Genomic DNA, 56762 nt, shown 5'->3' with positions numbered 1-56762 from the left:
AACAGCCAGCGCATGGAATATTCGGTCAGGTAATACCGGAAAGAGTACTTGATATCAGGAAAATACTAAGAATTCACGCCAAAGTTGAACGAAGTGCCAAGATTTCACAGATAAAAAAAGATCCGCAGCCGCCGGAGCAGCTGCGGATCACGGGCCGGTAAACAAGAAAAACTCAGCTGAGTTCCTGCAATGCACCCACAAACTGCTTCATTTCGTCCATTGTACCAATGCTCACCCGGCACCACGGCTTGTTAAGGATATCGTAAGCTTTCACCCCGATCCCTTTCGCACTCATTTTGCCAAGCAGCTCCTTACCGGGCATGTTGATCGGGAAAATGACAAAGTTGGTATAGGAAGGAATGTATTGATAGCCCATTTTATCCAGATTGGAACACAGGTATTGCCTCGCTTCCGTATTCTGCTTGCGGGTCATATCCTGAAATGCATGGTCGTCCATACTGGCCGAAGCCGCAAAGATCGACGTGTAGGCAATGCCCATTCCGCCGCGCGTTATCTTCTGAATTTTTTCAAGTGTAGCCGGCAATGCGGCCATGTATCCCACGCGTATACCTGCCATGCCCATGATTTTCGAGAATGTCCGCGCCACCATCACATTTTTGCCCTGTGCTACCAGCGACACCATGCTCTGCGTATCCGCACCTTCGGCCAGTTCGAGGTAGGCCTCGTCCACAAACACAGGTACCTTCTCGGACACGCGCGAGCAGAAATCGAGGAGCTCCTTGCCGGATGTAATGGCGCCGGTCGGGTTATTGGGGTTGCAGATGTACACCAGCTTCGTATCCTTGTCGATGGCTGCTTCCATGGCTTTGAGGTCGTGCGACCAATCGGATTTGCAGGGTATGGCCTTCCAGGTAGCACCTACAGACTTGGCCACATTAACCAGCGACATGTAGCAGGGATCTGCTGAAACCACGTTGCCGCCATCCTTGAAGAGCACCAGGGCCGTTTTTTCAAGCAGGTCGGAGGAGCCGGGCCCCATCATGATGTTCTCGGCGGTCACACCTTCTTTCTTAGCAATTTTATCAACCAGGTCGTACATTTCCTGCCAGGCATAGCGGTTCCCTCTTTTGGCAGATTCTGCGATGGCATCCTGAGCAGATTTGGGCGGACCGTAGGGGTTTTCATTGGAGCTCAGCTTGGTGACAATCTTGGGTTTGGGTGCATTGTTTTCCAAAAAATGTTCACGTACCATCGGGCTGCGGAAGATTCGCATTTCGGGATCGAGCGAGAGGGGCGCGTCGTTAAATGCACCATCATTGTAATGCATGGCTGCGGCTTTGCCAAGCTGCGGCAGTGCTGCCAGGCTGCCAAGCGTAAGCAGGCCCGTCTTCAATGCGCTGCGGCGGTTCACTGGTTGATTCATGCTGTTTTTAGTTAAAATGAGTAATAGAGTGAAATCGGATACAATATAGTTAAATCATGTACCCGAAATGATCTATATTCTACATTTATACTGAAATACAAATTAAAATTTTAACTTAATATCTACCGGCAGTTGAAAATTTTATAAAAATAGAAAAGGATAAAATAGAACAACTAATACTTTCACATAAAAAACAAAGAAAACTACACCCACGCCCGGGTTCAACCTGGGGAAGATCAGGAGTCTGAAAGTTGTTTGTTCCTGCGTGAGCCGTGCATTGAAAGCGGCTTTAAAGCTCCATGATAATGCGTATTTTTCCTGTATTTAATTACATTTGCATCAACCAAGAAACATATCCGGCATTTGGGGCGACTTATATCTTTTGTACTTCTGGGACTTTTGCTATACAACATGATGGGCTACCCCGTGGCTTTTCTGCTGGAGGAAAAGTCTTTTTCTGCTGTCAGGAGCGCGGAGTACATTGAGAGAAGCAGTTTTTCAAAGGATATAGTAGTGAAAGTGCCCGTTTCCCTGCCCTATCAAAACAGCTGGGATGCCCCTGAGCCATCCGAAGGCGCCATGCGGCACAAGCAGGATTATTACCAGATCCGTAGCCAGCAGCTTGTCAATGATACCCTGTATGTGTACTGTGAGTACGACCAGAATGCCCGGGACCGCTACATTTCACTGGCATCGCACATCAGTGAGCAAGCCGCTGATACCCATCGGAAACTTCCCTCACATCTGCTGAAAAACTTCCTGAAAGAATTCATGTCGGGCAGTCGCAGACTTGTATTCCTGATCCTTGAATTTCCGGAGAAAACGGCCACTCCCGCCGACCGGTACAGCTCTTGCTTTTCTTCAGTTTACAGCGACATTCCTGCTCCCCCACCCGACGCCGCCTGAGTTCCCGCACTTCTAACTTCAACCTATTCCGGCGCACGCTGTTGCCGGCGTATGCTGCAATACTTCTATTTACTCAGGCCAATTTCTCTTATCTGATATGAAAAAGCATCTGTTTACGCTTATAATTCTGGGGTTCATTTCTTTCCAAAAAAGCTATGCACAAGGCTGTGTCGCCATCCGCAGTACCGGCAATGCCTGTATGCTCGCGCATGCCGACAGTACGCAGCACAAGCAATGGGTACTCACCACGAGTGCGCGTTATTTCAAATCTTTCCGGCACTTTTCGGGCACGCATGAGAACGAGGAGCGCCTGGCGCAGCACACGGAGGTGATCAACCATACTGCTTCCCTGGACTTCAATCTCACCCGCATCCTGAACGATCGCTGGTCTATCATGATCGACCTGCCTGTTATTTCCAATGCGCGCTCGTCGCTGTATGAGCACGGGCTGATCAATGGAACCAACAAGTTTAACGAGCGCCACAGCACGCATTCATTCGGCGTGGGCGACCTGCGGATCGCGGCTTACCACTGGCTCTTTGATCCGCGGAAAAGCATGCGCGGGAACATTCAGCTGGGGTTGGGTATCAAGCTCCCGACCGGCGATTACGATTACCAGGATTACTGGTACAATGTAGGCCCGGATGGCGGCAAGGAGCTCCGTACGGTAGACCAGTCGATCCAGCTGGGAGATGGCGGTACCGGCTTTACGGTTGAGGCAAACACTTATTACAACCTGACCCACAACTTTGGGGTATATGGCAACTTTTACTACCTCGTCAATCCCCGTGAACAAAACGGCGTGCGTACTTACCGCGAAACGCTTACGCCACGACTGGCCAATGAGGCGATCATGAGTGTGCCCGATCAGTATATGGCACGCGGAGGGTTCAGCTATGCGGTGAACAGCGTAACGCGCGGACTGAGCGTGGCCGTGGGCGCAAGGCTGGAAGGGATCCCTGTGCACGATATCGTAGGTGGCAGCGGCGACTTTCGCCGGCCCGGGTATGTGTGGAGCATTGAGCCCGGCATCAACTACTCGGGACAGAAATTCAGCTTTTTCGTGAGTGTACCGGTCGCACTTTCCCGCAACCGTACGCAAAGCGTGACTGACAAGGAAAATTCAGTAAAATACAACACGTTTGTGCGGGGCGACGCCGCTTTCGCTGATTACTCGGTGAATGCAGGGGTGTCTTTCAAATTTTGATAAAACATACTGCATTGTGCTGTAACAATGCTGCATATCGAGCTATAAACAGAAAAGAGCCGGGCGCATGCGTCCGGCTCTTTCTGTTTATAGGTATTTTTATCCCAATACCAGCTCTCCCAGGGCTTCTTTGGTAAAACCTTTCAGCTCTGAGGTACGCTCCTCGCGGATTTTCTGTACCCAGTATGGATCAGCTAGCAAAGGACGTCCTACCGCTACGAGGTCGAAATCGCCCCGGTCCATGCGGCGGATGAGCTCGTCGAGGGAGCTTGGCTCGGAACTTTCGCCCCGGAATGCTGCCATAAATTCACCCGTCAAACCTACGGAACCTACGGTAATCGTAGCTTTTCCGCTCACCTTCTTGGCCCAACCCGCAAAATTGAGGTCGGAACCTTCAAACTCGGGCTCCCAGAACCGGCGCTGTGAGCAGTGGAAAATGTCCACGCCGGCATCAGCAAGAGGCGTGAGCCAGGCTTCCAGTTCCTGCGGATTGCCTGCCAGCTTGTTCTGGTAGTTGGAGGGCTTGAATTGCGATAACCGGATAATGATCGGAAAATCCTCTCCTACCTGCTTCCGCACTTCCCGGATCACCTCGGTAGCAAACCGCGTGCGTTCCGGGAGCGTTTTTCCGCCAAAAATATCGGTACGCTTGTTGGTCACATCCCAGAAAAACTGGTCGATCAGGTAGCCGTGAGCGCCGTGGAGTTCAAGGGTATCAAAGCCCAGGCGCTTTGCATCGGCGGCCGCCTTGCCGAACGCGGCAATGGTATCGGCAATATCCTTATCGGTCATGGTATTGCCATTCACAAAATCCTGGCGGTTGAGACCTGACGGACCTTCAAAAGGCACAGGCGGAACCCAGCCGGAATGATGGTTATCCATGATCCCCATATGCCAGATCTGCGGCGCCATCGCACCGCCCGATTGATGTACCGCATTGATCACACGCTGCCAGCCGGCCAGTGCCCGCTCGCCGTGAAAGTGCGGAATATCAGGATCATTGGACGAAGAAGGCCGGTCGATGACGGTACCTTCCGAAAGGATCAATCCCACTTCGCCTTCGGCCCGGCGCTGGTAATACGCTGCCACCACATCGGTGGGTATTCCATTGGGAGAAAATGAGCGTGTCATGGGGGCCATGACGATCCGGTTTTTGATATTAAGTGATTTCAGGCTGAACGGCCTGAACAAAGAGTCTGACTGCATGACAAAAGCTAAAATTAAATTTCTGATTCGATAAGCTGGCTTAATGCCTGAAACGCCGCTTCATTGCGCTGGTAGTAGGTCCACTGACCTACCCGGGTGGCTTTCACCAGTCCCGCCCGCTGCAAGACCGACAGGTATTCGGAAATCGTGGATTGGGTGAGCCCGGCACGCTGCTGGATCTGGCCCACGCACACGCCGTGCTCGTAGCCGAAATCCTTTTGCCCCGGAAAGCTGGCTTCCGGCTCTCTGAGCCAGTTGAGAATGTCCAGCCTGGTTTTATTTGAAAGCGCTTTAAATATTTCCAGATGATCCATGATCCATATATCGACTATTCCCGATATGCCTGTTAACTGATGTGCCCCTTATTTGGTTCGTACCCGCATTGTTTTTTTTAGAACCTTGTACTCCTCCTGCGGCAAGTGCCTGACCGTTTACTCACTTTAACAGCATTTAAATACCACTGAATAAATACTTCTCGTTGGTCGGTTTTAAAACCCTGCTCATTGCTATGCGTCATCCATGCTACAAAATTTTCTTTCTTCTTCTTTATTGTACAACAACACTTGCTCAGCAAAGCATTACGATCAGCGGTTTTGTCAGGGAAAGGGGCAGCCGCGAGCTGCTGCCGGGCGTAAATGTTTATATTCCTAATTCGGCCTACGGGGTAGCTACCAATCATTATGGTTTTTATTCCCTGAGTATCCCGGCAAAGGATTCGGTTATGGTTTCCTATTCTTTTGTAGGATACGAAACCCGGCACCTTCGCCTGAAAGCGGATGTCAGCCGGCAGGTGGATGTGGAACTTGCTGCTGCCAATGTACTGAATGAAGTGATCGTCTCCGAGAAGCGCCAGAACGAAAAAGCAAGTGAGTCGGCGCGGATGAGTACCATCGAAATTCCTGTTTCTCAGATCAAAAAACTACCCGCTTTTTTTGGTGAAAAAGACGTGATCCGTGTATTGCAGCTGATGCCCGGCGTACAAAAGGGCAGCGAAGGACAAACCGGCCTGTACGTGCGCGGAGGGGGACCCGACCAAAACCTGATCATCCTTGACGATGCCGTCGTGTATAATGCCAGCCATCTATTCGGTTTCTTTTCGGTTTTCAATGGGGATGCGCTCAAAAGCGTTGAGCTGGTCAAAGGCGGTTTTCCTGCACGGTATGGCGGCAGGCTGTCGTCAGTCGTAGAAATGAACATGAAAGAAGGCAGTAAGGAAAAGCTGCACGGCGAGGGCGGCATCGGACTGATTTCCTCCCGCCTCACCCTGGAAGGCCCTTTAATGAACAAAAAGGCGTCTTTTCTGGTGTCGGCCCGCCGGACTTACATCGACTTTCTTGCCAAGCCTGTCATTGCGCAGCAGCAGACCGGCAACGACAGCAAGACAAAACCGGGCTACTATTTTTACGATCTGAATGCCAAGCTGAACTACGATCTTGATGCACGCAACAAGCTTTACATCAGCGGATACTTCGGGCGCGACCGCTTTCACGTCTCCGAGAAAACGCTGGGTTCTGAAAGTTCTTCCGGACTGAACTGGGGCAATGCTACCGCCACGCTCCGCTGGAACCACCTGATCAACCCCAAGCTGTTTGTTAACACATCGCTCATTTACAGCCGGTTCGTTTTTAACATTTACGCCAGTGACAAAGACAAACGTTCAGACGGCACGACAGAAGAGTACAACCTCAGCTACAACAGTCTGATCCGTGATTACAGCCTCAAAACCGACTTTGACTACTATCCCCACGCGCAACATGCGGTTAAGTTTGGCCTGGTGGCCACAGCCCACCGGTTTGTTCCCTCGGCTCTGACGCTGGCAGGCGCATTTCCGGGTGATGTAGCCCTGCAAGCCAAGCCCATCCATACGGTTGAAACGGGGATTTATGCCGAAGACACCTGGCAGCCATTTCCCAGGATGAAAATTAATGCAGGCATGCGCCTCAGCACCTTTCAGACGAAATCCAGGACTTACTTCCGGCCGGAGCCACGCATATCTGCATCCTGGAAAGCGGGCGAAGACCTTGCTGTGAAAGCGTCATACGCCCAAATGAACCAGTACGTGCACCTGCTCAGCAATACAGGATTGGGCCTTCCCACGGACCTTTGGGTACCTACCACAGACAGCATTCCACCCCAGCAATCGCAGCAGCTGGCATTGGGACTTGCCAGAGACCTGGAAAAGCCCGGGCTCACCTTTACGCTCGAAGGCTACTACAAACGCATGAACAACATCATCAGCTACAAGGAAGGCTCGTCTTTTATCCGCCTCAACGGGCAGAATGCCAATGAGCTGAACTGGGAGTCAAATGTAACTTCCGGCAAAGGCTGGTCGTACGGATTGGAAATGATGGTGCAGAAGAAAACCGGCAAACTGTCGGGCTGGGTGGGCTATACCCTTTCGCGTACCCAATGGAAATTCGATGAACTGAACTTCGGACGTACCTTCCATCCACGCTACGACCGGCGCCACGACGTGTCGGTGGTAGGAATCTACGAGCTGAGCAAGCGCATTACGCTGTCGGCAACATGGGTGTATGGGACAGGAAATGCACTGACAATACCCGCCGGTACCTTCACAAGCATCAAAGACGCGCGCTTTGAAAACATTGAAAATGGATCTTACAGCAAGAATATTTACGATTACAGCGAGAAAAACAGCTTCCGCGCCGAAGCTTATCACCGGCTTGACCTGGCCGTACAATTTCACAAGAAGAAAAAGCGGCACGAGCGTACCTGGGAGTTTGGGTTGTACAATGCCTACAACCGTCGTAATCCGTTTTTTTACAGATTAAACACCCGGTATAAAAAAGATGGGGGCATGCCTTACAACACCCTGGTTCGCTACTCGCTTTTTCCTGTCCTTCCCTCATTCAGCTACAATTTCAAATTCTGAACCCGCATGACAATCCGGAAAATATTTTCGCAATTCTTCAGTTATGGGCTGCCTGGATTATCCGCATGCCTGTTACTGGCCTCCTGCACCGGCTTTATCACCGAGCTGGACGAAAGTGATATCCCGCTTCCCGACTCCAAAATTGCAGTGGAAGCACTGATTTCTCCCCAGGATACCATCATTGAAGTAGTGGTGACGCGCACCCGTACGATCCTGAGTGATATCTCTGATTTTCAGCCCATTTACCTTAACGATGCCGAAGTAATCCTCTCTGATGATAGCCGTCAGGTGGTCTTACCCTTTAATAATCGCAACAGAAGTTACGTGCTCAGCAGCGACGCATTCAGCATACAGGCAGGAAAGCGGTACCGGCTCCTGGTGCGGCAGGGAGGCCAGCAGGTGGATGCAACCTGCACGGTACCCGCAAGTGTGGTGAACGTTGCCGCCTACAACATCGACAGCAGCAGTGCCAGCGGTTTTGGACAGGTAAGTGTGCGAATGACGCTGAACGATATTCCCAATGAAACAAACTATTACCTGTTCAGGGCAAGCCTGATGATGGACGCGAATTCCCTGGAATACCTGAGCGGAATGGTAGGCCCGCAGCTGGTTCGCAGTGAGAACATGATCCGGGTATATTTTCCAAATGACAAAACTTTGTACAGCGATGCCAACCTGGACGGCCGGCCGATCACCTCGGCGGTGGGCTACTGCAATATGCTTACCCAGTATAGCTACAACTACACCGACGGAGAGGGCCGGACGAGATTGTTTAAATCAGATCCCGAGCTGAAAAAAATCACCATGACGGTGGTGAACGTTGACGAACATTATTACAAGTTCCAGCGCTCACTCGAAAACAATGATAACAGCAACCCTTTTATCGAACCTTCCCTTTTGTACTCCAATATAAACGGTGGCGTCGGGTACTTCGCGGCGTGCACGCTAGGCCGCACCATGTTGAAGCCATAGGCGTACAATCGGTGACTATTTTCAGCAAAAAGGCAGCTGAACGGGCGGGAACACAACTAATACGGGTGGTATACTTTTATTTCTGTGGCGGGTAACTTATAATAACATACATGAAAGTCCACAGCTTCAGTAAAGACTGCAGTTATCTTACCCCCACAGGAATCAGGAAAATCGCAATACTCGGAGCCGGCCCTGCCGGTCTGTTTGCCTACAAAAGGCTCATTGAATCAGGAGCGCGGTTTGACATTGTTATTTTTGAAAAAACGGATCACCTCGGCGCCGGAATGCCCTACAGTGTGGATGGTGCCAACCGGGAGCACATTACCAATGTTTCGGACAACGAGCTTCCCGAAATTGTAACGTCGGTGTCGGAATGGATCAGAACGGTGCCTGCAAAAACCCTAGATCTTTTCGGCATAGACCCGGACAAGTTCCACGAGTATACCGTGCTTCCGAGATTGCTCTTCGGCATGTACCTGTCGGACCAGTTTGAGATCCTGCGCGGCCAGGCTGCGGCAGCGGGCATCAAAACCGAAGTTCGCCGGGGTTCAGAAGTGACGGATATCATCGACCATACCGAAGAAGGAAAGGTTGTAGTTGAAACCAACAACACCCAGTGTGATACTTTCGACTGTGTGCTGATCTGCACCGGACACAAGTGGCCGGATAAGCATGAAGGCGCCCTGCGCGGTTATTTCGACTCTCCTTATCCGCCATCCAAGCTCGGCATGCGGGTCAACCATCCCGTAGCCCTGACCGGCTCTTCGCTTACCGCGATTGATGCCATACGTACGCTGGCGAGGCACAATGGAAGCTTTTCCAAAGCAGCAAATGGGGCAGTCACTTTCACCCCTGACCCCGAAAGTCCGAAGTTCAGGATCGTCATGCATTCAAGAAATGGATTGCTGCCGGCCATCCGGTTTCACCTCGACGAGCCGCAGCTTTCCAGCGACTCGCTGCTGACCGATGCGCAGATTGCGGCGAACATGAAGCAGAATGACGGGTTTCTGTCACTCGACTTTCTCTTTGAGCAGAACTTCAAGATTGGCTTCAAGAAAAAAGATGCAGCTTTTTACGAGCGGATCAAGGACATGCAGCTGGAAACATTCGTGCAGATGGTGATGGACATGCGCGAAGGAAAGGATCCTTTCAAGTTGTTCATAGAAGAATACAAGGAGGCAGAAAAATCCATTGCCGAGCGAAAATCGGTTTACTGGAAGGAAATGCTCGCCGAGCTGAGCTATACTTTGAACTATCCTGCCAAGTACCTGTCTGCCGAAGACATGATCAGGCTTCGCAAGGTACTGATGCCGCTGATCGCGATCGTGATTGCATTTGTTCCCCAGAGCTCCTGCGACGAGCTTCTTGCCTTGCACGCGGCTGGTAAGCTGGACATTGTTACTGTGGGTTCAGACGGTGAAGTGAGGCCGCATCCGGAAGAGGGCGTGCTCTACCATTATACCGACGAACAGGGTAAAAAACACCGTACACGGTTCAAAACCTACATCAATTGCACGGGGCAGCCTCACATTGCATTTGAAGATTTTCCGTTTAAAAGCATGCTGTCCAGGGAAACCGTGAGCCGCGCAATGATCCGCTTCAAGTCGGCGGAAGCAGGCGCTCAGGAAAAAGAGCAGGAAAACAAGGACGTGGTGCAGAACATAGCGGGCGACTATTTCCTGACCGTTCCAGGCGTGACCATCAATGATTGTTTTCAGGTGGTCAATAATTACGGTGTTGCCAATCCGAGGATTTACATCATGGCCGTACCCTACATCGGCGGTTACAATCCCGACTACTCCGGCCTGGACTTTTGCGATCAGGCTTCCAAATGCATTGCGGATGCGATCATTTCCATGGCGGCGGTTACAGAAGAAGTTTAAAATCGTTCAAGGAGCAGCATTTCCGGAAGTTACAATGCCCGGACAATACTGCTCCTTGTTTGTTTATATTCAAAATACTTCCTACCCGGAATCCTTACCAGCATGCTGTTTCTCCTACGCAGCCTGAGTAGGGCTTTTTAGTGGTGAGGCTGCTAAATATTTCAAGTGCGATTCCAACATTTTATATAATTTTTTAAAATATATGGACGATTATTGAAGATAAAGAGGGGAAAAAAACGCAATTTGTGCTTTTATATATAACCTTGATGATTTTCAGTTTTTGCAATACGATAAGTCTCCTGAAAATCCGTTCATGCATTACCCACTTAAAGCAGCGCGTGATTTCCGGCGCTGTGATGTTGAAAGAAGCTGCAAAGCAATCCTGAAAACTTTCAAGTAAAACTCCCCTCACCAGACGTAGTCCTGTTCAATACCTGGGCTTGTACACGTTCCACTGGTGAAATGAACCTCTTTAACCTATGATAGATTTCAAGAACATCAGCTACCTGGCGCAAGGCTCCGACGACCAGAAGTATATCTATAACCTGCTGTGTAAAACCGCGATTCTGGACATCCTCGGCAAGCACGATCCTATTGTAGTAGGAACCTTTCCGCTGGACATTCATGTAGACGGTAGCGACCTAGACATAATATGCCATTGTACCGACACCCGCAATTTTGGCGAGTACCTGACCATTCATTTTGGCAAATACGATAATTACAAACTCCACTACCCCGACGACGTCAACCCTGAGGGTGTGATTGCGTATTTTGAAATAGAGGGACAGCCCTTTGAAATTTTCGGCCAGGACCTGCCCTCTGAAATGCAGATGGGCTACATGCACATGGTTGCCGAGTACCTGCTGCTCAGCAAATACGGAGAAGAGTTTAAGCGGGAAGTGGTTGAGCTGAAAAAATGCGGGCTGAAAACCGAGCCGGCTTTCTGCGAGCTGCTGGGCATTACGGGCGATCCTTTTGCCGGGCTGCTGGAATTCCATAATTAGCCCGGCAAAACTGGACATAGCGGATACATTCAGGCTACTGATGCGTGGCTTGAATGTTCCATGATCAGGTCGCGCGACTCCGCGGCAAGTTTGTCATGGCAGCCCGTGAGCTTTTCGAGATGCTCGTGGCACATCCGCCAGCATTCAGATTCTTCATCGACTTTGGCGAGCAGCGACTGGTACATGCGGATCAGCAATTCGTCGTGTTCAAGACAGCGGGAAATCACCATCCAGCAGTCCGCATCGGAATTCCCGGCCTCATCGTCAAGCAGCAGGATGCTCGACAAGTCACCATCTGTCAGGCAGCATTTCAGGGATTCGTACAGCTGGCGCATTTCGCTTTGGAACAACAGGGATGTCATGTAGCAGCTGCCACAGATTACCCGCAGGGGACGTGTTGTATCCAGTGCCATCGCAGCCCTGAACAATGCTTCCTGCCGCTTATGCATCCGCCAGATGCCCGCGACTTCTTTTACGATATCTTTTAACTCGTCCATTTTAATAGCGTTCTATTCATTGCCAGCGTGACCTATGCGGAGGTTTTCTCCGGCAGATTGCATCACGGATCTCTATGGCATCCTTGGTACTCCCAGCCTGAATTTTGGGCAAAAGCTTCACAATATCCGTACCAAATAGAGCAATATCCGGCATGCTCAGTGTGTGCAGGAATAAATGGGAATGCAGTTGCAGAATATCTGATGATTACGGGTCCAAGGGTCAGATACCACTGAAAGTCTGGGTGCCTGGAATGGTTCTTTTACGGCCAGCCGGTTGTCCTTTTCTCGGCATTACCCTACGCAGACGAACAGCTATGTCACAAAGAGAAGTTTATTTTGTAGATGACGACCCCGACCAGCGAAAAATGCTCCGTGAGTTGTTCAAGGCCTGCCTGCCAGGTTATACGATTCGGTTTTTTGATTCAGGCCAGGCGCTTTACCTGCACCTTGTCGCCATTTCAGCAGATAACTACAATGGTCCTTTGCCCGGTTTGTTGTTGATGGATCTCCACATGCCAGGAATTGATGGCTACAATTTGCTGAAACTGGTCAGGCACCGGATTAATCACCAGAATATTAACTGGTCCAAGGTACCGGTTGTGATCTTTACCAATTTCGTTACCGGCACACAGATCAATGAATGCTACGAAGCAGGAGCAAACTCGGTGATGGTGAAACCGCTTAAAGCTGACGACCTCATGGATATGATGAACGTCACCTGCAAGTACTGGCTCCAATACAATCATTTATAATCTCCACAATCCCCTAAGCCATTATGCCTTCACAGGTTGTTATTGAATGTTGCGACGCGATCAAGTCACGTGAGCTGACGATCGCATTTGCCGAAAGCGCTACTGCGGGCAGGATGTCTGCAGAATTTTGCATGTCACCGGCCTCCGGCCAGATTCTCAAAGGAGGGCTCGTGTGCTACGATGCTACCCTCAAAGTTGACATACTGAAAATCCCCAAATCATTTATTGAAGAACACACGCCGGAGTCGGCTGAGGTAACTGAAGAACTCGCCCGGCGGCTGGGCGGACTGATACCATCGGACATTCAGGTGGGTGTTACTGGACTTACCACACCCGGCGGAAGTGAGTCGGAAACCAAACCTGTCGGGAGCATTTTTCTGCACATCTGTATGCCTGGCAAATCCATTCCGGTGTTCCGCGTATTTGAGGGGGAGCCTGAGCAGATCGTGCTTCAGGCGATAGACCTCGCTGCACAAACCATTCTTGAAGAATTGAAATAACAAAGCTGTTTGACCTAAAAAAGCGAAAGCCGGAAATCAGATTTCCGGCTTTCGCTTCTTTAGGTCAAGGTTACTGGTTATCATTCAACCGAAGCTTCCTCATTCACATAAGTTTCTGCAAGTCCTGTCAGCAGCTGATCCGTCTGGCCTTCTTCATCCAGCGTTTGCTGAAGAAGGTCGGCTACTTCGGTTTGTCCCAGCGTACGTGCCAGGTTTCTGAGTGTACCGTACGATGCAATTTCATAATGCTCCACTTTCTGCGCAGCCATGATCAGACCGCAGTCACGAACCATCGTACCTTTGTCTGTGCTTTCAATAATTTCCTCAGCCTCAGCGATCAGTCCCTCCATCGCAGCACATTTTTTGGCCTGTGCCTTCTTCCCTACTTTTTCGAACACCTGTTCCAGGCGGGTGATCTGCTCTTCGGTTTGTACGGTATGTGTATCAAATGTAGCTTTCAGCTCTTCTGATGTAGCATTTTTCGACATTTTAACCAATGCTTTGGCCAGGTGTTTCTCTGCCCAGTAAATATCTTTAAGACCATCTACGAAAAGTTCTTCCAATCGTGCACTTTCTGTTGAAGCAATCTGGTTCTTTGGTTTGCTTTCTGAGGTTTTCATGTTTTAATGGTTTTAGTTTCGGCCGGTTGCAGTAAATATCCGTACCAGCCCATACCCCCGCCACCTCTTATAAAAAGGATGTACCCCTGCCCTGCTGCTGTACATGTGATGTAGAAAAGCGTGGAATCCATACCATGGTAGCGCGCTACGCGATGGTATGTTTTTTGAGTCACCATGCGGCAATTACAATTTACCCCACAAACTTTTTTTGTTCCGGGTGTTGCCTGAACCCGGCATTGGACCACGATATGGAAGAGAAAAACTATGCAGGCCTCATTCCTGACGAGCGTGAAGGATGGGCAATTACGGCGGTAAGCCGGCAAACCGAACCAGACGAAGCAGCTGCCAGAAGCCTGTTTGAACTTGCCGAGCAGCGCCTGCGGGATGTAAACCAATGGGGAAGCCTGCTAAAAAGCAAGATGGCCGACTTCCAGCTGACCGATACGTCCGGGAACGATGTCAGCGGATCAGTTTCAGAAGGACAATATTTTAAAATAGATATTCTTGGCCCGGGAACGACCAGCGGCCAGGGCTACGATTGGGTAAGGGTGGAAGCAGTTGCCAGGTTTGAGGAAAATGCGATAGAGCATGTGGCTATGAGGGTAAGGCCTGCTTCCAACCCTTCCAATAACAATACTGAAACGGCACACTTTTATTCAGATAAAGCTACGAGCACCTTTACGATTACGCGGGAAGGTACTACGGTGACTGCAAGTATCTACGACCGCAATACGGATGTCAACAAGGATGGCGAAACGCTGCTGGAAAAAGCAAGGAACCTCATCGTAGGGGCATTCGGGAAGCTGGTACTTTCGAAAATACAGTGGCAGGACCTGACCGACGGCCTAATCAGGCGGTAAAGCAGTTACCACCGGAACTTCATCTTTTTACTAAAAACAAAAACAATGGCTACCAACACGGCAAAAAATTACGCACTCGTTACGGGTGCAACAAGCGGAATCGGCTATGAACTGGCAAGATTGCTCGGCGATGCAGGTTATAACCTGATTGTCGTAGGCCGCAATCCGAATGAAGTGGAAGCGCTCGCCGTTGAACTTCGGGAGAAAAACATTGACGTAGTACCTATCGCCAAAGATCTATTCGACCGCGAAAATGCATTTTCATTGTATAGTGATGTGAAAAGCAGGAACCTGCCGGTGGAAATCCTGGTCAATGATGCAGGGCAGGGTTTGTACGGAAAGTTTCAGGATACCGACATTGACCGCGAACTGGAAATCATCGACCTGAACATCGCTTCACTGGTGATCCTCACCAACTGCTTTTTGCAGGACATGCTTGCGGCGGGTACCGGCAAAATCCTGAACCTGGCGTCCATTGCCAGCCGCCTGCCTGGTCCATGGCAGTCTGTATACCACGGCACAAAGGCTTTTGTGCTTTCATTTTCCGAGTCGATCCGCGAAGAACTCAAAGATACCGGCATTACCGTGACCGCGCTGATGCCCGGGGTGACAGACACCGATTTCTTCAACAAGGCGGATATGAACGACAGCAAGGCAGTTCAGGATCCGGATAAAATGGCTGACCCTGCTGATGTGGCCAAAGATGGGTTTGATGCCATGATGGCCGGAAAAGACAAGGTAATTTCGGGTCTTAAAAACAAGCTGCAGGTCGGCATGGCCAACCTCGTCAGCGATACCGTAGTAGCACACCAGATGAATGAGCAGCAAAAACCCGTAGACGAAGAATAACCCGCAATATGATAGATTCGAACACGCTGGAACAGGCGACGATCCATGCAGCCCGGCTCGGCAACCTGGAAGTACTCCGGGAGCTGGTGGCCCGGAATGCCAATATGAATGTGCAGGATGACCGCGGGTACACACCCCTGATTATTGCATGCTATAACAATCACCGCGAAGCTGCGGAGTTGCTACTGGATGCCGGCGCAGATGTAAACAAACAGGATTTTGGGGGAAACAGCGCACTGATGGGTGTTTGTTTCAAAGGATACCCTGACATTGCAAGTCTGCTGATCGGGCGCGGTGCAGATCTCAACCTTCAGCATGGAAATGGTGGCACGGCGCTGATGTTTGCAGCCATGTTCGGGCGCAATGAGCTGGTAAAGCTGCTGCTCGAACACGGAGCCGACCGCAACATCCTGGACTTCCGCGGAATGTCTGTAGTGGACCTGGCGGTACAGCAGGGCAATGAAGAAGCCGTAGCATTGCTTCAGGCCTAAGCTTCTCTTTTGTACATCAATAAAAAACCCGCATATCAATATGCGGGTTTTTTATTTTACACCTACGCTATTACGCGGGCACTTTCCGGGGCTTTTCACGTTCCCAGAAACGATGCTGCGAAATGGCCGTAATAAACTGGCTGGCAACTTTTTCAAGATCGGAGCCAACGATCACACCTTCCATCAATACACTTTCGTCAGAATAATCAGCAGGGAGCTTTCTGCCGAAATTCGTTGCCTGCAGTACCTGGATTGCGCCTGCATCCGCAGCGACCGCTTTGCAGTGTTTGAATGCCTCATTGAGAAAATGAATGGCGTCCGGCTCCGCCTCAATGGACGCTGCACTGTTGATTCCACCCGGCACATACACGGCATCATAAAATACCGATGCGGCCGTCAGGAATGTATGATCAACCGCAATTTTGGTATCATTTTCGGCTTCAACAAAGTTCTGCCGCGGCGCAATGATCTCCACAACCGCGCCGGCTGCTTCGAGCGCATTTTTGACCGTAGTTACAGAAAGCTCGTCTACCCCATCCGCAGCCAAAAATGCGATCTTGCGCGTTTCAATGGTATCTTTTACTGTATGCTCCATGCTCAATGCTTCGGACTTCAGCAGACTGCCTTCCACCATGATCGGATCATAGTCGGCAGGATCAGCATCCGCAGGCATGCTGTGGTTAACAGGCAAAGCCGGATCAGGCGGTACCGGAAGACGCAGCTGATAAGCCACGCCGGCAGCCAGGCTCTGATCAATGAGCGACAGGATACCCAGCATGCGTTCACGGATCGCAGGCGTGATGCATTTACCCAGCTCAAAGCTGAATGCATCAATCATATGGTTTTTCTCAGGATCGGACTGGCTGTTGAAGAAAAGCCGCGCCTGACTGAAATGGTCAAGGAAGCTTTTGCTCCTCGCCCTCACCTTCCGGCCGTCCACCCGTTCGGGGTATGAGGTAAACCCTCCTTCCGATGCCTTGGCCTGCACCGGGTAATTACCGGCAAGCAGATTGGGATTGTAGCTCGTTTTGCCGCGATTAATGGTCTGCCGCATGTAGCCATCACGCTGATTGTTGTGTACGACACCCAGCGGCCGGTTGATCGGAATTTCCTGGAAGTTGGGGCCCCCAAGACGGATCAGCTGTGTATCTGTGTAGGAAAACAGGCGGCCTTGCAGCAGGGGATCATTGGTAAAGTCAATACCCGGAACAACATGTCCCAAATGGAAGGCTACCTGCTCGGTTTCCGCAAAGAAATTGGTGGGATTCCGGTTCAGCGTGAGCTTGCCGATGCGCTGTACCGGTACCAGCTCCTCGGGGATGATCTTGGTAGGATCCAGCAGGTCAAACTCAAACTTGAACTCATCCTCCTCGGGCACGATCTGAACACCCAGCTCCCACTCGGGATAGTTGCCCATCTCAATGTTGTCCCACAGGTCGCGGCGGTGGTAATCCGGATCTTTACCGGAAATATTCTGCGCCTCGTCCCAGGCTACCGAATGCACGCCTAGCAGTGGTTTCCAGTGGAACTTGACAAAACTCGCCACACCCTCCGCATTGACAAACCGGAAAGTATGTACCCCGAAGCCCTCCATCATCCGGTAGCTCCGCGGAATAGCACGGTCGCTCATGAGCCACATGATCATGTGCGACGACTCAGGCATGATCGAAATAAAATCCCAGAAAGTATCATGAGCCGAAGCTGCCTGTGGGATCTCGTTATCGGGCTCAGGTTTTACCGCATGCACCAGATCCGGAAATTTGATTGCGTCCTGGATAAAGAATACGGGCATGTTGTTGCCGACAAGGTCAAAATTCCCCTCCTGGGTATAAAACCGTACGGCAAAACCACGTACATCCCGGGCCAGGTCGGTAGAGCCGCGGGAACCTGCTACGGTTGAAAACCGGACAAATACGGGAGTTTCCAGCGAAGGATCACCCAGGAACTGTGCACGCGTGACGGACGACATGGATTCATACACACGAAATACGCCATGTGCACCCGCACCGCGGGCATGTACCACGCGCTCAGGGATACGCTCATGGTCAAAATGCGTGATTTTTTCCCTGAAAATAAAGTCTTCCAGCAAAGAAGCGCCCCGATCGCCTGCTTTGAGCGTGTTCTGGTCATCATTGATCCTCAGCCCGGTATTCGTGGTCATCATCTCACCGGCAGGAGTCTCTACATGAGATTCAAGCGACTGGGTTTTGTCATTGTCTGGTTGAGCGGGATTGCTCGGTTGGTCGTTGGACATTTGGTTATGGTTAGTTCATGGAAGAATTTACAGCTAGTGTGTTCAGCCCTGCCCCGCTGGCATGCTTTTGAATAATGTCAGCCCACAAAGAAATTTCCTAACAATGGATGTAATAGAAATCATAGGACTTGTAGCGGGAATATGCACCTCGTCGGCCGTTCTCCCCCAGCTGATCACAACTGTCAAGAAGAAAAAAGCCAGCGAGGTTTCGATGCTGATGTTTATTGTTATGCTTACCGGAAATGCCCTGTGGGTATATTACGGTATTGATAAAAAGGACGTCCCGATTATTGCCACCAACGTCTTCACCATCTGCCTCAATGTTGCGATGCTGTACCTGAAAGTGAAATACCGGAACAACGCCTGATCTTACTTGTAAGCTACGCGGTAAATCACACCATTGGTATCGTCGGTAAAGAGCAGTGAGCCGTCTTTATGCACAGCCACACCTACCAGGCGGCCAAAGTGCGCGCGGTTGTTGTCGACAATGAACCCGGTCACGAAATCTTCAAAACGAACCGGCTGCCCATTCTCGAAATGTGCGCGTACAATTTTATAACCCACCGGCGAGCTGCGGTTCCAGGAGCCGCGCATGGCGATAAATGCGTCATTGCTGTAATCACCGGGAAACATCGAGCCTGTGTAAAACGCCATGCTCATCGGTGCTGAATGGGCCTGGTAGGTAAGTGCCGGCAAGGTCGTTTTTTGCAGGTACTGCGCATAGGTGGTATCTCCCTGCGGACGGTCGCCCGGGTTATATTTTCCTTCACCATAGATATACGGCCAGCCATAGTCTGCTCCCTGCTTGATCTGGTTTAGCTCTTCTTTTTGCTCATTATCACCCAGCCAGTCAATACCATGGTCCATTCCCCAGAGCTGTCCGGTTGTGGGATGCCAGCCGAAGCCGATCGTGTTGCGCAGGCCTTTTGCAAAAACCTTGCGGTTGGAACCATCCGGTTCAGCACGGAGGATCGTTGCGTTTTCAGGGTTCGGCTCGGGGCAGGAGTTACAGGTACTTCCTACAGTCAGGTACATTTTCTTGTCAGGACCAAATGCAATGGTGCGGTTTGGATGCTGCCCGCCGTCAGGCAGGTCGCTGATCAGCATTTTAGGCTGCCCCAGGGTTCCGTCCCCGTTCATGTCGGCCACATACACTTCGTTCACTGCTACCATGTACATTTTGCCTTCATAAATGTGGAGGCCATGCACCTGCTTGATGTTTGCCACGGTCTTTTTGTCCTCGGCCACGCCGTCTCCATTCTTGTCACTCAGCATCACCACAATACCCGCTTCCCGGTCGGATACGTACACGTTTCCGTTGGCATTCACTGCCAGAATACGCGGCTTGCCCACGCCTTCGGCGAATTTGGTGATGGTAAATCCTGCGGGTACTTTCAGTTTTGCAACATTGGCGTCGGATGCAGGCTGCACGGCCGGGTAGAATACGAACCCTTCAATCTGTGACGAGGTGGGCTCATCATCAGTTTCCGGGATAAACGTATCCCAGAAATCGTCTCCATCCTTGCACCCTACGGCAAGCATTCCCGTGAGTGCACATAGTGCTGCTGCCTTTACCCACGACTTTGGCATTCGATAATTGTTTTTCATTGAGCTGTTCCTGGTTTGTTGATTAATCCATCCCACAGCTTTTTAAAAAACCATTCCCTTGATAAATCCGTAACCCCTACCCGGGTGTTGCGCCCATTACAGCTCATTGTTGCGGCGGGCAGCCTCGTCGGTCAATGCGGCGATGGGACCATCCGTAGCATGGGATTCGCTTTCGGCGCCGCTTTGCTGCGACCTGTTGTCGCTCTTGGGCAGAAACCGGTTTGCCAGCTGCGTGAGCGTGGTGAGTGAGCCTGGCGCAATGCCATTCAGGGCAATAGCTGCCCGGGCCGTCAGCGTAAGTACCACTTCATTTTCCCCATTGCTGATTCCCTCCACGATTTCGGCAGCAGCTTTGGCAGCATTCTGAGAGAGCAGCGGAAGTGAATCAGAAAACTTGAACCAGGCATATTCTCCCTCGTGATCACCCTTGACCGACACATTGCGCGGACTGCCCGTACGCATCAGGTTGGGAATTACGGTAGTAACATGAATGTGGTCCTTTTTCAGCTCGGCGGCAAGTCCTTCCGAAAGACCTACCATCGCAAACTTGCTGACGCTGTAAGGCAGCATGTGCGGTACTGCAATTTTGCCGCCGATCGAGCAGATGTTGGCAATGCGTCCGCCACCCTGCGCCCGGAAGTGCGGCAGTACCGCCTGGATGCAATGCAGTGCCGACCAGAGGTTCGCATCCATCACACGCTGGTAGTCGCTCAGCTCCATGGTGTTCTCGGGTCCCAGCAGCATGGTACCCGCATTGTTGATCAGCAGATCGAGCCCGCCGAAGTGAGCAATGACAGTCTCCACCACTTTCTTCGCATCTCCCGGATTGGTAATATCCGCACTGATGGCGAGTACCGGTACATTCCGTCCCTGCAGTTCCGCTTCTGCCCTCTGCAGCTGGTCACCCGAGCGGGCGCATATGGCGATGCGGGCACCCTGGTCGCCCAGTACACGGGCAAGTTCAAGTCCCAGGCCGCGGGAGCCGCCGGTGATCAGCACCGTTTTTCCCTCCCATTCCACCCGGGTCATTTTCTGGTAAATGGTGCGCGCAAGCGCCACCACACCCGCCGCTGCCAGCGTGGCAAGGAGCGTTCTTCCGTGGTTCTGTATCAGGTTGTTTCCTTGTGTACTCATGGTTTTCGAATTGATCTGAAAGTTCGTTCTACCCTGTTTTTGCATAACAACTATTCCAGCAGCTACCTGTTACGTGCTATGGCGCTTCGTACGGCACGATATTTGACTTTGCCTCGGGTATCTTGGCTTACGATGAAAAAAGAAGACATTCACCTTTGGGACGTTAAACGCATACTGTTTGGCGAGGCACCGGCCGAGTTTATGGTCGAGGTTTTTTTCAGAACACTTTTTATTTATATCGTCCTGATGGTCACCGTCAGGATGATGGGCAAGCGCCTGAGCGGCCAGCTGACCATTTCGGAAATGGCAGTCATGGTGACGCTCGGTGCTATTGTTTCACCCGCCATGCAAACGCCGAACAATGGATTGCTGCAGGGTGTGCTCATCCTGGCTTGTGCATTGGTATTCCAGCGCGGGCTCAACTACCTGGAATTTAAAAACCGGAAGCTTGAACGACTGGATCACGGTGAGTTGCGCATGGTTGTGAAAGACGGCGAAATCCTGCTCAATGAGATCAACCGTTCCAAACTGTCGCGCCAGCAGCTTTTTGCAGCCCTGCGGAGCAGATCCATTTACAACCTCGGCCAGGTCGAACGCATGTATGTCGAATCCTTTGGCCTTTTCAGTGTTTACAAACTTGAACCACCCGTAGCCGGACTGTCGCTCCTGCCGCCGGGCGATGATGAAGTACAGGAAATACAGGTTCCCGTGCACAACCGCGTGGTATGTACCAGCTGCGGCCATGTACGCGACGATGCCGGCGACGCCGACTCCTGTCCGCTGTGTACCAGTGACAACCGGGTACCAGCCATGATTTACTCCTAGAACTATTGACTGATTGCAATGATGAATAACCAGGCTCCGCCGATCCGCTGGAATGATTGGGCGCGCATTTTCTTCGGCGAAGTACCTGCCGGCTTTTACATTGAAGTAGTGCTCAGGACACTGATCATTTATGTACTCCTGATGACGGCCATGCGGCTTATGGGAAAGCGGATGGCTTCCCAGCTCGGGCAGAACGAAACGATTGCGATGGTGTGCCTTGCTGCGGCCATCGGTATACCCATGCAGGCACCGGATCGCGGGCTGATTCCCGCATTCATCATCGGGATGATTGTGGTGGTGGTACAGCAGGTGATCGCGTCGAAAGCGGCCAGGGATGAAAGCTTTGAGGCACTCACGCAGGACAACTTTGACACGCTTGTGTCAGAAGGCGTACTTCAGCTCGACTGTATGCTGGAAACGCGGCTGACGCGCGAACGCATTTTCGGCCAGCTCCGCAATGACGGCATTCATCATCTCGGGGAAGTGAAACGCGTGTACCTGGAAGCAAACGGCACTTTTACGATCATCAGGAACAGTCCGGCAATTCCGGGACTATCCGTGATTCCTCCCTGGGACGAAGAATTTCTAAAGAAAAAATGCAGGGAAACCGGAGAGCTGGTTTGCCACAGCTGCGGCACCCGGCGCAATGAGCAGGAACCCAAAGGTGATAACTGCGAGGTGTGCGGCGCCAATGACTGGATGGATGCCGTACTCTGACCATGTTCCGTTTTTGTAAAATTAACATACATATAACTATCCAAAATGACTAGAAACCGCCTATTGACAGGATTAATGATGTTGCCGGCCTGGTGCCAGGCGCAGGTAGCGCCCCGCGAAATCAAGGAAAACTTCTGGTACAAAAACAGCATCATCTATAACCTGGAAGTAGGTGTGTTCAAGGATAGTGACGGGGATGGAAAAGGTGATTTCAATGGTTTGATCGACAAGCTGGATTACCTTAAAATGCTGGGTGTCGACGCGATCTGGCTGGCGCCTTTTCAGCCATCGCCCGGCCAGGACGATGGGTACGATGTCGCCGACTTTTATGGTGTTGACCCCAGATTGGGAACCAGCGGTGACTTTGCGGAATTTATGCATCAGGCACAGAAACGCGGCATACGCGTCATCATGGACCTGGTGATTAACCACACGTCCGATCAGCATCCATGGTTCAGGGATGCCCGGACAAGCAAAACTTCCAAATACCGCGACTGGTACGTATGGTCGGCCCAGCGGCCCAAGAATGCTGACAAGGGAATGGTATTCCCGGGCATTGAAAAAGAAGTATGGACCCTGGACAAGCAAACGAACGAATACTTTTATCACCGGTTTTACACCTTCCAGCCCGATCTCAACTACTCCAACCCTGCCGTGATGCGCGAAAGCCAGCGCATCATCGGGTACTGGCTTAACCAGGGCATTGCGGGGTTCCGGCTGGATGCGGTACCATTCATCATCGAGGTGCCCAAATCGAACATTGATAAACCCGAACTCGACTTTGATTTCCTGACTGATATGCGCCAGTTTGTACAATCCCGAAAGGCCGACGCTACCATCCTGGGAGAAGCGAACGTTGAACCCTCGGAAAATGGCAGGTACTTCGGCAAGCGCGGCGAGGGGATACAGATGATGTTTAACTTTTTTGCCAATCAGCACCTTTTCTACGCACTGGCCACCGGCGAGCTCGAACCCCTGAAGTCGGCACTGCTGCAAACGAAAGAGATACCGGATGCCTCCCAATGGGCTAACTTCCTGCGTAACCACGATGAGATAGACCTCGGAAGGCTCACCGACAAGCAGCGGCAGCAGGTTTATGATAAATTTGGTCCTGACAAGAATATGCAGCTGTATGACCGTGGGATACGACGCAGGCTGGCGCCCATGCTCAGCAATAACCGCAAGCATATTGATCTGGCATACAGCCTGTTGTTCTCCCTTCCCGGTGCGCCGGTGATCCGCTATGGCGAGGAGCTGGGTATGGGCGATGACCTGAGCCTTAAAGAGCGGCTTTCCGTGCGCACACCTATGCAATGGAATGGTTCAGCCAATGCAGGATTTACCACGGCAGATACGGCTTTCAGACCGGTGATCAACTCTGGGCCTTTTGGTTTTCAGCAGGTCAATGTAGAAAAGGAATACCGCGACCCTGCTTCCCTGCTCAACTGGATTACCATGCTGATCCGTCTTCGCAAGTCGGCGCCCGAGATTGGATTAGGGTCCTATACTTTACTCAACTGCAAAGCTCCTTCGGTACTGGGCATCCGGTACGACTATGAGGGGCAAAGCGTGGTGGTACTTCATAATCTCAGCGACAAACCGGCAAAAGCGACATTTACATTGGACAAAGCAGATAAGCTTTACGACATGATCAACCCGGCCCAGGACCAGACGACTCCCAAAGGCAAGGCCGACATTGCCCTTGAAGGATACGGTTTTAAATGGTACCGGATCAACCGGGTACTCCCATAAAAAAGCATGGCATCCCGGATCCGGGATGCCATGTTAACTTTCATGATATTGCTTTTCAAGCCAGGTTCAGCGGGATTTTCTTTCCCGTGCGGGCAGCCTCGTAAATGGCCATGAGGATCTTTACATCGCGCAGGCCCATTTCCCCGGGTACGCGGGTAGGTTTCTTGTTGCGGACGCAATCTGCAAAATCATCCATCTGGAGAGCCTGCTGGTTTACCGCTGCAAATTCGAGTTTATCGAGGCTTGTTTTTCCTTTGATTCCGTCGTAGCCATAGGCGGGTTCCAGTTCATACCAGCCTTTTTCCGCTTCTACCCTGAGCAGGTTTCCGGATTCGGCGTAGCTGGTGTGACAGTTGGCCATGGCTCCTCCCGGAAATTCAAGCTGGAAATCCATGGTCTGTTCAACTTCGCCAAACCTTTCCACGTCCGTCTTAGCACCTTCTTTCGCCATCACGCTGACGGGATTTTGCCCCATCGCGTAGATAGATCCCTGCACACAATACACCCCAAGGTCCATGACGGGTCCGCCGCCTGCCCGCTCGCGGTCGAGACGCCAGGCGCCTTTTTCCATTTCCTGGCTGTCGATAGCCAGCACTTTCTTAATTTTCCCGTGTACCTGTTCTTTTCCAAATTTAGCGATGGTCAGGTTGTGGGGTTCAAAGTGCAGACGGTAGCCGATGGAGAGCATCTTACCCGCATCCTTACACGCCTTTATCATCGCTTCGCAATCCTTCACCGATGTGGCCATGGGCTTTTCACAGATCACATGCTTGCCCGCCTTTGCAGCCCTGATGGTGTACTCTGCATGCATGGAATTTGGCAGTACCACATATACAATGTCAACATCCGGATTGTCTTTGATCTTGTCGAAGTTCTGGTAGTTATAGACGTTTTTATCCGGAATCTTGTATTTTTCCTTCCACTTGCCGGCTTTTTCGGGGGTACCTGTCACAATCGCCGTGAGTTTGCAGCGCTGCGTTTCCAGCAGTGCCGGCGCGAGTTGCTCTTCGCTGTATTTCCCCAACCCTACAAGCGCCACACCCAGCTTTTTGTCCTGGTTAAAAGCCGCGTTTTCCTGCCCTGCTGATGACGCAAGCACATCATTTCCTGCAAGTACTTCATAGCCCAGCATGCTCAGGCCGGGTACCGCCATGGCAACCTGCCCTGCCTGCCGGAGAAATCGTCTCCTCTGATGATAAAAATCCATGTTCGTTAAATGATGAAGTGATGAAATAATCACCAGCACACCAGAAAAGGTCATGCCACTTGGCCATACAAACGAGCATTACAAAAGCTACGCAGGTAGCTGCCTGCCATCCCCTGCCCGGCCCGAACCTGGCACCGGGACGCTTAATTTTTATCGGAGCACAGCTGCGTTTTCTGCAAGCCAGGCGGCAAATGACCGGAGGGCGGGATTTAACATGCGGGTACGATCCACGTTTCTTGCGGCACAAAACGGCACCTCATAATCCTGGTAGAAACGGAACATATTGGCAAGATCGTCTGATCCCGGAAAGCCCAGTGAGCGATATACATCGCACGGTATATCGTTGTAAGTCACATCTTCGCCAATTACATCACTGTACATTTGCGCCATTTCCGCGCCGGTGAGGTGTTCACCGGCAATGCCCACCGTCTGCCCGATCATCGCCTGCCCGGCTTTGAATACACCATAGGCGCACCGGCCGATGTCCTCTGCCGCAATCCCCGCCAGCCGTCGGTTTCCCAGCGGGAGTGTTAGTGCCCACTTTCCGGCAGCATCGCGCTTCGGTCCCATTCCAAGGTTTACAAAATTGTCCCAGTAAAACGAAGTGAGCAGGAAAGTGACGGGCACACCCGCTTCTGTAAAAAACCGGTTGGCTTCTCCCTTGGCATCAAAGTGCGGTACTTTGTACCGGCCCATCAGTGTCGGAAAGTTCGGATCCTGAGGGCGGATCAGCGCACGGGTATCTTCCAGCGTCGACCATATCGCATGTTCAAGTCCGGCTGCTGCGGCTTCCTGCGCCATGGTTTTTGCCTGCATAAGCTCTTTTTCAGGTGAAAAATGCTCCCAGAAAAACGTCACAAAGTAAGCGGCGTAAGCTCCTCTCAGCACCTGGCGCACTGACTCCGGCTCATTCAGGTCGCCAAATACCACTTCCGCTCCTTTCATTGCCAGTACCCGGGCTGCCTCGCTGTCGGGATGGCGGGTGACGGCGCGCACCGAAAAAGTACGCTCGGGATCATCCAGGATGGCGTGCGCAAGGCCGCCGCCCTGCCCGCCCGTAGCTCCGAACACAGCAATTGTTTTCTTACTGTTCATTGTAAGTAATTGATTTTCATGGCTAATGATTGTTACATGGGTTGGCATAGCTCCCCGGCTCTATGGCGTAGGCGGCAGCGGTGCAGGTACTGCATTGGACACGGGTTTTATTGATTTCAGGTAGGTAAAAATCGCCTTCATATCGGGATCGCTGATCTGTGCATAGTTAGGCCACGGCATGGGCGGAAGCAGCGGCCTTGTATTGTCCAGCCCTTTGTATTTACCCTGCCGCATTGCTTTTGTAAATTGCTGCAGCGACCAGCTGCCGATGCCCGTCTCATCGGGTGTAAGGTTGGCAGCAAAGGATACGCCCCAGGGGCCGGCGGCTGCGGTATTCTGACCATTAAACAGCACCCACTGGCCAGTTTTGACGATTTTGCCATCATACGCCGGAAGTTGCTCGCGGCTGTCATAGCCGGAAAGATACCGATCCATATCAGGCACAGGTCCCCGTGCAGTCAGCTTTTTTGGAGAGTGGCAGTCGCCACAGCCGATCATGGTCACAAGGTACCGGCCACGCTCAATGAGTACTTTGTCGGGCAGCGGCTTGTGCAGGCTGGTTTTACGTTCGGTGTTTTTCTTTGCGGCATTATCAGCGCCGCCGGTTCCCGAAAAGGCACAGAGCAGCCACACGGCGGTACATGCCGCCAGCAAGTTTGTTTTCATTGTTTTAGAAAAAATTAGGAAGTGAATGGTTATACCCTGCCCATCGCCCTGCTACGAATGCGGGCGGCTTGTACGATCAGGTAAGAAAAGTTTACCGCCTCAAAGTGCGGAAGTGCTGGTTGACATCCTGGTATACCAGTGTAGGGACATCATTTGAAAACTCTTTGAAATCACGGATGAAATGCGCCTGGTCTGCATACCCGAAATTGTACGAAACATCAAGCCAGTTCGGCGTCGCAGCCGTTTGCTGAAAGGATTCATACGCGTGCCGGAACCGGATAATACGCTGGTACAGCTTTGGCGAGGTGCCATAATGGTCTTTGAAACTCCGTTCGAGCTGCCTCTTGCTGATCGACAGGTGTGCGCTCAGGCTGTCCATGTTTACATTTCCATTTGCCTGCCTGATCAGGCGGAGCGCCTCATAAAGGTAGCTGCGCTCGTTTTTCAGCGACCGTAGCCGGCCTGCCAGAAAGTGCTCTGCCTGCGTAACAACCTCCTGCATGTCCGTGAGTCCATATACGTTCGCGACAAACCGTTCAATATCCCGCCCGAGCAGATTGGAAAGTTCGGTGAAGTGGTTGAACATCGCTCCCAGCGAGACGTTAAAAAGCTGCATGGATTCCGGTTTAAGCCTGATCCCGAACTTCCTGCCCGGCCCTACTGCTTTCCACTGCACCGTGTCCCGGTATATTCCCACAAAAAATGCCTGCGGCAGTTTCTGCCACCGACCTTCAAACAAGGCATATGCACAATTATCGTCCAGGTGGATGATCAGTTCCAGGGCACCAAACGGCATGCAGCGCTGCACGGGAGATTCCTCCATTCCGTTAGTGGTTTCGAAATGGTGCAGCCAGTAGCATTCCACGTAGGGCTGCAATGCAGCAGACGGCTTAACTTCCTGGTAACTTGTTGCCATTGTAGCAGTTATGTCTTGTTTGGGAACGTTTGGTAAATATAGGGAGAATCAGCAATTTTCAACAGCTACCGAACCGCAGTGGCCTCCAGTTCTACCTGCAATTGTGGAAATGCCAGTGCATTTACCTCCGTAAGCGTACTGGATGCTACACAATCCGATGCCCTCAGCCGCTCGATTACCTGACCGTAAGCCGCAAAAAATTGCTCGATGGAAGTGGTGTAAAAGTTCAGGCGGACAACGTTTTTCATTGAGTAGCCTGCTTTCGAAAGTACGGTTTCCAGGTTGTCGAAACTCAGGTCGATCTGTCCGCTCATGTCTGAGGAAAGCGGCGTACCATCAGCCTTCATGGCGGCTTGGCCGGCGCAGTACAGGGTGTGCGTTCCGTGTGGTATTTCGACGGCCTGGGCATACCCCAGCTGGTCCTGCCATTTCCAGGGGTTAACGAGTGATTTTTTCATGACTGGCTATTTTGTTTTGTTTAAACTACATGACAAAAATAGCCAGCTGAACAAGCCTGGTATTGAAGAAAAACGACATCCCCATAAATCTTTGCTGAAAATTTTTAAACAGCAAAATTTCCGGTTCGCGATCAGGAAAGCGGTTCAGGACGGGGCGCTGTTCCGGCAGGACGTGAATGGTCGTCGGGCAGCGGTATAAAGTCATGGTTGTCCGAAGGCGGAAGTAAAATCCTCCCCTGTTTCCAGTCCTCTTTCGCCTGCTCAATGCGCTCCTTACGGGATGAAACAAAGTTCCACCAGATGAAGCGTTCACCCAAAGGTTCTCCGCCGAGCAGCATCACCGTGGCACCTTCCCTGCTGGTGATGACGGGATCATTGCCTGGTCCGAAACACAGCATGGTACCCGGCCGGTACAGCGTACCTGCCACCTCCACACTCCCTTTGACCACGTATGCCGCACGCTCGGTATATCCGCCGGGAACGCCGAAACGCGCGCCGGGTTCCAGCAGCACATGCAGGTAAAACAGGGGTGAGCTCGTGGCAACCGGACTACTGAGTCCGTATGCCTCGCCCGCAATCTGCCGCATCCATATTCCCTTATCGGTAAATACCGGAAGCTCCCCCGCACCGTAGTTGCGGAAAGAGGGCATTGCCTCCTCGTCTTTTTCAGGCAGCGCTACCCAGGTCTGGATCATTTCCAGACCACCTGCCAGTGCAGCCGGGTCCTCGAAACGTTCGGAATGTGCAATGCCACTGCCGGCAGTCATCCAGTTGACCTCCCCCGGCCTGATCACCTGCTCCACACCCAGACTGTCACGATGGGTAACCTGGCCGCCGAAAAGGTAGCTGACAGTAGAAAGACCGATATGCGGATGCGGCAGCACGTCCAGGGAAGAAGGATTGGCGGGAACCTGTGCAATGGGACCGGCATGGTCCATGAATATGAATGGTCCTACCATCCGCCGCAACCGGAACGGAAGGATGCGCCTGACCATCACGGCCTCGCTGATGGCTGCCTTCCGGGCTTCAATGACAAGATCGATCATGTTTTTGTTTTTTCACTAAAATGGCCGCTTTCCGGCGAAGGTTCCCGGAAGCGGCCATTTTACTAATCTTCAGCGGATCAAAGTTGTTACCAGCCCGACAATCTGAAGTTTCTGCGGGATTGTGCAAAGTAGAGCCCGGCCGTAATGATCGCAATGCTGCTTACCACCGCCAGTGCTACTTTAAGACCACTTTTCGATTCCGGCAAACTTACCACGCCGGAACGGTTTGTAACGGCCGGCTCAGCTACATACCGGCCCTGGCTTGGTACGGCACGATCAGCGAAGTTGTAGGCGAGCTCCATGAGTTGCTGGCCCATCTCGGCTTTTGACATCGGCTTGCCGTGACCCGTAGCTACTACTTCGGGAGACAAATCAGCCAGCGTGTTCACGGACTTTTCGGCCTGGTACCAGTCGCAAGTGAAATATTTGGGTGGGCCGGATACTACCTTCCGCTGTGTGATGACATGCAGCAAAGATTCCTGCTTCGTCGTTACAAATGCATCCCCTGCAATCAACACCTTATCATTCTCGCGCCACAGGCTGATGTGACCTGGGGCGTGACCCGGCGTATGAAAATACTTCCAGCCCGGCATAAACGGAATTTCTCCGCTCAGCGGCAGCGACTTGGCAGCATCTACAAGGTCTATCGGATCATTTGGGTACAAGCCCGACATCCAGGCCATCATCCCTCCGCCAACGCTGGGATCAGCAGGCGGGTATGCAGACCGCCCGGTCAGGTAAGGCATTTCGAGCAGGTGGGCATATACGGGCACATGCCACTCTTCCAGTATTGCTTTCAGGGAACCAACGTGATCAAAGTGCCCGTGTGTAAGTATAACTGCTGTGGGAGGGACATTTTCCCCGAACAGTTCGGCCGCTGCCTTTTTGATTTTAGGAAATGTTGTTTTAAGACCTGCATCAACCAATGTCCAGGAATTGTCCGGATTGGCGACCAGGAACACGTTCACGAAAATGTCCTTGATTCCCCAGACATGCTCCGCAACTTTAAAAAATGTATCCTGATGAATTTCGGCTGTTTTCATAATATTAATATTTTTTTGGATTCGATTTGGCTAAAAGTATGCCAGCGCACCTGGCTGTCGGTTAGTTTTCCTGTAAAGCTTTATATTTCCCTGCCCTCGGTAAGCCGGGAACAAATGCGTACCTGGCACTTTTTCAGGCACAACATCAGTACCGCTGCATAAACCAGGTGAGCGGGAATAAGGTGGAACAGGTAATCGTAGCGCTGCCGGTTTTCTTTTGCATAAAACCGGAACATGGTACGCCACGCAGCCACTGAGGCCATGCCGGTAACCAGTCCCAACCTGCCGGCATCGCCAGCCATAGCCGACTGGCTTGGCTTTCCTGCTTCTGACAAGGCATACAAGGCCGCCCATACCCCTCCCATTGTATAATGAGCAGCCCAGCCCGAAGCCCGGCTGCTTCGCTGGCTAAGGGCTTCTCCAATGATCGTGGCGAGCAGCTCAGGCTCTTTGTAGTTTCTTTTCAAACCCGATGAAAGTCCGTAGCTGAACAACGTCATGGCCGAGGTTGCCGCCGAGGACGCACACAGGTATTTAGATATTTCAGACAGAACCATAACACCTGGCATAAACGGCCATACGCCGCGAAAATTGGTTTTAGCGTTTTTAAATCACTGCGTTGGTAAAATCCTGTGCCGAACACTTTACGCAGGTGCTGCTTCCGGCAGCCTGCGGCATACCGCACCGGTTGCATACAAGCTTGTCAACCGTGGTAGTCACCTGCTCAATGAAGTCGCGGTCGCCACCTGGCAACACGCCCAGTCCGGGACTCACGTCAATTTCTTTGATCATCGTAAAGCTGCCGCCTGCCTCGAAGTACAGCCGCTTTACCTCGCCCAAATGCCTGATTCCGTTACTGCGCAGCTGCGCAAAGGCCCGCTCCCGGGTAATACCCGAGTCCTTCATGGCGGAGAGTTCAAGTACGCTGTCACTGACCAGGATATCCATATTACCCTGGGTAACAGACTCAAACTTCTTGTTACGGGAGGAAAAACGCGCAGTCAGTTGCTGAACAAGTACGACCACCACCGCAATAACCGCTGCTGCCAGAATGCCCCGGTCGGGTGCCTGCAGGGGAACCCCGATGGCCGCAGCCAGGGATACAAGCGCAATCATTTCGTTCCGGCTCAGCTGTGATGCCATCCGCTTGCCCATGAGGCGCATGGAAATCATCAGTACAAGGTAGATGACCGCAATGCGTACGACTACCTCCCAATAAAAAGCCGCAGGCACATCGCCCAGGAACATGCGCTGCCAATCACCCAGATGTATGTCTTCCTTTTTCATTGTTCCTGCTGTTCAGTTTCAGCCAGGTAAGAAATGCTTGCATCTTTCCACTCATCTTTCCCGCATTCCGGGCATACTTCTTGGCTTTCTGCCCGGTCGGAAACTTTTCCACAATAGGCACACACACATACCCCATCCGCTTTCTGCTGTGCATAGGCACCAATGGTGGAATCTGCAGACGGAAAGAGCAGCAGGCCAGGTGCCGGTTTTTGTCTTGAGTAAATGCTAAAAATGCCACAGGCTTCCAGGTACACACGATCTATTTCACCCAGGTTGTAAATGCTTTTGCCGCGCAATGCAGCATAGAGCTGCTCCCGGGAGACTTTGGTTCTCGCCATTTCTTCGACCTGAATAATACCGTTGCGGACAAGCACGGTAAGCGTACCCTGACTGATTTTTTCAAACCTGGAACTGTTATATTCGAGCCTGTTCAGCCCTTTTTGAAAGATCAGGGCACATATCAGGATCACGGTACATACCAGCAGACCTGTTTGCGGCATTTGCATACCCGGAGAAACAATGGCACCGAGGGTAACCATCACCGCCAGTTCGGAAATGGTGAGCTGCCCGCCCATGCGCTTGCCCATGAACCTGACTATTACCAGCAGTACAGTATAAATAATAAGCGTCCTCAGCAGGATCTCGAGCATAAATTCGACGGGCGTCTCGCCGAACAAGATCCGGTACCAGTCGCCTGGTTTGATATCTTCTTTTTTCATAAAAATAATAAAGTAACAAGGATGAATGTGCCCGCTCAGTATTACCGGCAAAGGAATTAGGTACTCCGGAACACGGCGCCATGGATTAATTTCTGTGCCAGCAGTTACCAGCCTGCGTATTCCCCACTTTGTTGCTCGGCAAGCGCGACTAAATGCCAGGTGCTGGTATAATTTTGGTGTGAAGCGCGGCCGACCCGGCAGCGGCGGACCTGTCGCAGCGGCACCACCGACGGCACTCAGGTGCAGGGTAACCAAAGTCAATTTGCCGCGCCCTGCCGGTCTGAGGCTTGAAGCACATTGCTATGAAATCGATCGAAATTTGTTCCATTGACCAGTTTATCCGCGAAATACTTGAACTGCAGACCAACTGCTTTGACTTCTTCATTTTCCGCGGTCAGCGTATTAATGCACCGCTTGTACCTTCCCTGGCCAGGTACCATTACTTTGACGGGATCGACGCCGTGGAGAGGCGGATGCTGGTAGAGCTCAAACGCATGGGTAAGATGATGCTGCCCGGGGCCGTGTCCGAAGATTGGGAGCTCCTGATCCTTGGCCAGCATTATGGATTGAAGACCAGGCTGCTGGACTGGTCGAGCAACCCGCTGGTTGCCCTCTATTTTGCGATCCGCGATATTGATGATTCTGAAACTCCCTCGTACGTTTATGCATTTATGGGAAACAATGAGCAGGTGATTGATAAAGATGATATCCCGAACGACCAGACGGGTATTTCTCCTTTCGAGATCAACGAGCTGAAAGTACTTCGTCCTTCGCTGAACAATGAACGGATCATTGCGCAGTCGGGCTGGTTTACGGTTCATCCTTACGATAATGAAAAGCACGGCTTCGTGCCTATGGACCAGGACGACGGGATGCGTGGCCGCGTAACGGAATTCATGATCGTGCCGGGGATCAAGGCGAAGCTCATGAGCCACCTCAACATGCTGGGCTTCAATGCGCAGACGATGTTCCCCGAACTCGCGGGATTGTGCCATTATCTCAACTGGCAGTACCTCTCAAAGGCCGAAGTGTGACGACTGCGTGCATGTATATACGTTATAGCATGAAACAAGCTGTATATTTGTATTGTTTTACTATCTGATCTGCCAGTGCAATATTTTCCTTACCTGAAAACAATTTCAAATAATGAATGGATGTCTGACACGCTTGCAGACGCCGTTCTGATCCTGGACCATACCGGGATGATTGTGTACTGCAACAATGCCGCAGTCACGGTTACAGGCTACGAAAAAGCCGAGCTCACGGGCAGTCCCTACGATCTGCTTTCCAGTGAGAAGATGGATTTATTCAGAAATTCGTACGAGTTCGGCCTGATTTCCAAAAACAAAAAGTTTGTGAATGAAAGCTGGAAGGTCCGCAAAGACGGCACTACCTTCTGGGCGGAAGCCACGATGGCTGCCATACGCGATGAAAACGGCCGGATCGCCGGGTATTCGTGCATTCTCCGCGACAGCTCGGAACGGAAAGCAGCAGAAATGCGCCTGCGCCAGCAGGAGGAACAATACCGGCTGCTGGTAGAAGGGGTAAAAGATTACAGCATTTTTATGCTTGATCCCGAAGGTTATATCAGGAGCTGGAACGACGGCGGCAGAAACCTGACCGGGTACGCTCCCAATGAAATTATAGGAAAACATTTTTCTGTTTTTTACACCGCACCTGACCTGGCCAAGCTGAAACCCGAGATTGAGCTGCAGACGGCCCGCCTCAATGGACGGTATGAGGAAGAAGGCTGGCGCCTCCGCAAAAACGGGTCTATGTACTGGGCCAGCATCGTGCTGACCGCCATGCTCAACCAGAACAACGAGCTGATCGGATTTTCGAAGGTGACGCGCGACCTCACGGAGCGTCTCAAGGAAGAAGAGCTCCTGCGGCAGAGCGAGGAAAAGTACCGCGCGCTTGTAGAGCAAGTGACCGACTATGCGATTTTTATGCTGGACGAGCGCGGCAAGATCGTGAGCTGGAACGAGGGTGCCAGGCGCATCAAGGGGTACACAGCATCCGAGATCATCGGCAAGTACTTTTCCATTTTTTACCCTCAGGAAGAAATAATCAAGGGCAAGCCGAACCTGGAACTCACCATTGCCAAGCGCGACGGGATGTATGAGGAGGAAGGCTGGCGATTGCGGAAGGACGGCACGCGATTCTGGGCGAGCGTGGTCATTACGGCAGTGTATAACATTGAAAAAACCCTGATCGGATTTTCGAAAGTGACCCGTGACCTGACCGAGCGCAAGATCGCCGAGCAGGAGATCAGAGAAACGTCGGACAAATACCGGCAAATGGCCCAGCAGTTGGAGCAGATCAATAAGGAATTGTCTGCCACGAACTACGAGCTGGAACAATTCAACTCGGTGGTTTCACACGACCTTCAGGAACCTTTGCGCACCATCAAAAGCTTCCTGTACCTGCTGGACAAGAAGCTTGGCGACAGCCAGGACGACCTGAAATTGTATGTGACCAAATCGACCAATGCTGCCGACCGGATGAAAGACCTGATTGGTGCCCTGCTGTCGTACTCGCAGATCAACATGGTTGAGATGAAGATCACGGAAATGCCGGCTGGTGAGGTCATCCAGAGAGCACTCAACAACCTGAAAGGTGCGATTGATGCCGCAGGTGCGGAAATTGTGGTAGATACCGCAGGCGAGACCGTGCAGGGTGATGAAATACAGCTCGTACAGCTGATCCAGAACCTGGTGTCCAACGCAATCAAATTTACAGACGGCCAAAAACCGCAAGTGACCATCCGCCTTCGTACGACTGAGGGACATGCACTCTTTTCGGTATCAGACAATGGAATTGGGCTGGATCCCGAAAGCAAGGAAAAGATTTTTGAAGTATTCCGGCGCCTTCATCATGCAGTCAGTTACCCCGGTACAGGGATTGGGCTGGCGATCTGCAAGAAAGTTGTTGAGCGCCATAAAGGCACGATCTGGGTAGAGTCTGAGCCCGGCACAGGAAGTACATTTTATTTTACACTTTGGCAACAAGGTTTACCAACCGTCCACATTCATGCATAAATACAATCTTGCCATCGTCGAAAATGATGAAGATGAACGCATGTTCATGCGCCAGGCATTTGAGCAATCAGGACTTTTTAATATTGTCGGGGAGTTTAATGCGGGTGATACCCTCCTCGAATGGCTGGTGAACGCGCCGCGGCAGCAACCCGACGTGATCCTGTCGGACCTGAACATGCCGGGTAAAAACGGCTATGACATTCTTATGACGGTTAAAGGTGACCCGGGCCTGGCGCGTATACCCGTGTTTGTCACGTCAACCTCCAACCTCGCCACTTTCCGGGAAAAATGCCTGCATCTGGGTGCAACTGACTACCTGGTGAAGCCGGAGCTATTTATTGATTACGAAGTATATGCCAGTGACCTGTACCAAAGGCTGAACACACTACCGCAATAATCCCGAATGCTACTCAATCATCCTCACCTTACCCCGACATGCCCTCTGAAAGAAGACCCCGAAACAAAGTGCAGGGGAAGGACCCCGATAGCCGCGGCGAAGCACTGCAGGCACAAAGGGAAGAATCCGGATCTGCGGTAGCGAACCATGATTTTTATGCCATTATAGCAGCGCAGGCGACCTCCCTCCTGTGGATGACGACAGCAGAAGGCAGGATTTCCTACCACAATCCCGCCTGGCTCGAATTTACAGGCCGGGCTATGGCATCCGAAGATGTCTATGCCGCGTGCGTGCATGAAGACGACCGCCATGCCTATCAGGAACAGGTAAACCATGCAACTGTGCAACCGCAAGCATTCGAAGCTACGTACCGGCTGCTGCATCACAGCGGGGCCTACCGCTGGATTCATGATGAAGCCCGGCCGGTAATTACGGACGATGGGCAACTTGTAAGTTTTGTCAGAACCGGTACCGATGTACATGACGCCAAAGTCGCAGCAGAGGCGCACTGCCGGCGGCTCGACGATCTTTTCAGACCGGCGCTGCACGACCTGCGCAGCAGCCTGGGAATCATTTCCGGCGCAGCCACGCTGCTGAAACTTACCCAAAAGGAAGACGACCGCGACCGTGCACTGGCAATGATCCACCGCAACCTTGAAGCAGTAAATGAGGTGATGGACCGCCTGCTGCAATATCCCAACCTGAGACCCGATGCTGCAGTTGATCCGTATGGGCAGGATCTTGTGTAAACCGGAGCCTACTACAACCCGGTTTCCGCCTGCAAGAATGCATGCCCACATATCCTGGCTTGCTGATCTTTTCAGGCAAAAAGTGCATAAAGAAAGACGAACTTTCCCTACCCTGCTACCAACAAAAAAAATGAAAACAGGCGCACGAAGCATTACACTCCGGCGCCTGTCTGAACCTTACATTGCGATTAAAAACTACTCTGCCGTAATCTGACCGTGTATATCATTCACGCCGACCGTCTTTGAAATACCTGTTTTTGTAAGCGCTTCCTGATAGTATTGTTCCAGCTCGGTGGCCCGGTGAGCTGCTGTATGATGGAGCAGTACCTTTTGGAATGCACGCTCAGCAATGGCATCGCGCTCCGGATCGGTGGTATCACGGAGCAGCCTCACAGTATCCTCCGCCGACCGGGAAATAAGGATTTCCCTTCCAATTTCAAAAATGCTGTCGAGCCCGTCCCAGTAGTCACTGATGATCGGGGTGCGGCAGGCCGCTGCTTCAAACAGGCGTACGCTCGGCGAGTACCCGGCGCGGATCATATCTGCGCGGGTAATGTTGAGGGTGAAACGCTGGCTGTTGTAAAATGCACGATGCTGCGCAGGAGGCAGATGTTCAATGCGTTCGACATTGGCGGGCCATGCAATGTCGGCCGGATATTGCGGTCCCGCAACAACGAAGCGCGACTCAGGCAAATGTTCCGCTGCCCGCACCATCAGTTCGTGTAGAGGAGGCTGCCTGTCGGCACTATACGTGCCTAAGTAGCCCAGTTCCCACTGTTGATCCTGCTGCTCCGGATAATACAGCTCGGGATCAAACGAACAGTAGAATGGCCTTGCCATGGGTGACCCATACTGCTGCTCAATGCGGTCGAGGGTAGGCCCACCGGTGAAGCTCAGGTACATATGGTATTGCGCAATGAGCTCAGGATGAATGTACTCGTAATCCCCGCGTTCTATTTTGGCCAGGGTTACGGGCGTATCAATGTCGTAAAAAGCGGTGATACCTCCGGCCGTTTCCACCACAAACTTGCCAGCTTCCACACCTTCCGGCACATAGGAGCCTACCATCACCAGATCGGCTTTCCGCACGGCCTCTTCGTGCCGGGTCCTCAGTTCGTCCAGGTCTTTGTACAAATGAATGCTGCAATACGGAAAATCGGTCAGGTCGCGATTGGAAGCATACCAGGGAACATCTCTTTCCAGAAACGTGACCGTATGCCCGTTTTTATGCAGCTCCCGCACCAGCCCGCGGAATGTGGTAGCATGCCCGTTTCCCCAGGATGAGGTGATGGACAGGCCCAGTATAACAATATCCAGTCTGTCGTTTTTCATAGCGCAGCTTTGGATAAAACAGGTTCTTCACTTAATACCCTTTCCAGCTCAACCACGCGGTGAGCGTAGGTATGCTGATCGAGCACTTTCTGCAATGCTGCCTGTCCTATGGCCCGGGCCTGCTCTTCGGTGAGCGAAGCCAGCAGCTCGCCTACCTCCTCGCCTGAGCGTGCTACGAGTATTTCCCTGCCCGGTTCAAAAAAGAAGTCGATACCTTCCCAATAATCAGTAATGATGCAGGCACCCGCCCCTGCAGCTTCAAAAACGCGGGTAGCCGGCGAAAAGCCGTATTTGGCCATGCTGTCGCGGCTGATGTTGAGCACGGCTTTCGGCGAGCAGTTCAGCGCATTGTGATCTTTGGTAAAAACATGGCCCAGGTAGTGAATATTGGCACTCATCGGCTTGTCGTGCCAGCCATTTCCGCCCAGGATAAAACTTTGCTCAGGCATTTGCGCAGCAACTTCCAGGAAAAACTGCTCCACCCTTTTCTCACGGTCGGGAAGCCGGTTTCCGAGGAATACCAGGTCGGCATGAAAGCGTTCTTCTTTTTCAACGGGATGATGCGTCTCGGGATCCAGCGCATTGTAGATCGGCACACACTTGCGGGCGCCTAGGGCTGTATAGGCATTGATCACGGGATCGCCACCTCCGTAAGTGAGCACCAGGTTGTACTGCGGAATCAGCTCGCGGAAGTAGTCCCCCTCTGTATGCTGCACCCGGTCGAGTGTTGCGGGCGCATCCACATCCCAGAAAATCACGAACTTATCCTGGCTGCCCAGCTTCGCTACTTCTTTTTCCAGCAGCTCGTCAAACACACCCACACCGCTTGTTTTGATGATCACGTCTGCATGCATGGCCTCTTCCAGCACCCGGAACACGTCCGCTTCATTGGGCTGGTACACCACTATGCGGGCGTAGTCCGGATCGGCTATGTCACGGTTTTTCTGACGGTCGTATGCGTCGGGTTCATAGAATGTAATCTGGTGGCCGCTTTCGTGCATGGCCCGGATAATGCCCCGGTAATATGTAGCGGCACCGTTCCAGTAAGCCGATACGAGGCTGGAACCAAAGAATGCAAATTTCATATCGCTATGGTGTTTTTTGAAAAGTTGTTTACGCCGATTTCCTCACAGATATCGTAAAGCTCGTCGGTGCGGTGGGCGCAGGTATGTTTGGCCAGGATTGTTTCGAGTGCATGCTGCTTCATGGCCGTAATCTCCGCATCGCCGGTCAGCACCTGATCGATCCGGCGCTTCATTTCTTCTTTATTTTTAACAAAAAGAAAATCCTTACCGGGTGTAAAAAGGCCTTCCGAATCGTTCCACGGAGCGGATAACAGGGGAATGCCGCAAGCCATCGCCTCAAACGGGCGGATGGTCGGGATACCCGGCAGCGACCTTACGTAGGGGCCCCTCGGTACATGTGCGGTAAACCGGTAGCGGGCAAATACCTCCGGCGCTTTGAAGTTGGGCAGCCAGCCCGCATAGTCAATCCCCGCATCCGCAAGCGCCTGTTTGGCATAGTCGGGATAGCGTACGCCGTAAATCTTAGCCTTGATATTCAGCTCCTTGACAGGCTCTATGATAAATTCAAACAATTCTTTGGTACGCTCCTCATCGCCCCAGTTACCGATCCACACCAGGTCGCCCTCGGGCGCCGCGTTTTCTATGGGATGAAAAATGTTGGTATCCGCCGCTTCGTGCCAGGTCCATGCTTTTTTCGCCCATTTTTCTTTCAGGTAAATGTCGCGGATCATGCCACCGAAGGCGAGCACGCCGTCGTACCTGGAAATGTCGTAGGCGCTCATACTTTCACGCTCTGTCACAGCCCGGTGGTGGGTATCGTGAAAAAGGAGCTTGAACCCATACCGCTGCTTCTTCTCCCCTATGGCCTTTACCAGCGCATGCTCATTCCATTCGTGCACAAGTACCAGGTCCGCGCCTTCCAGAACCTTGTCGAGGTCGATGGTGGCAGGGTTGTACTGGGTACTGCTCAGCAGCGGGTAGTACGTATGAAATTCATTTACAGCATCCTGCCCGTAATCTGCCAGCAGGTTCTGCAGGCTCCATGCGTTTTCAGGTTCGTAAATGGTCACCTTGTTTCCCCTGCGGATCAGCTCCGTCGAAATCCCCCTCAGAAAATGGGCATTTCCGTGGTTCCAGTCCGACAAGAGGGAATGGTAAAAAAGGACAATGTTCATAAACTCGTGTTTTGCTGTAACTCAATGCTTTTTTGTCCGGCAAGTGCACGGTACAGGCCAAGGTAGTCTGCGGCCTGGCGCGCTGTACTGAACTGTGCAGCCCTGGCCTGGGCTTTTTCAGCCAGTTGTTTCAGGTGAAAAGGATCTTCCATGAGCGTGTTCAGCCGGGCAGCCAGTGCTTCCGGATTTCTGGTATCCACGTAAACAGCTGCCTCACCCCAGATCTCCCGCAGGGAAGGAATATCCCCCAGTACCAGCGCACATCCCGAGAGCGCAGCTTCCAGTACCGAGAGTCCGAAGGGTTCGTACCGGGCAGGATGACAGTAAATGCCTGCTGATGCCAGCTCTGCCGCTACCTGCGCTGACCCGAGCTTACCCAAAGCCACAATGCTGCCCGCATCCATACTGACGGAATTATGCTCAAACTGGTTTTCACCTGCAATCCTCACAGGATACCTGAGCAGGTGCGCCGCATCGACAATCAGGCGGACATTCTTGGCCTCATCCCAGATCCGCCCCATGCACATGATTGTGCGCTCTTTTTCTCCTGCCGCAAAAAGTCCCGCGGTCCGGGCATTGTATATGACGCTGCGCGATCGGGGTACTCCGTAAATGCGGCAAATGTCGTCCATCATGGCCTGCGAAGGCGCTACTACATGATCAGCCTGCATTAATCCTGCCTTTACGCGCTGGTAATATACATCCCAGCCGGCATCCGGACGGCTTTGCTTCACGGCATCAAACCAGGAGAACACATCACTGTGCGCGACAGATATGACGGGTGTTTTCCACGGCATGGCAGCATGTGCGTAGCCGTTTAAATGGAGAATATCGGGCACAATCACGCTTTCGAGGGAGCGGAGGTACGCGCCCGAACGCTCCACATCCTCCCAGGGATCTTCCATCCATTCCAACCGGAAAGCCGTCTCGTAAATGGTGACATAATCGAGCGCTCCGGCTTCTTCCCGCTGCCACGGCTGCATGGGCGCCCCCATGGTGACCAGGTGAAAATGCACGCCCTCCGGACCCAGGGAACGGCAGAGATCCATAGCATAGGTCCACACGCCGCCCACCGTATCCGCAGTCATCAGTACTTTCAGCGGAGCGGAACGATCAGCTTCGGCCATAGATTTTATCCAGAACCACCGCCGACGACAGGAACTCTTCTGCTTCAATGCTGTACTCGGGATTGGAAGCGAGCTGTTCAATCCAGTGCACGAGGGCACGGCCACCCCAGGAATCGGGCGGGCTTACCAGCGTTTCACTTTTGGTACCCCAGTGCCGGTAGGCTTCAAAATCGTAGAAAGAACCGTTTATGTTTTTCATGGATACGGCTCCGTTTGTACCATAAAAAGATGCCTCGATCACCGCTTCACTTCCAGCCTGAAGGTTCCAGCTGCACTGCAGGGACGCACTTACATCATTGGAAAGATCCATGGTCACATTGGCGTAATCTTCCACCGCTTCATGCGCGGTGACGCGGGTACCCTTGCTATACAGGTGACTATTGACATGGTTGACTTCCGGGAAGCCAAGTCCCACCAGCATCAGATCGATGAGGTGAATGCCAAGATCGAGCACGCAGCCGCCACCCGAGAGTGACATATCGTAGAACCACGGCTTATCAGGCCCGTAGGCATTGTGAAATTTCAGGTCTACAGCAAATATTTTGCCCAGTTCCCCCGACTCGATGATCGGCAGAATCGCCTGGAATGCGGCTGTGTACCTGTATGAAAAATCGGCCCCGAGCAGCTTGCCCGAGCGTGCCGCAGCACCTACTACCGCCGCCACCTCACTGGCATTGCGGCCAAGTGGTTTCTGACAAAAAACAGCTTTGTGATGATCAAAGGCCATCACTGCCTGCTCCATGTGCAAGGCACTGGGCGTGGCAATTACCACACCGTCGATGCTGGGATCGAGGAGGGCGGCTTCGAAAATGGATGTTGGCTTGCTGGCCGGCGCGAGCTTCAGTGCTTCTGCCAGGCATTCTTCGGAAGGGTCCGTAACTACGGCTATTTCAGCAAGTCCGCTGTCGACAGCAGCCTGCAGGCGGTTACGGCCTATCCAGCCCACACCTGCAAATGCCAGGCGAGGCTTTGTATGAGTGTAAATTTCCAAGAGGTAAAAAAGTTAAATAGCTATAAGTGCTTTGATAAAACCATCGGGACGGTCGGCCGTCATGCGGAAGCCTTTTTCGAGCTGGTCAATGGACATGATGTCGCTGAAAAGAGCCTGCGGACGCAAGGTACCATCCACCACCGCAGCCACGGCCTGCTGCATTCCGTGCAGGTAACGTTCGGCTTTTCGCTCGTGCGCATTGATCACGTCAATACCTTTCCAATTCCATTTCTGAAGATTAACCTGGCGCAGACCATCCTGGTGGTAGCCCGCCACGACCATCCGGCCTCCCTCGGCCACTGCCTCGGTGGCTACGTCAATACCCTGCTGCTTGCCCGTTGCCTCGATCACCACATCGCAAAATGCGCCGCCGGTGATTTCGGAAACCTTGTTGGCAACTTCCCAGGTTTCTGTTAGCGGTACTACTTCATCGGCGCCGTACCGGGTGGCGTATTCCAGGGAAAAACGCCTTTTTGAGATGGCAATGACCTTCGCGCCCCGGCTTTTAGCAAGCTGACACAGTAAAATTCCCAGGAAACCCATTCCGATAATGGCAACGGTATCGCCGGCTGCAATGTGGCTTCGCTCAAAGATATTCATGGCGCAACCCAGCGGCTCGCCGGGAAATGGCATATTGCCCAGTACGCCGGGCAGCTTTACGACAGCATCTTCGGATGCGACGTCGTACTCGGCGTAAGCTTTGTTGGATAAAAATGCTACACGATCGCCTGCTTTGACGCTGGTCACACCCTCTCCTACGAGGTCTACGATACCCCAGCCTTCGTGGCCGGGAGTACCCGCTTCCACCGGATAGTTAAACCACTCCCGACCTTCCCAGAGCGGCAGGCTGGACGCACAAATGCCGCAACCTTCCAGTTTAATCCTGATTTCACCCGTCGAGATTTCGGGTACTGCACGTTCTTGTATTTCAAAAGTTCCCGGTCGGGTCAGTACTGCGGCAATCATTTATTGTTGTTTTAAAAAACTGAAGTAGCGGATTTCTCGCCTATTAACTGGGTGGACTCTGCCGGCCTGGATGCGTTTTCTACCAGCCACTGGTGCAGTTTCTGAACACCTTCGGTGATGTTGACCTTGGGCGACCAGCCGGTAACACCTTTGAGTTTACCAAAATCGGATACATAGTAACGCTGATCGCTCGACCGCCATTCGGCCAGCTTCACATCAGGATGGTCGCCATTGACAGCGCCAATCAGATCGATCAGTTCGAGCAGGCTGATGGCATTGTCCGGGCCACCGCCAATGTTGAATGCATTGCCGGAAATTTTCTCAATGTTGGCTGCTGCCAGCAGGAATGCATCCACAAGGTCTTCCACAAAAAGAATATCGCGCACCTGTTTTCCATCGCCGTACAAGGTGATCGTTTTTCCTTTCAGTGCCTGAATAAGAAAATGTGCTACCCAGCCCTGGTCTTCTGTACCAAACTGGTGCGGACCGTAGATGCAGCTCATCCTGAACACGGCGCTTTTCAGGCCAAAGGTGCGGGCGTAATCCAGGATGTACTGGTCTGCCACTCCCTTGGTACACCCATAAGGGCTGTGAAAATCAAGGTTACGCTCCTCGCTGATCCCGTTTTCACGGTAAAAAGTATCCTCAGGGTAGTAGCTCACATCATTCTGCAGCATGCGCAGATCGTGCAGGTCTCCGTAAACCTTGTTGGTAGACGTAAAAATAACGGGCGGCTGGTGTGCCGTATGCCGGATCGCTTCCAGCACATTGAGTGTACCCAGCGCATTCACCTCAAAATCGTGGTACGGATTGGTAAGGCTTGATGTTACAGCTACCTGCGCTGCAAAGTGGAAAATCTGGTCGGCACCCGAAACAGCCAGCTGCACTGCCCTTTTGTCCCGGATATCCGCGATCATCACAAGCACCTTTTCACCGTGCTTTTCTTTGAGCCAGAAAAGGTTGTTCTGTACTCCGGCACGCGAAAGGTTATCGAAAATCATTACTTGCTTGCCCTGACTCAGGATTCTGTCGGCCAGATTTACGCCTACAAAGCCAGCGCCGCCTGTAATGAGGGTGTATTTTTCAGTAAGACCGCTGATATCCACCTGCTCGGTAAGCCAGGCGTATTGCTGCACACTTTGAATACCCTGGTCAGCCAGGAGTGTGTACAGCAGCTTGGGCGAACCATCTGCGTTTTTCATCCCAAAATAGTACTCGCGCTCGTCAAGCTGAAAGCGGTCTACTGCCGGTAATGTCGCAGACAAATCTGTGAGACTATACCAGAACATGCGGTCGGCACCTGCATCAGCGGCATGGATGAACTCCCGCACCTGGCGGCGCTCATTTTTTTGCCAGGTAGAGAAGCCTGCTTCTGTAATCCAGATCTCCGCTTTGGAACCATGGGCTTCGAGCACTCCGCGCACCTTGGAGATCTCGGCATCCCAGCCTTCCCAGTGGTAATCGAACACATCCGGGAAGCCATGCACGCCTACTACATCAATGTATTGCATCAATCCTTTGCGGAACATCTCGCCCAGCCAGTGCGCATCAATGGGGCTCATACCACCAAGGACGGTTTTCTTGCCCTGCTGCTGTGCCCAGTTGGCTGCCGAACCGATCATTTCACAGAATGTATTCCACTCCGGGTCCAGCGTAAAGTCGTATTCCAATGCATTGTTAGGCTCATTCCAGAGCTCTATGTAATCAAAGTACTGGCCGTACGCCCGGATGATGGTGTCTGTGAAGTCAGCAAATGCCTTCGGCTCGCGCGGTGGCGAGGAGGTTTTGGCTTTGACGCCGATAGAAGGAGGTGTGTAGCAGAGGCAGGGCAATATTTTGAACCTGCTCCCGAGCTTCTCAAACAACCAGTCGAGCCATGCTTTTCCTTCGGGAAGGTGGTAGTCCGCCCAGGAGATGTTTGTACGGACACCGGTCACTCCCAATTTTTCAAAATCCTCTATCGCCTTTTCTACCTCCTGGTACTGGTTGATGTGAAACCATTGGACCAGTTCCAGGCTTTTTGTTGGTTCTTCTTTTTTATTTATCGAGGTATCATGCGCCATATGTCATTCACGGATTTAAGATTTGAGAGGATATTTTTTCTAAACGGTCAGCCCTCTTGTAACCAGCTCGTTCCTGGCATGTGCCACATTATCAACGGCAGTCTGCCCTTCCAGCCAGCTCGCCAGCTCGACCAATCCTTCTTCCAGTGAAATGCTGGGCTGATAGTTCAATATTTCCTTTGCTTTTGAGATATCCGCAAAGCAGTGACGGATATCGCCTACCCGGTATTTGCCGGAGATTTCAACTTCCAGATCTTCTTTCCCGAGCACGCGGGCCATTTTTTCGGCGATTTCAAGTACCGTGTAGGCATTGCCGCTGCCTACATTAAATGCTTCATATTTCGCGGCCTCTGTTTCGAGGGCGAGGCGGGATGCCTGTGCAATGTCGTGTACGCTTACAAAGTCACGGTGCTGGCGGCCATCCTCGAAAATCATCGGTGCATTGCCGTTGAGCAGCCGCGATGCGAAAATGGCGAGTACACCTGTATATGGATTGGACAGTGCCTGATTGGTACCATACACATTGAAGAACCGGAGTGCAACCGTCGGGATGTTGTATGCCTGACCGATCAGCAGGCACATGCGCTCCTGGTCATATTTCGACAAGGCGTAAATAGAGGCCAGCGATGGTTTTTTGGTTTCGGGTGTGGGGTATGGCGTCAGTACGTCGCCGTTTTCGTCCCTTACTTCCCAGTCGCTCTTTTTGAGCTGTTCCAGTTTGCGGTCAAGGCCGGGCATGATTCTGCCTTCGCTTGTTTTGTAAAGACCTTCGCCATAAATGCTCATGCTGCTGGCAACAATCAGCTTCTCCACAGGGTTATTAACCAGGGCTTCAAGCAGTACGGCGGTACCATTATTATTCACGTCCGTGTACTCGCGGATCTGGTACATGCTCTGACCTACGCCTACCAGCGCTGCGTAGTGGTACACTGCATCCACGCCTTTGAGCGCTTTTTTCACGGCTTCCGGGTCACGTACATCGCCAACGATCAGTTCGACTTCCTCGTTGAGGTACTCAGGCCTTACACAGTTTTTGCCATGTACCTGCTCACTGAGGTTGTCGAGTGCCCTGACATTGTACCCTTTTTCCAGCAGCTCGTCCGCAAGGTGCGAACCTATGAAACCAGCGCCTCCTGTTATTAGAACTGTCTTGCTCATTTGTGGTGTTAAGGTTTATCAAAAAATTGTATGCATGCCTCGAAAAGTGTGTGAATGGCAGCGGGAGCAGCTTACCCATCTGTATAGCCATTGTATAAAAAACCGCTCAGGTGTGTACAGGAAGAGCCTCTTGCATCTTGTTCCTTTTGAGCAGTATTACGGGAATGCCGGTTGGCATTGCATCCGGTTTGTACTAAAGCTTTGTACCTAAGTCATTATACGAAGGCATCAAAGCTTTGCTACGCACGAAGTGTTAAAGTATGTAGAAAAATTCAATTTATATTGCGTAATAAACCTATAATTCACAAAATCAGACACATAGATCATTCCAGCCCAATCGAAGACTGAAATGATGTGCTTCTAAATACAAGAAGAAGATGCTGAAAGGATCTTCTTTCCTCCTAAAAACCCCGGGCGCCCCATTTGCGAAAATTGGCAAAGCTATGTAGAGAACCGACCTCCTGCTTTTGGAATAGTGTTGCTGTTTTCCCCCAAAAAACAACAGTTACAGGAGAAGGCGCGCCTCGACCACGTAATATTTTGCCGCACGTTCCTGCACTTTGGCACGATCATTTCCTGAACGCGAGCTTTAACCGATAGCAACATGACCAGACCAGCCGAGGGTGCTGCCGACGAAGAAGCAGGCCCGGAAATGAACGTGGTGGTACGCAACATCAATGCGCTTCTCGACCGAAGCAAAAAGCAGGAAAAGCGAAAATCCCGGGAGGAGAAAATTGCCGATACGATTACCGGATTTACCGGGAGCATGGCCTTCGTGTACATTCACCTCGTCCTGTTCGGACTCTGGATCATCTGGAACCTTGAATGGCTCGGCCTCCCTCCTTTTGACCCTTCCTTTGTGGTTCTGGCCATGTTTGCGTCCGTGGAAGCGATCTTTCTTTCAACATTTGTACTCATCAGTCAAAACCGCATGACGGCTGAGGCAGACCAGCGTGCCGAGCTGAACCTGCAGGTTAGTCTGCTTGCCGAACATGAGATTACGAGACTGATTCAACTGGTGACGGAAGTCGCCAGGAAAATGGATATTCCCGAGGCCCTCGATCCCGAAATTGCATTTCTCGCCAAAGATGTGAAACCCGAGCAGGTGCTCGACACCATGCAAAAGCACATGGAGGAACTCAGCAACAAGGAGAAAGACGCATAACCAAATCGTTCACGGTCAGGCAAGTTCTCCTGTGTGGTTCACGAGCTTGACCGACACATAATCCTGCCCCAGTTCCACCACACTTACTGACGCCGGGCTGATTTCCAGCCTGTACGTAAGGTCGATGGGAATGCCTGTAAAGTATGCCAGGGCAGCCTTAATCAGGTCCGAGTGACTGACAATGGCGACCGTCTGATCAGGATGCGCATGCCGCAGCCGCGTAAGTCCGTTCACAATGCGCAGCTGTGCTTCCTGCATGGTTTCGCCCCCGGGAATGCGTGTAGCGCTGCGGAATGAATTGAAAAAATGAAAGCCCTTGTGGGTGTGCAGTTCTTCGAAAGTAAGGTCGGTCCACTCGCCGAAATCAAGCTCTGTAAATTGCGGGTCAATAACTGGTTCCAGGCCCATTGCCTGGGCAAAAGGCTGCGCGGTTTGAAGCGCGCGGTCGAGCGGGCTGGTGTAGATGGCCGAGATATGAACCCCTGCCAGGCGCGGTATGAGGCTGGCCGCCTCCGAGACGCCGGCTGCATTGAGGGATACCTTGGGCTTTCGGCCCGACAGGCGCACACCGAGTGCATCGGTGGAGGCATGCCGGATCAGCAGAAATCGGGACATGAGAGTAGGTTTGTGTAAATGTTGTATTTTGCAAAAAGGGGCGTTTTGTGGCACCTTATTTGATATACCGTAAAAAAATCTGTGCGATCCCGACCCGGGATCATCATTAATATTACCACCTACCTGACTGATGAGTGCTTTAAAAGCAGGAATACTGACGTTTCACCGTTGCATTAATTATGGGAGTTACTGGCAGGCGCGCTGCCTTACCGAAGGCATCCAATTACGCGGACATGAAGCGACACTGATCGACCATGACTCGCGACGCGTGAACCTTTCAGAATGGAAATGTGCTTTCAGACCCGTATTGCCTACCCATGTGCCGGAGTCTGATTATCCCATTTACCGTGAAAAAATAGAAAAGTTCTTTAAAGAGTTCGACAAGCTACCGCTCTCGCCCCGGTTTGATCTGGATCAGCCGCAGACCATGGATTATTATGATGTAGTGATTGTGGGCAGCGACGAAGTCTGGAACCTCCACCATCCGTGGTACGGCGGCCATCCTTTTTTTTACGGGGATGGAATCCGGGCTGACCATCTGATCTCTTATGCAGCCAGTTACGGCAACTATCCGGCAGCCAGCGGCATTGACGCGCATTGGGCCGAAAAGCTGAAAAACTTTGACCATATTTCTGTGCGGGATGAAAATTCGCAAGAGATCGTCCGGAATGCACTGGGCATAGAGCCGGTGATTGTGCTGGATCCTTGTCTGCAATTCGAGGTACACCCTGATGATCGACAAGATCCATATCAGAAGCCTTACCTGGCCGTTTATGGTCACAATTTTACGACAGACTACATAGAAAAAGTAACTAACTATGCCCGGCGAAAAAACCTGCCGCTGATCAGCATTGGTTACCGCAACGATTGGGCGGACGAACAATGGATGACCGCCGACCCGCATGATTTTGCACATTTCATTGCCCGGGCGGAAGCGGTTGCCACTAATTTTTTTCATGGTTGTGTGTTTGCACTCCGCAATGAGCGGCCGTTTGCTGCCGAGGTAACATCCTACCGCAGCTTGAAGGTGCAGGGATTACTCAAGACCGTAGGAGCTTCCCAGCACCTGGTTTGGGAAGATACAGGGCAGGATGTGGTGGATACCATATTCAGCCAGCCCCTCGATCCGGCTGTTACCCGGAATATTACGGCAATTCGCAAGACTTCCGACGCATACCTTGACCAGGCTTTACAAATCAAAAAATACAGTCATGAGCACATTGCTTAGTCCCGGTGAAATGATCCGGGCTGGCGCATGTATCGGCTGTGGAAGCTGCGTGGCACAGGCAGAGCGACCCGATGTGCACGTCAGATTTGACGGTGACGGGCATCTTCAGCCATCCGGGCCGGCCAGCTGGCTGAATGCAGCTTCTGATCGTTTTACACGTACCTGTCCTTTTTCCAAAGGGGCAATTGATGAAAATGAGATTGCCGCCGGGCAATTTCCGCAAGCTCCTCTGACCGACGTACACCTGGGACGGTTAGAAGCTGCCTATGTGGGACATGTTGCCGAAGGTGAGTTCAGGACACTCGGGAGCTCGGGTGGAATGGTAAGCTGGGTAGCTGCCGAGCTGCTCCGCAAAGGACTGATCGACGGGGTAGCACATGTAGTAGCGCAGCCTGATCCGCAAACCGCCGGCAGGTACTTTCAGTTTCGTATATCGAGGAGCGAACCGGAAATCCTGGAAGGCGCCAAGTCGCGCTACTATCCGGTAGAAATGTCGGAGATCCTTGAAACGATTCGCAATGTACCCGGGCGCTATGCGATCGTGGGCATTCCCTGCTTTATCAAGGCAGTTCACCTGCTGCGACGCGAAGATCCTGTATTTAACGAGCGCATCCGGTTTACGCTCGGCCTTTTTTGCGGGCACATGAAGAGTGCCAACTTTGTGAAAAGCTTTGCGTGGCAGCTGCATGTTCCTGAACAAACCGTGCAGCGGGTGGATTACCGCCATAAGGATCCTTCAAGACCTGCCAACCTGTATAATGCGCGCCTCACAACAACCAGCGGGCAAGTAGCGCACCGTGACTGGTGGCACCTGGCCGATGGCGACTGGGGAGCAGGGTTCTTCATGAACCACGCATGTAATTTTTGCGATGATGTGACTGCCGAAACAGCTGATGTTTCATTCGGGGATGCCTGGGTGGAACCGTATTCTTCCGACGGCCGCGGTACCAATGTGGTGGTTGTGCGCGACCGGCTTGTTTATGAACTGGTAGAGCAAGCCATAGCCGAAGAACGCCTTACCCTGACGAAGGTAGACGCTGATTTTGTTGCTCAAACGCAGGCGGCCGGGTTCAGGCAGCGCCGTGAGGGACTGGCCTACCGACTTACCTGGGCGCGAGGTCGGCATGTTACGCGGAAACGTGTACAACCGGATGCAACTACGCCTACCCGCCACAGAAAACTCATTTACCGTTCAAGGTACTATATATCCGAGTGGAGCAACCGGCTTTCAAAACTTGCAAACCGCTTCGATGCGCCGGGCCTGTATCTCAGGTGGGCACAGATGGCGGCCGCGGTATACCACGGCCTCGCCTATCATGATGGTAAATGGGGGGAAATCAAAAAGCGGTATGTGCAGCTGAGGGGCGAATAATGCCGCTCAGCTCAGTCCCTACCTGCTTTATTACCGGGCCCCAGTCTCCCGCCGATTCCTGGCGGAACAGCTTCATGGTCGGGTACCAGGGACTGTCGTCGCGGTCGCGCATCCAGCGCCAGTCGGCATCGGCATGCAGGAGTGTCCAGACGGGCACACCCAATGCGCCGGCCAGGTGCGCCGGCATAGAATCGACCGAGATCACAAGCTGCATGGACTTCATCATCCTGGCATAATCCGGCAGGCTGAGCGGACCTGCGAACAAGCCGCTACCTTCCTTCCAGCCCGCCTTTTCCGGATTTTCCTGCATAATATAAAACTGAACACCCGGAATTGCCAGTAGTTCCGCCAGCTGCGAAAAAGCAATGCTCCTGCGATCGTCCCAATCGCCAGCGCGCCATACCAGACCAACGCTGAAAAGTGAACTGGGATCGGGAAGAGCGGAGGGCTGTACATGGAGGTAAGGTACCTGCGCAGGGATGGTTTCCAGGGTTGTCCTGAAAATATGCGGCAGCTCCATAATCTCAACGTCCGCGTCATAGGCTACATCCGGGGCTCCGTCGTGCAGGGGCAAAAGCTTGTCAATGCCCCGGACGGTTTGCAGCAAAGGGAGCAACCCTGCCTGCGCCCAGACGATCACCTCGGCGGCGACTGCTTTGAGCAGGGGCATATACCTGATAAACTGAACGGTATCTCCCAGCCCGTGGTAGCAGCGCACCAGCACACGCTTGCCGGCCAGGGAGGATCCATCCCAGATATGTTGAAAATGGCGGGGCAGGTGCCAGTCCGGCACTCCGCCCCTGCCTGCAATTTCTTCGTCTTTTAACTTCCAGACGGCTTCAAAATCTCCTGTGAGGATATAGTCCAGCCAGTTGGCTCCTGAATTTGTACTTTCAGGCATAGCGGCGCATCATTTCAACACAAAAGTCTGCATACTCTTCCAGGTTGCGGGGTGCACTGGTATGATGGGGTGCTATGCCCTTTTCCTCGGGTGTAAAGCAAAAAGTAACAGTAAGATCAAATTCTTCGAGCGCCTTCATCATTTTATCAAACCATACATGCGCGTCCGGGCGAAGCCAGTCCGCCCAGCTGAGGCCGGTACGCAGCTTTTTGACACCCAGTTTCCTGAGCCAGTCTACGGCTGTTTCGAGGCGGGCATCGTTGAAGTGAAACCACTGGCAGATCCCGAATTCAGGTGTGAAATCAGAGAAGTGTTTCAGGGCAAGCTTTGGTGTACCATCCTCTTTGATCAAACCCATATAAAAATGACGGTAGTAGGAAGACCCCTCGGCTTCGCGATGGCGCGTGGTAGCACCCCAGGCCATAGGCAGGTCAAACAGGCTGTACCAGTGAACACGCTCCACACGCCCGATCAGCAGCTCTGCCGTGCGTCTCAGGCCGAATTCCTGTACTTCCTCGGCACCGAATGTGGAGATACCGACCTCGGTAACCCATACGGGCAGCTTGGTGATGGCTTCAATCTCTGCGATCTTGTCGGGCCACTGGTTGAGCTGCCAGTGGTTCCAGTCCAAGGGAAAACCATGTACTGCCACCCGGTCAATGTCCGCAAGCGCACCATAACCTTCCAGTCTCTCTATAAAGCTGGGATCAATGGGCGAAATGCCTCCCATGACGCGCAAAATGCCGGAATTTTCTGCTTTGACGGCTTCTGCTGCGAGCTTTACCATCTCGCCGAACTTGCGCCAGTCATTGTCAATTTCAAAATCCCAGTGTGACTTGTTGTTAGGTTCGTTCCAAAATTTTACTGCTTCGATCATGCTGGGATTACTTTTTTTGAGTAGGATAAACGGCTCTCGGCTGGGTATCGGCCAGCTCGCCGCGACGACAAATGTAAACTTCTTCTTCGGGGTGTACAGTGATGTTAAAACCTGCGCTGCGAAGCATGGCTTCGGTCGCGGCTCGGTTGGGTACCCACCAGTTTGTAGGGTCCTGCGAGTACCTTTGTTCAATAAAATACATCTGCGGAAAATCCGGTGACAGGAAAATGTCTTCCTGCGTGAACGGATAGTCGGCTTCGAGCGGCATCACCTCCTTGCTTCCGCGCTGCATTGACTGGAATATCAGCATATCGCCAGCCACATGTTCATAAATAAGGTCGAGTGCCAGCAGCGGATGACGTAAATGGTAGAAAACGCCCATGAAAATCACCACATCAAACTTTTCGCCCAGTGAGCCGATCTCGTACACCGACATGTTGCGGAAATCGATATCAAAGCCGAGGGCTTCCGCTGCGAAACGTCCCTGGTTGAGATAACGCTCGTCGGAGTCGATTGCCACTACCCGGCTTGCGCCCCGCTTCTTCATCTCGACGGAATAAAAGCCTGCATTGCAACCAATATCAAGCACACTCTTGCCCGTCAGGTCTGCGGGGATTGCATCTGCAAAGTTTTTGTATTTGAAGCTGGGGTAATCTCCCAGAAAGTGATTGGGTGCTGTTTTTACCCCATTCAGATCAATATTGTGAAACCATTGACCAAGTTCTTTAACCTTTTGCTGGATCTGTTCTGTTGTCATTGATGTGTTTTAATGCGGAAAATAGTGCCCCCGGAACGCAAGGCTAGCTTTGTTCCTTAAAAATTATGCCAGCTGTGACCATAGCCCTTATACGTCAGTGCAAATGGCGCTGCAGCTTACTGTGACCTGCCCGGGTGGTATGGTTTTTGGGAAAATGATTATGCATTTTTCAACAAAATACCGCACAATGGCAAAAGTAACTGACTTTGAAACCTGGCTTACGGCCACCGGCATTCAATCGGAAGAAGACGCATATGACCTGTACAGCTCCATCGGCAACTTCGAAGGTTCGGGCAGGTTTTATACGAACAAGGAAGTAACCAATGATGGCTACCAGTACACCGTCAGGGCTGAGGGCAATGAAGACACGCTCTTTCTGGAATCTGACGAAGCCAAGTTTGCATTCTTCGATCACCTCGCAAACAACTATACCGAATCAGAAGAAGGCGATGTAGACAGATGGTACAAGCTCAGGACCAAGCTGGGCAGGATCGACTAGGAGCATTATAAAACAGTGTGGCCAGACCAACGTTGATGCAAGTCAAATGCATTGCGCGTGGTCTGGCCATTCTGTTTTTTAACTGCTCAGTACCGCAGGGTTCCGGGGTGAAAAGTGCGCCAGCTGTGCCAGAATTCCTGGTAGGCATTGATCTGCTTTAATGCACCTGTGTTACCGGAAAGTGGCTTTCCGAGCAAATTGTAAGCTTCGTTTTGGTAAAAAATGGTATCCTTCCGTAGGGATACAGCATACTGCCTGCTTCTCTCAAATGCAAAAAAACTCTTGTCATCTGCGGCCAGTACAAGCGCCACGGGCGTACTGCCGACGGTCGCATTGATGCTCCGTTCCTTTTTCAGGCGGTTCCAGTCAAATGCGCGCGCGCCGTCTTTGGTCTGAATACCTACTATCCACGATTTGTCTTTCCACGAAAGTGTGTCGGTTAATGTCAAGTGCGACTGGCCCCGCCCGGTTTCATAGCGGCTCATCGAGTCGTATTTGGCCTGATAGGTAGGATCTGGCTGCATGATTTTTGATGCAGGATGAAGGGCAAGCCACTGTCCTAGTGAGGTCTGGGTACTGGCAAGCTCGGGCAGCAACTGTCCTTTCAGCTTTCCGGCGATCGCCTCTCCGTTGGCCTGCCGCCACCAGCTTCCGGTCGTTTCGTCTTCAAACATGGCATTGAAATGGTCCATGCCAACCAGCCTGAAAAACTCGGGTTTTCCATTTACGACGGGCTCAAATACACGTCCGCTGCGGCAAACCGTGCAGTAAGTTACCATCACTGCTTTACCGCCCAGCGTATCGCGCACCTGGTGGTGATAGCCGATGTACTGTATGGGGTATGCCTTTGCTTCCCCATTGACCACCGTAACGATCACCATCCTTTCGGCAGCTACTTTGTTCGACGCCGCATTTTGCATGACCACTTCGCCGGGCTGATAAAACATGGTATCTGCCGCCATTTCGTAGTTGGCCGCATACGTAATTCCCAAGCCCAGCACCAGCAATACAGCTGCCACCCATTTAGTCCCGGAACGAAAAACAGCCGCCGCCCCGATGATGATCATTGCCCAGAAAACAATCCTGAAAACCCAACGCCAGGTGTGAAGAAAATAAGCCAGGTCAATGCTGTTCACCCGCTGGCTGCCCGGCATGGGCATGATGAAGTAAACTTTGGCGATTTCGTAGAGGATGATGGCAATAATGCCGATGTAGAAGAGGGGTTTCATGTAATGGTGGTTGTGTTTGATTTTCTTTTAATACGTTATTGATAAAACACTGAGCTGCCCCTTTTTTTGTCACCCTGAGCGGGCGGCCCCATCCGCTCAGGGTGACAAAGGTGGGAAAGGCAAGCGCTTTAAACCGACAACTTACTATGACAAAAGTTGGTTGTACCCCCTCACCTCCCCCGCATCACCACCGCCCAGGCCACTACAAAAGGCACACTGAATACCAGCAAGGCATTGCCAAAACCACCCAGCACCGTCACCAGCGAACCGATGAAGAACACCGCCGTAGCCGTAAAAAAACGCCCGACGTTGAAACAAAAACCCGTCGCCGTGCCCCGGAGCGACACCGGGAAAAGCTCGGGAATGTAGCTTGACAAGGCACCCTGACTGATGCCGAAACAGAAAGAAAGCAGGGCAGTTTCGAGGTAAATGATGTTGGTAAAGGTTTTATTGGTCAAAAAGAGCAGCGCGCAGGCGAGTACCAGACCGGCGAAGGTGGCGGAGAGGGTTTTCTTTTTACCAAAACGATTAATTAACAAACCTGACAAAATTCCACCGATGATACCACCGATGCCCAGTAAAATCATCAGCAGACCCCGCTCCTTTTGTCCGTCGCCCACACCATGCAACAGACTTTGCGCCCAGGTCGGCAGCCAGGAAAATATACCCCATAAACCAATCAGCACCGAGCCGAAAATGAGTGAGCCGGAGATCAGGTTAGGCCGGTTGTTTTTGTCAAAAATAGCATCATCTGTCCTGGGAGAAGCTTTGATATGCCGCCAGCTTGCCGATTCTGGCGCAAGCAGGTAAATCAGCAATGCAGTAACCACGGGCACCATGCCGATCCCAAATGCTGTGCGCCAGTTTGAAAACAACAGATTCAGACTTCCCGAAGCAACAATCCCGATTGGAAAACAAACTGCCAGGATGCCCAGCATTACCGCCCGGCTTTTTTCCTGCCATATTTCGGAAATGTAAACCGTCGAAATCAATAGAACACCGCCTATGCCCATTCCTGCCGCAAAACGCAATGCAAGCAACGCTACCAGATTGGGCACAACCGTTACCAGACAAGTGGCTGCGCCATAGAGTGCCGTCACCAGCGTGAGGGATTTTACCCGGCCGATGCGGTCGCTGATCACACCGAAAAGCAGTCCGCCGACCATCCATCCGTAAAGAAAGAGCGCATTGACATAAGCACCTATGGATCCCAGTTCGGACTCGGACAATGCCCGGCCCCGCAATTCCGGGATTGCGACCGGCAGGTACACCGACATCAGGGTCGATACCGTGCCGCTAAATGTGTAGGTCACAAAACACAATGCAAATGCCAGCCACTTGCCG

The 56762-nt window shown here is 52.1% G+C and carries 56 protein-coding genes (2 of these 56 running past the window's edge); 23 read left to right on the top strand and 33 right to left on the bottom strand.

From position 1 onward, the window contains the following. Together HWI92_RS05140 and HWI92_RS05135 are read right to left on the bottom strand one after the other, a co-directional pair. A protein-coding gene (locus HWI92_RS05140; protein ID WP_204661288.1) for a DUF1553 domain-containing protein crosses the window boundary here: on the bottom strand, positions 1 to 14 show its 5' end (the start). Its footprint begins 3184 nt before the window's first position; the window shows 14 of its 3198 coding nt (coding positions 1–14); its start codon is at positions 12 to 14; its stop codon lies beyond the left edge, outside the window. A 158-nt stretch (positions 15 to 172) separates the two neighbouring features. Then, on the bottom strand, positions 173 to 1384 hold the full coding sequence (locus HWI92_RS05135) for a pyridoxal phosphate-dependent aminotransferase (RefSeq protein WP_204661286.1): 1212 nt from the start codon (positions 1382 to 1384) through the stop codon (positions 173 to 175). Positions 1385 to 1795: 411 nt separating this feature from the next. Between HWI92_RS05135 and HWI92_RS05130 the strand changes: the two genes are divergently transcribed. Then, positions 1796 to 2290, top strand: coding sequence for a hypothetical protein (locus tag HWI92_RS05130; RefSeq protein ID WP_204661284.1), 495 nt, complete (start codon positions 1796 to 1798; stop codon positions 2288 to 2290). 97 nt (positions 2291 to 2387) lie between these two features. Further along, positions 2388 to 3497, top strand: coding sequence for a transporter (locus tag HWI92_RS05125; protein ID WP_229248921.1), 1110 nt, complete (start codon positions 2388 to 2390; stop codon positions 3495 to 3497). Positions 3498 to 3596: 99 nt separating this feature from the next. Here the strand turns inward: HWI92_RS05125 and HWI92_RS05120 are convergent, their stop codons facing one another. After that, complete coding sequence (locus tag HWI92_RS05120; RefSeq protein WP_204661282.1) at positions 3597 to 4703, bottom strand: NADH:flavin oxidoreductase; 1107 nt, start codon at positions 4701 to 4703, stop codon at positions 3597 to 3599. A 14-nt stretch (positions 4704 to 4717) separates the two neighbouring features. After that, entirely contained in the window at positions 4718 to 5017 is a 300-nt protein-coding gene (locus HWI92_RS05115; protein WP_204661280.1) for an ArsR/SmtB family transcription factor, read from the bottom strand. 194 nt (positions 5018 to 5211) lie between these two features. On the opposite strand from HWI92_RS05115, the gene HWI92_RS05110 reads away from it, so the two are divergent. The 4 genes from HWI92_RS05110 to HWI92_RS05095 all read left to right on the top strand — a co-directional run bounded on the left by HWI92_RS05110 (position 5212) and on the right by HWI92_RS05095 (position 11455). Further along, positions 5212 to 7596 carry a TonB-dependent receptor gene (locus tag HWI92_RS05110; protein WP_204661277.1) on the top strand — a complete coding sequence of 795 codons (2385 nt, stop codon included), beginning with the start codon at positions 5212 to 5214 and terminating at the stop codon, positions 7594 to 7596. Between the two features lie 6 nt (positions 7597 to 7602). Then, positions 7603 to 8568, top strand: coding sequence for a DUF4249 domain-containing protein (locus tag HWI92_RS05105; protein WP_204661275.1), 966 nt, complete (start codon positions 7603 to 7605; stop codon positions 8566 to 8568). A 110-nt stretch (positions 8569 to 8678) separates the two neighbouring features. Next, the gene (locus tag HWI92_RS05100) at positions 8679 to 10451 is read left to right on the top strand and encodes an FAD/NAD(P)-binding protein (RefSeq protein ID WP_204661273.1); all 1773 of its coding nucleotides are present in this window, start codon (positions 8679 to 8681) and stop codon (positions 10449 to 10451) included. A 479-nt stretch (positions 10452 to 10930) separates the two neighbouring features. Further along, positions 10931 to 11455, top strand: a complete 525-nt coding sequence (locus tag HWI92_RS05095; protein WP_204661271.1) for a DUF4269 domain-containing protein — start codon at positions 10931 to 10933, stop codon at positions 11453 to 11455. A 29-nt stretch (positions 11456 to 11484) separates the two neighbouring features. Here HWI92_RS05095 and HWI92_RS05090 read toward each other — a convergent pair whose 3' ends face one another. Continuing rightward, positions 11485 to 11952, bottom strand: coding sequence for a hypothetical protein (locus HWI92_RS05090; RefSeq protein WP_204661269.1), 468 nt, complete (start codon positions 11950 to 11952; stop codon positions 11485 to 11487). A 314-nt stretch (positions 11953 to 12266) separates the two neighbouring features. Here HWI92_RS05090 and HWI92_RS05085 point away from each other — a divergent pair, with 314 nt between their 5' ends. Both HWI92_RS05085 and HWI92_RS05080 read left to right on the top strand, forming a co-directional pair. Next, positions 12267 to 12704 (top strand): response regulator, encoded by a 438-nt coding sequence (locus HWI92_RS05085; RefSeq protein WP_204661267.1) that lies wholly within the window; start codon positions 12267 to 12269, stop codon positions 12702 to 12704. Between the two features lie 23 nt (positions 12705 to 12727). Continuing rightward, positions 12728 to 13204 (top strand): CinA family protein, encoded by a 477-nt coding sequence (locus tag HWI92_RS05080; RefSeq protein ID WP_204661265.1) that lies wholly within the window; start codon positions 12728 to 12730, stop codon positions 13202 to 13204. Between the two features lie 80 nt (positions 13205 to 13284). Here the strand turns inward: HWI92_RS05080 and HWI92_RS05075 are convergent, their stop codons facing one another. Further along, positions 13285 to 13824 carry a YciE/YciF ferroxidase family protein gene (locus HWI92_RS05075; protein ID WP_204661263.1) on the bottom strand — a complete coding sequence of 180 codons (540 nt, stop codon included), beginning with the start codon at positions 13822 to 13824 and terminating at the stop codon, positions 13285 to 13287. 248 nt (positions 13825 to 14072) lie between these two features. Here HWI92_RS05075 and HWI92_RS05070 point away from each other — a divergent pair, with 248 nt between their 5' ends. The 3 genes from HWI92_RS05070 to HWI92_RS05060 are packed head-to-tail and all read left to right on the top strand — an operon-like array spanning position 14073 to position 16024. Beyond that, a complete protein-coding gene (locus HWI92_RS05070) occupies positions 14073 to 14684 on the top strand; it encodes a hypothetical protein (protein ID WP_204661261.1) in 612 nt (203 codons plus the stop codon). 45 nt (positions 14685 to 14729) lie between these two features. Then, positions 14730 to 15533 (top strand): SDR family NAD(P)-dependent oxidoreductase, encoded by an 804-nt coding sequence (locus HWI92_RS05065; protein ID WP_204661259.1) that lies wholly within the window; start codon positions 14730 to 14732, stop codon positions 15531 to 15533. An 8-nt stretch (positions 15534 to 15541) separates the two neighbouring features. Continuing rightward, positions 15542 to 16024, top strand: a complete 483-nt coding sequence (locus HWI92_RS05060; RefSeq protein WP_204661257.1) for an ankyrin repeat domain-containing protein — start codon at positions 15542 to 15544, stop codon at positions 16022 to 16024. 70 nt (positions 16025 to 16094) lie between these two features. On the opposite strand, the gene HWI92_RS05055 is transcribed toward HWI92_RS05060, so the two are convergent. Then, positions 16095 to 18278, bottom strand: a complete 2184-nt coding sequence (locus HWI92_RS05055; protein ID WP_204661255.1) for a catalase — start codon at positions 18276 to 18278, stop codon at positions 16095 to 16097. A 103-nt stretch (positions 18279 to 18381) separates the two neighbouring features. On the opposite strand from HWI92_RS05055, the gene HWI92_RS05050 reads away from it, so the two are divergent. Further along, complete coding sequence (locus tag HWI92_RS05050; RefSeq protein WP_204661253.1) at positions 18382 to 18645, top strand: SWEET family sugar transporter; 264 nt, start codon at positions 18382 to 18384, stop codon at positions 18643 to 18645. A 2-nt stretch (positions 18646 to 18647) separates the two neighbouring features. On the opposite strand, the gene HWI92_RS05045 is transcribed toward HWI92_RS05050, so the two are convergent. Both HWI92_RS05045 and HWI92_RS05040 read right to left on the bottom strand, forming a co-directional pair. Then, on the bottom strand, positions 18648 to 19886 hold the full coding sequence (locus HWI92_RS05045; protein WP_204661251.1) for a PQQ-dependent sugar dehydrogenase: 1239 nt from the start codon (positions 19884 to 19886) through the stop codon (positions 18648 to 18650). Positions 19887 to 19982: 96 nt separating this feature from the next. After that, positions 19983 to 21020, bottom strand: coding sequence for an SDR family NAD(P)-dependent oxidoreductase (locus HWI92_RS05040; RefSeq protein ID WP_204661249.1), 1038 nt, complete (start codon positions 21018 to 21020; stop codon positions 19983 to 19985). A 132-nt stretch (positions 21021 to 21152) separates the two neighbouring features. Between HWI92_RS05040 and HWI92_RS05035 the strand changes: the two genes are divergently transcribed. The 3 genes from HWI92_RS05035 to HWI92_RS05025 are packed head-to-tail and all read left to right on the top strand — an operon-like array spanning position 21153 to position 24314. Beyond that, entirely contained in the window at positions 21153 to 21845 is a 693-nt protein-coding gene (locus HWI92_RS05035) for a DUF421 domain-containing protein (RefSeq protein ID WP_204661247.1), read from the top strand. A gap of 18 nt (positions 21846 to 21863) precedes the next feature. After that, positions 21864 to 22562 (top strand): DUF421 domain-containing protein, encoded by a 699-nt coding sequence (locus tag HWI92_RS05030; protein ID WP_204661245.1) that lies wholly within the window; start codon positions 21864 to 21866, stop codon positions 22560 to 22562. Positions 22563 to 22607: 45 nt separating this feature from the next. Further along, the gene (locus HWI92_RS05025) at positions 22608 to 24314 is read left to right on the top strand and encodes an alpha-amylase family protein (RefSeq protein ID WP_204661243.1); all 1707 of its coding nucleotides are present in this window, start codon (positions 22608 to 22610) and stop codon (positions 24312 to 24314) included. A 55-nt stretch (positions 24315 to 24369) separates the two neighbouring features. Here HWI92_RS05025 and HWI92_RS05020 read toward each other — a convergent pair whose 3' ends face one another. The 10 genes from HWI92_RS05020 to HWI92_RS04975 all read right to left on the bottom strand — a co-directional run bounded on the left by HWI92_RS05020 (position 24370) and on the right by HWI92_RS04975 (position 32751). Next, positions 24370 to 25521, bottom strand: coding sequence for a Gfo/Idh/MocA family protein (locus HWI92_RS05020; RefSeq protein ID WP_204661241.1), 1152 nt, complete (start codon positions 25519 to 25521; stop codon positions 24370 to 24372). A gap of 150 nt (positions 25522 to 25671) precedes the next feature. Further along, complete coding sequence (locus HWI92_RS05015) at positions 25672 to 26616, bottom strand: NmrA/HSCARG family protein (protein WP_204661239.1); 945 nt, start codon at positions 26614 to 26616, stop codon at positions 25672 to 25674. Positions 26617 to 26676: 60 nt separating this feature from the next. After that, positions 26677 to 27282, bottom strand: a complete 606-nt coding sequence (locus HWI92_RS05010) for a diheme cytochrome c-553 (protein WP_204661237.1) — start codon at positions 27280 to 27282, stop codon at positions 26677 to 26679. Positions 27283 to 27373: 91 nt separating this feature from the next. Further along, positions 27374 to 28198 carry a helix-turn-helix transcriptional regulator gene (locus HWI92_RS05005; RefSeq protein WP_204661235.1) on the bottom strand — a complete coding sequence of 275 codons (825 nt, stop codon included), beginning with the start codon at positions 28196 to 28198 and terminating at the stop codon, positions 27374 to 27376. A gap of 65 nt (positions 28199 to 28263) precedes the next feature. Further along, positions 28264 to 28656, bottom strand: coding sequence for a RidA family protein (locus HWI92_RS05000; protein WP_204661233.1), 393 nt, complete (start codon positions 28654 to 28656; stop codon positions 28264 to 28266). 131 nt (positions 28657 to 28787) lie between these two features. After that, positions 28788 to 29702, bottom strand: coding sequence for a pirin family protein (locus tag HWI92_RS04995; RefSeq protein WP_204661230.1), 915 nt, complete (start codon positions 29700 to 29702; stop codon positions 28788 to 28790). A gap of 86 nt (positions 29703 to 29788) precedes the next feature. Continuing rightward, the gene (locus HWI92_RS04990) at positions 29789 to 30745 is read right to left on the bottom strand and encodes an MBL fold metallo-hydrolase (protein ID WP_204661228.1); all 957 of its coding nucleotides are present in this window, start codon (positions 30743 to 30745) and stop codon (positions 29789 to 29791) included. 80 nt (positions 30746 to 30825) lie between these two features. Next, positions 30826 to 31302: a hypothetical protein gene (locus HWI92_RS04985; RefSeq protein ID WP_204661226.1), complete on the bottom strand. Its 477-nt coding sequence runs from the start codon at positions 31300 to 31302 to the stop codon at positions 30826 to 30828. A gap of 49 nt (positions 31303 to 31351) precedes the next feature. Beyond that, positions 31352 to 32032, bottom strand: coding sequence for a DUF421 domain-containing protein (locus tag HWI92_RS04980; protein ID WP_229248919.1), 681 nt, complete (start codon positions 32030 to 32032; stop codon positions 31352 to 31354). Next, entirely contained in the window at positions 32029 to 32751 is a 723-nt protein-coding gene (locus HWI92_RS04975) for a DUF421 domain-containing protein (protein ID WP_204661225.1), read from the bottom strand. The genes HWI92_RS04980 and HWI92_RS04975 overlap by 4 nt, the downstream gene beginning before the upstream one ends. A 302-nt stretch (positions 32752 to 33053) precedes the next feature. Between HWI92_RS04975 and HWI92_RS04970 the strand changes: the two genes are divergently transcribed. The 4 genes from HWI92_RS04970 (at position 33054) to HWI92_RS04955 (ending at position 36938) form a co-directional block, all read left to right on the top strand. Beyond that, positions 33054 to 33785 carry an FRG domain-containing protein gene (locus tag HWI92_RS04970; protein ID WP_204661223.1) on the top strand — a complete coding sequence of 244 codons (732 nt, stop codon included), beginning with the start codon at positions 33054 to 33056 and terminating at the stop codon, positions 33783 to 33785. 120 nt (positions 33786 to 33905) lie between these two features. Continuing rightward, complete coding sequence (locus HWI92_RS04965) at positions 33906 to 35792, top strand: PAS domain-containing sensor histidine kinase (RefSeq protein WP_204661220.1); 1887 nt, start codon at positions 33906 to 33908, stop codon at positions 35790 to 35792. Then, positions 35785 to 36189, top strand: a complete 405-nt coding sequence (locus tag HWI92_RS04960; protein ID WP_204661218.1) for a response regulator — start codon at positions 35785 to 35787, stop codon at positions 36187 to 36189. The genes HWI92_RS04965 and HWI92_RS04960 overlap by 8 nt, the downstream gene beginning before the upstream one ends. Before the next feature lie 38 nt (positions 36190 to 36227). Beyond that, complete coding sequence (locus HWI92_RS04955) at positions 36228 to 36938, top strand: PAS domain-containing protein (protein WP_204661216.1); 711 nt, start codon at positions 36228 to 36230, stop codon at positions 36936 to 36938. A gap of 195 nt (positions 36939 to 37133) precedes the next feature. On the opposite strand, the gene HWI92_RS04950 is transcribed toward HWI92_RS04955, so the two are convergent. Genes HWI92_RS04950 through HWI92_RS04915 form a run of 8 tightly spaced genes read right to left on the bottom strand, consistent with a single transcriptional unit; the run spans position 37134 to position 46775 of the window. After that, positions 37134 to 38270, bottom strand: a complete 1137-nt coding sequence (locus HWI92_RS04950; RefSeq protein ID WP_229248917.1) for a CgeB family protein — start codon at positions 38268 to 38270, stop codon at positions 37134 to 37136. Continuing rightward, on the bottom strand, positions 38267 to 39355 hold the full coding sequence (locus HWI92_RS04945; RefSeq protein ID WP_204661214.1) for a CgeB family protein: 1089 nt from the start codon (positions 39353 to 39355) through the stop codon (positions 38267 to 38269). The genes HWI92_RS04950 and HWI92_RS04945 overlap by 4 nt, the downstream gene beginning before the upstream one ends. Then, a complete protein-coding gene (locus HWI92_RS04940) occupies positions 39352 to 40470 on the bottom strand; it encodes a CgeB family protein (RefSeq protein WP_204661212.1) in 1119 nt (372 codons plus the stop codon). Before HWI92_RS04940 ends, HWI92_RS04945 begins: the two co-directional genes overlap by 4 nt. Beyond that, positions 40467 to 41597, bottom strand: a complete 1131-nt coding sequence (locus tag HWI92_RS04935; RefSeq protein ID WP_204661210.1) for a glycosyltransferase family 4 protein — start codon at positions 41595 to 41597, stop codon at positions 40467 to 40469. The genes HWI92_RS04940 and HWI92_RS04935 overlap by 4 nt, the downstream gene beginning before the upstream one ends. Continuing rightward, positions 41584 to 42588: a Gfo/Idh/MocA family protein gene (locus tag HWI92_RS04930; protein WP_204661208.1), complete on the bottom strand. Its 1005-nt coding sequence runs from the start codon at positions 42586 to 42588 to the stop codon at positions 41584 to 41586. Before HWI92_RS04930 ends, HWI92_RS04935 begins: the two co-directional genes overlap by 14 nt. Positions 42589 to 42600: 12 nt before the next feature. After that, positions 42601 to 43554, bottom strand: coding sequence for an MDR/zinc-dependent alcohol dehydrogenase-like family protein (locus HWI92_RS04925; RefSeq protein WP_204661206.1), 954 nt, complete (start codon positions 43552 to 43554; stop codon positions 42601 to 42603). Between the two features lie 11 nt (positions 43555 to 43565). Continuing rightward, entirely contained in the window at positions 43566 to 45617 is a 2052-nt protein-coding gene (locus HWI92_RS04920; RefSeq protein ID WP_204661204.1) for an NAD-dependent epimerase/dehydratase family protein, read from the bottom strand. Between the two features lie 39 nt (positions 45618 to 45656). Continuing rightward, positions 45657 to 46775 (bottom strand): NAD-dependent epimerase/dehydratase family protein, encoded by a 1119-nt coding sequence (locus tag HWI92_RS04915; RefSeq protein ID WP_204661202.1) that lies wholly within the window; start codon positions 46773 to 46775, stop codon positions 45657 to 45659. Positions 46776 to 47379: 604 nt separating this feature from the next. Here HWI92_RS04915 and HWI92_RS04910 point away from each other — a divergent pair. Continuing rightward, positions 47380 to 47940: a DUF1003 domain-containing protein gene (locus HWI92_RS04910; protein WP_204661201.1), complete on the top strand. Its 561-nt coding sequence runs from the start codon at positions 47380 to 47382 to the stop codon at positions 47938 to 47940. A gap of 15 nt (positions 47941 to 47955) precedes the next feature. Here the strand turns inward: HWI92_RS04910 and HWI92_RS04905 are convergent, their stop codons facing one another. Further along, positions 47956 to 48555 (bottom strand): histidine phosphatase family protein, encoded by a 600-nt coding sequence (locus HWI92_RS04905; RefSeq protein ID WP_204661199.1) that lies wholly within the window; start codon positions 48553 to 48555, stop codon positions 47956 to 47958. Between the two features lie 130 nt (positions 48556 to 48685). On the opposite strand from HWI92_RS04905, the gene HWI92_RS04900 reads away from it, so the two are divergent. Together HWI92_RS04900 and HWI92_RS04895 are read left to right on the top strand one after the other, a co-directional pair. Beyond that, on the top strand, positions 48686 to 49783 hold the full coding sequence (locus tag HWI92_RS04900; protein WP_204661196.1) for a polysaccharide pyruvyl transferase family protein: 1098 nt from the start codon (positions 48686 to 48688) through the stop codon (positions 49781 to 49783). After that, complete coding sequence (locus HWI92_RS04895) at positions 49767 to 51155, top strand: Coenzyme F420 hydrogenase/dehydrogenase, beta subunit C-terminal domain (RefSeq protein WP_204661194.1); 1389 nt, start codon at positions 49767 to 49769, stop codon at positions 51153 to 51155. The genes HWI92_RS04900 and HWI92_RS04895 overlap by 17 nt, the downstream gene beginning before the upstream one ends. Here the strand turns inward: HWI92_RS04895 and HWI92_RS04890 are convergent. From HWI92_RS04890 to HWI92_RS04880, 3 genes are read right to left on the bottom strand one after another with little or no spacing between them, the layout of a single operon-like run. Beyond that, positions 51121 to 52056 (bottom strand): glycosyltransferase family 9 protein, encoded by a 936-nt coding sequence (locus HWI92_RS04890; RefSeq protein WP_204661192.1) that lies wholly within the window; start codon positions 52054 to 52056, stop codon positions 51121 to 51123. The genes HWI92_RS04895 and HWI92_RS04890 overlap by 35 nt on opposite strands. Next, positions 52049 to 52933 carry a hypothetical protein gene (locus HWI92_RS04885; protein ID WP_204661190.1) on the bottom strand — a complete coding sequence of 295 codons (885 nt, stop codon included), beginning with the start codon at positions 52931 to 52933 and terminating at the stop codon, positions 52049 to 52051. Before HWI92_RS04885 ends, HWI92_RS04890 begins: the two co-directional genes overlap by 8 nt. 7 nt (positions 52934 to 52940) lie before the next feature. Continuing rightward, positions 52941 to 53690: a TIGR04290 family methyltransferase gene (locus HWI92_RS04880; RefSeq protein ID WP_204661188.1), complete on the bottom strand. Its 750-nt coding sequence runs from the start codon at positions 53688 to 53690 to the stop codon at positions 52941 to 52943. A gap of 187 nt (positions 53691 to 53877) precedes the next feature. On the opposite strand from HWI92_RS04880, the gene HWI92_RS04875 reads away from it, so the two are divergent. After that, positions 53878 to 54189, top strand: coding sequence for a hypothetical protein (locus HWI92_RS04875; RefSeq protein WP_204661170.1), 312 nt, complete (start codon positions 53878 to 53880; stop codon positions 54187 to 54189). Positions 54190 to 54275: 86 nt separating this feature from the next. Here HWI92_RS04875 and HWI92_RS04870 read toward each other — a convergent pair whose 3' ends face one another. After that, on the bottom strand, positions 54276 to 55418 hold the full coding sequence (locus HWI92_RS04870; protein ID WP_204661161.1) for a DUF3179 domain-containing (seleno)protein: 1143 nt from the start codon (positions 55416 to 55418) through the stop codon (positions 54276 to 54278). Positions 55419 to 55588: 170 nt separating this feature from the next. Then, a protein-coding gene (locus HWI92_RS04865; RefSeq protein WP_204661159.1) for an MFS transporter crosses the window boundary here: on the bottom strand, positions 55589 to 56762 show its 3' portion. 44 nt of this gene lie beyond the right edge of the window; only the last 1174 of its 1218 coding nucleotides appear in the window; the start codon falls outside the window, past its right edge — the gene reads right to left on this strand; its stop codon occupies positions 55589 to 55591.

Origin of the sequence: Dyadobacter sandarakinus (assembly GCF_016894445.1) — a bacterium.
GTDB lineage: Bacteria > Bacteroidota > Bacteroidia > Cytophagales > Spirosomataceae > Dyadobacter > Dyadobacter sandarakinus.
Note: the sequence above shows the minus strand (reverse complement) of the source record. Positions and strands in the feature narration are given on the sequence as shown.

Bases quoted from the DNA above. Each gene is read 5' to 3' on its own strand.
- HWI92_RS05065 (WP_204661259.1), top strand. From the start codon at position 14,730: ATGGCTACCAACACGGCAAAAAATTACGCACTCGTTACGGGTGCAACA.
- HWI92_RS04915 (WP_204661202.1), bottom strand. From the start codon at position 46,775: ATGAGCAAGACAGTTCTAATAACAGGAGGCGCTGGTTTCATAGGTTCG.
- HWI92_RS04985 (WP_204661226.1), bottom strand. From the start codon at position 31,302: ATGGTTCTGTCTGAAATATCTAAATACCTGTGTGCGTCCTCGGCGGCA.
- HWI92_RS05055 (WP_204661255.1), bottom strand. From the start codon at position 18,278: ATGTCCAACGACCAACCGAGCAATCCCGCTCAACCAGACAATGACAAA.
- HWI92_RS05015 (WP_204661239.1), bottom strand. From the start codon at position 26,616: ATGAACAGTAAGAAAACAATTGCTGTGTTCGGAGCTACGGGCGGGCAG.
- HWI92_RS04870 (WP_204661161.1), bottom strand. From the start codon at position 55,418: ATGAAACCCCTCTTCTACATCGGCATTATTGCCATCATCCTCTACGAA.
- HWI92_RS05050 (WP_204661253.1), top strand. From the start codon at position 18,382: ATGGATGTAATAGAAATCATAGGACTTGTAGCGGGAATATGCACCTCG.
- HWI92_RS05115 (WP_204661280.1), bottom strand. From the start codon at position 5,017: ATGGATCATCTGGAAATATTTAAAGCGCTTTCAAATAAAACCAGGCTG.
- HWI92_RS04895 (WP_204661194.1), top strand. From the start codon at position 49,767: ATGAGCACATTGCTTAGTCCCGGTGAAATGATCCGGGCTGGCGCATGT.
- HWI92_RS04900 (WP_204661196.1), top strand. From the start codon at position 48,686: ATGAGTGCTTTAAAAGCAGGAATACTGACGTTTCACCGTTGCATTAAT.
- HWI92_RS04955 (WP_204661216.1), top strand. From the start codon at position 36,228: ATGCCCTCTGAAAGAAGACCCCGAAACAAAGTGCAGGGGAAGGACCCC.
- HWI92_RS05045 (WP_204661251.1), bottom strand. From the start codon at position 19,886: ATGAAAAACAATTATCGAATGCCAAAGTCGTGGGTAAAGGCAGCAGCA.
- HWI92_RS05040 (WP_204661249.1), bottom strand. From the start codon at position 21,020: ATGAGTACACAAGGAAACAACCTGATACAGAACCACGGAAGAACGCTC.
- HWI92_RS05105 (WP_204661275.1), top strand. From the start codon at position 7,603: ATGACAATCCGGAAAATATTTTCGCAATTCTTCAGTTATGGGCTGCCT.
- HWI92_RS05035 (WP_204661247.1), top strand. From the start codon at position 21,153: ATGAAAAAAGAAGACATTCACCTTTGGGACGTTAAACGCATACTGTTT.
- HWI92_RS04880 (WP_204661188.1), bottom strand. From the start codon at position 53,690: ATGACAACAGAACAGATCCAGCAAAAGGTTAAAGAACTTGGTCAATGG.
- HWI92_RS05005 (WP_204661235.1), bottom strand. From the start codon at position 28,198: ATGGCAACAAGTTACCAGGAAGTTAAGCCGTCTGCTGCATTGCAGCCC.
- HWI92_RS05095 (WP_204661271.1), top strand. From the start codon at position 10,931: ATGATAGATTTCAAGAACATCAGCTACCTGGCGCAAGGCTCCGACGAC.
- HWI92_RS05090 (WP_204661269.1), bottom strand. From the start codon at position 11,952: ATGGACGAGTTAAAAGATATCGTAAAAGAAGTCGCGGGCATCTGGCGG.
- HWI92_RS04965 (WP_204661220.1), top strand. From the start codon at position 33,906: ATGTCTGACACGCTTGCAGACGCCGTTCTGATCCTGGACCATACCGGG.
- HWI92_RS04975 (WP_204661225.1), bottom strand. From the start codon at position 32,751: ATGAAAAAAGAAGATATCAAACCAGGCGACTGGTACCGGATCTTGTTC.
- HWI92_RS05125 (WP_229248921.1), top strand. From the start codon at position 2,388: ATGAAAAAGCATCTGTTTACGCTTATAATTCTGGGGTTCATTTCTTTC.
- HWI92_RS04990 (WP_204661228.1), bottom strand. From the start codon at position 30,745: ATGAAAACAGCCGAAATTCATCAGGATACATTTTTTAAAGTTGCGGAG.
- HWI92_RS04945 (WP_204661214.1), bottom strand. From the start codon at position 39,355: ATGAAATTTGCATTCTTTGGTTCCAGCCTCGTATCGGCTTACTGGAAC.
- HWI92_RS05025 (WP_204661243.1), top strand. From the start codon at position 22,608: ATGACTAGAAACCGCCTATTGACAGGATTAATGATGTTGCCGGCCTGG.
- HWI92_RS04875 (WP_204661170.1), top strand. From the start codon at position 53,878: ATGGCAAAAGTAACTGACTTTGAAACCTGGCTTACGGCCACCGGCATT.
- HWI92_RS04940 (WP_204661212.1), bottom strand. From the start codon at position 40,470: ATGAACATTGTCCTTTTTTACCATTCCCTCTTGTCGGACTGGAACCAC.
- HWI92_RS05070 (WP_204661261.1), top strand. From the start codon at position 14,073: ATGGAAGAGAAAAACTATGCAGGCCTCATTCCTGACGAGCGTGAAGGA.
- HWI92_RS04950 (WP_229248917.1), bottom strand. From the start codon at position 38,270: ATGAAAAACGACAGACTGGATATTGTTATACTGGGCCTGTCCATCACC.
- HWI92_RS04935 (WP_204661210.1), bottom strand. From the start codon at position 41,597: ATGGCCGAAGCTGATCGTTCCGCTCCGCTGAAAGTACTGATGACTGCG.
- HWI92_RS04960 (WP_204661218.1), top strand. From the start codon at position 35,785: ATGCATAAATACAATCTTGCCATCGTCGAAAATGATGAAGATGAACGC.
- HWI92_RS04970 (WP_204661223.1), top strand. From the start codon at position 33,054: ATGAAATCGATCGAAATTTGTTCCATTGACCAGTTTATCCGCGAAATA.
- HWI92_RS05085 (WP_204661267.1), top strand. From the start codon at position 12,267: ATGTCACAAAGAGAAGTTTATTTTGTAGATGACGACCCCGACCAGCGA.
- HWI92_RS05060 (WP_204661257.1), top strand. From the start codon at position 15,542: ATGATAGATTCGAACACGCTGGAACAGGCGACGATCCATGCAGCCCGG.
- HWI92_RS05110 (WP_204661277.1), top strand. From the start codon at position 5,212: ATGCGTCATCCATGCTACAAAATTTTCTTTCTTCTTCTTTATTGTACA.
- HWI92_RS04905 (WP_204661199.1), bottom strand. From the start codon at position 48,555: ATGTCCCGATTTCTGCTGATCCGGCATGCCTCCACCGATGCACTCGGT.
- HWI92_RS04980 (WP_229248919.1), bottom strand. From the start codon at position 32,032: ATGAAAAAGGAAGACATACATCTGGGTGATTGGCAGCGCATGTTCCTG.
- HWI92_RS05120 (WP_204661282.1), bottom strand. From the start codon at position 4,703: ATGCAGTCAGACTCTTTGTTCAGGCCGTTCAGCCTGAAATCACTTAAT.
- HWI92_RS04890 (WP_204661192.1), bottom strand. From the start codon at position 52,056: ATGCCTGAAAGTACAAATTCAGGAGCCAACTGGCTGGACTATATCCTC.
- HWI92_RS05080 (WP_204661265.1), top strand. From the start codon at position 12,728: ATGCCTTCACAGGTTGTTATTGAATGTTGCGACGCGATCAAGTCACGT.
- HWI92_RS05130 (WP_204661284.1), top strand. From the start codon at position 1,796: ATGATGGGCTACCCCGTGGCTTTTCTGCTGGAGGAAAAGTCTTTTTCT.
- HWI92_RS05100 (WP_204661273.1), top strand. From the start codon at position 8,679: ATGAAAGTCCACAGCTTCAGTAAAGACTGCAGTTATCTTACCCCCACA.
- HWI92_RS04995 (WP_204661230.1), bottom strand. From the start codon at position 29,702: ATGATCGATCTTGTCATTGAAGCCCGGAAGGCAGCCATCAGCGAGGCC.
- HWI92_RS05020 (WP_204661241.1), bottom strand. From the start codon at position 25,521: ATGGATTTTTATCATCAGAGGAGACGATTTCTCCGGCAGGCAGGGCAG.
- HWI92_RS04920 (WP_204661204.1), bottom strand. From the start codon at position 45,617: ATGGCGCATGATACCTCGATAAATAAAAAAGAAGAACCAACAAAAAGC.
- HWI92_RS05075 (WP_204661263.1), bottom strand. From the start codon at position 13,824: ATGAAAACCTCAGAAAGCAAACCAAAGAACCAGATTGCTTCAACAGAA.
- HWI92_RS04925 (WP_204661206.1), bottom strand. From the start codon at position 43,554: ATGATTGCCGCAGTACTGACCCGACCGGGAACTTTTGAAATACAAGAA.
- HWI92_RS04910 (WP_204661201.1), top strand. From the start codon at position 47,380: ATGACCAGACCAGCCGAGGGTGCTGCCGACGAAGAAGCAGGCCCGGAA.
- HWI92_RS05010 (WP_204661237.1), bottom strand. From the start codon at position 27,282: ATGAAAACAAACTTGCTGGCGGCATGTACCGCCGTGTGGCTGCTCTGT.
- HWI92_RS04885 (WP_204661190.1), bottom strand. From the start codon at position 52,933: ATGATCGAAGCAGTAAAATTTTGGAACGAACCTAACAACAAGTCACAC.
- HWI92_RS05135 (WP_204661286.1), bottom strand. From the start codon at position 1,384: ATGAATCAACCAGTGAACCGCCGCAGCGCATTGAAGACGGGCCTGCTT.
- HWI92_RS05030 (WP_204661245.1), top strand. From the start codon at position 21,864: ATGATGAATAACCAGGCTCCGCCGATCCGCTGGAATGATTGGGCGCGC.
- HWI92_RS05000 (WP_204661233.1), bottom strand. From the start codon at position 28,656: ATGAAAAAATCACTCGTTAACCCCTGGAAATGGCAGGACCAGCTGGGG.